Source organism: Chryseobacterium sp. SSA4.19 (genome assembly GCF_022601875.1).
In the GTDB taxonomy this organism is placed as follows: domain Bacteria; phylum Bacteroidota; class Bacteroidia; order Flavobacteriales; family Weeksellaceae; genus Chryseobacterium.
Window position 1 is genome coordinate 57672 of the sequence record NZ_JAKVIP010000008.1, and the last position, 57671, is coordinate 115342.

The window sequence follows — 57671 nt, forward strand, 5'->3', positions numbered from 1 at the left end:
GTAGGCTGGGTAACCTCCGTGAACCAGAGGGCAGAGGCTTCGATGCAGAGGATTAATGAATTCATGGATAAAAAGTCAGGCATCGTCAATAAAAACTTTGAACACTATCCTGTTAAAGGCGATATTGAATTCAGGAATGTTTCTTATGTTTATCCAAATACAGGAATTAAGGCACTTAACAACATCAGCTTTACTGTAAAAGCAGGAGAATCTTTAGCCATTATGGGAAAAACCGGAAGCGGAAAATCAACCATCGCTTTATTGCTCTGCAGGCTGATTGATCCGACTGAAGGTGAAATTTTAATCGACGGAAAAAATCTGAAAGAGCACAATCTTGAAAATTACAGAAATGCCATCGGATATATTCCGCAGGAAAGCTATTTATTTTCTGATTCTATTGAAAACAATATCGGTTTTGCCATTGACCAGCCTACTCATGAAAAAGTAGTAAAATATGCAAAAATTGCGGATGTTGATAAGAACATTACAGGGTTTAAAGAACAGTATAATACCATGGTAGGTGAACGCGGAGTCATGCTTTCGGGAGGACAGAAACAAAGGATATGTATTGCCCGGGCCCTGATTAAAGACCCTAATATTATCATTTTTGATGATTCCCTGTCGGCATTAGACACTGAAACCGAACAGAATATACTGGAAAACATCGACAGGAAAATCCTTAATGCAACCTCCATAATCATCACGCACAGAGAGTCTAGCGCACAAAGAGCAGACAAAATCATCAACCTGACTGAAATTAACAATTCCCTAACCGCTTAGCGGTTTCATTCACAAATGTTAAATAAATCATAAAAAAAATTTTGTGATTAAAAGAAAACTTTTATATTTGTTCTTAACAAGATTAAAAAATATCTAACAATGAGTGAATACAAGGAACGCCATGAAAATGAAATTTTCACTAAGGTGTTAAAAGCAGGGAGAAGAACTTATTTCTTTGATGTGCGCGAGACGAAAGCAGGAGATTATTATCTTACGATTACCGAAAGCAAGAAGAATTTCGGAGAGAATGGAGAAGCTACATTTGAGAAACACAAAATTTATCTTTACAAAGAAGATTTTAAAAGTTTTCAGGAGATGTTTAATGAATCTACAGATTTCATCATTAATGAAAAGGGAGAGGATGTTATATCAGAAAAGCATGATAAAGACTTCAAAAGCAGATCATACACTATAGACTCTGACGACGAAGTTTAAAATAATTAAAAAAAACACAAGCATCTGAAAAAGAGGATGCTTTTTTTGTGGCTTAATTTGTAAAAATTAAAAGGTACACTTTATGGGTGTACCTTTTCATATTATAAGCTTTAAAATAGTTCTACACAAAATCTCTCTTGATCTGGGATAATATCGTAGGATCCTGTATTTCATGATCTTTCGCAAGGAGCAAAACTTTAGACAAAACTTCAGCAGATTTCGGATCATCATCAGCAAAAGGCAGGAATAATCTTCCTCTGTGCTGCGAATGAACAGGAAGTATTGACAGATATTTCCCAGGAACCTGATGCACAACGGCACTCCCTAAATGAACACTGTAATCCGTCATCTGACCCTTGATTAAAACATGGGAACCTTCAATCTTAATATGGCCCAGTTTAAACAATCCAGCTGTTTCTTTCACTAGTACAGCCCGCATTTCAATCGATGAATGGCTCGCTTCAGGATCTACTCCACCCACATGAGCTACGGAAACCACCAAATCGATATCACGCATCACTTCTGAAAAAATCCGGGGATTAATATCTTCAAAAGGAATATTTTTATAATCTTTTAATGAATGGAATTCTATCGTTTCAAGCGTTGGACTTTCTACATCGGCCGGAGAAAACCAATCGGCTAAGGCATATAATTTTACCTGAAATCCTTCTTTATGATACACCTTCTGCAACCCTTCTTCATAATCTACCTTCCATCCTCTTGTTTTCAGCAGGGCTAATGCCTGTTTAGGCTGCACCTGATGCCCGGCGTAGCGGCGGGATACGGATTTCTCCTGTAACTCATCCGGCGTAGGCACATATAATTCCCTGAAAATCTGCTTAAAAGGCTGGATTACTTTTTCTTCAAAACAATAACGCTGAAAATCACTCCATACGGAATGTTGATGCAAATCTACACAGTGAGCAATCCTTAATGTACTGTCTTCTCTCAGTTCATGTATTTCTCCCTGAGCATCCACCAGATGGCCGCTGTTGAAAAACCCTATCTTATGATCCTCTGAAATAAATATGAGTTTTTCCAGATGTCTTACTATAATCGGATGTTCAAAAAGATTTTTTATTTCTGTATACAAAAATTCATCACCCCGTATCATCGCTTCTTCCAATCCCTTCCGGGAGCGGCTCCACTGTTCGCGCATGATTTTACGGCTGTTCACCAATTCTACAACCGCTTTATCTCTTTTAATTTTCGGAGGAATGGATTTTAATTGTTTATCCTCTCTGAAAACCACCAATTCAGCTTTTCCACTATCTTCGATAATCAAACCGACCGTCACCCCATCAACTGTAACCTGGGTTTCTTTTGATAACAGATTTTGAATTTGTTTGGTTTCCATTGCCCATGTCAGCCGAATAGGATCAGGATATCCTGCATTACGGGCTAAATTTTCCAAAGCCACGCGCACAGACAAAGCTTCACTCGCCTGCTTCATCGAACCGAACTCTTTGCTTTCTTTTTTAAACTGCTGAATATATTCGTACCGGCTTAAAACATCTTTTTCAGGATTTGTTTTGCTCAAAGGGACCAGTCCATATACCCGAAGATAATCCTGGTCACGCTTGTCTTTTACTTTTGCCGTTACTTCCTTTATTTTCAGGCTGCCGGTTAAGGTATCGGAATACAGCCTTGCCCTTCGGTGGCCATTTCCGTCAGAAATATATTTAGCAGAATCATACAGCATTTCCCAACGTGCTTTTCCCAATTCTTTATAAGCCTTGGAAAACCAATCTTTATCTACAGCACCATCCTGGAACTCCTGAACATCTACCGAGGAATATTTTGCCACCTCACTTTCAAGTTTTGAATTCTGGGCCTGGTAAGCACTTGTTTTTGTGTGGGCATGCATCCACCAGATAGCGGAATCCAAACCTTTCCAACCCAGATAATTACTGATCAGCTTCTGCCATTGCGGAGCATAGACGGCAGCCTGGATCAAGCGAAGTTCCGTGATCTTTTCTTTCTTTACCATTTCGTTAAATGATTCCTGTGTATCGGTTTCTAACGGATAACAGTTGGATAACAGATAAGAAAAAAGTTTTTGCTTCGTCATGCTGTCACCGCTGTAACTATAAATATAGTTTGCATACAGATTTGATTTGCCTAAGCCCTTTAAAATCTGTACAAAACGCTCTGCACCGTGAACTGACTGGAATTCCTGGACAAAATGTGAAACGGAAGTCCCCGCGTCGCCACGGATCAATTCGATATTCAAAAATTTATTCTGAATATCATTAATCATCGATTTCAGGAAAGGAAATGTTTCCAGATATCTTTCACTGTGATGATGAAATTTTGTCGTTGTAAGATCCTTAATGGCTCTTTCTGCCGTGAAAATCCCTTCATACATTTCATCTTTAGTAATGAGCTTCAATTCATATGCTTTACAGAACAAGTAGAAACCCGGAACCGTGTGCTGAATATTTTCTTCCAATCCATTGAACTGTATCCACCGGTATAAATTCCAAACTTTTGCAAATTGTGCATCACTCAGCTTCTTCAATGGTACTGCCTGTAAAAACACCGTAAAAAAGCCCTGTTGCTGCCAGCCGTCTCCATTATTACCATAATAATAGCCATCACGTTTTGCCTTATGGTTAATGATATCTTTCGGCAGATTGGAAAACAAAGTACTGCTCGCATCGATCAGGAAATCATTTCTTTCCTGAAATGGAAATTTATATTCCAGAGACATGAGAATTGTTTTAATCGGATTATTCCAGTAATAATCATTTTTAAGAGGATTAGGAATAAGATCCTTGTGATAAAAAACGTATTTTTCCAGAAAATCACGGAATTTTTTACGGTCACAACTCTCTGCGAATGTCAGCAGAAACAAATCTCTCGGCTCCAGCTTAGAATCTTTAAACCATTGTTCCCAAATCTCATGTAAAGGATAATTTTCTGCCAACTGTTCACCTGTGAAACCATCCGTATTTCTTTTAATCTGACGAAAATTATTTCCCATCAGTTCTTTTATTAAAGAACCATTCCAGTCTTCTGTCTCATATTCATAATCTTTATTAACCAGGAACAGTTCATAGAGCTTTTTTAGTTCTTTTTTAATATAATCCTGCGACTGTGTAAAACCATAGGGATCATTTTTTGTTGCTTTTGCATATACTGAATCCGTATCTACATCTGGCAGTTCGTATTTTGATTTAACTGAAGGGTCATAAAACCCGAAACCGTTTTCAGCAGAAATAATTTCTTTATCAGCAGAAGGATTTAACTGATCCAGTAAATTTTGTTCTCTTTCCGAAATTTTTGACCTTTCCGAATATTGCTGTAACCACTGATTAATCTGCACCGGAATTTTATTATTCTTCTGAAGCTGGAGCATCATATCCAAAGCAGCCGTTCTCTGCTCAACATCCCCTTTTGTAATAAGCTCATCCACTAAAGGAATCAGTACTGCATCTTCCTGCTTCATCATCAGCTCGATAAGTTTTTTACGAAGATTTCCGCCTTTTCTTTTAAACAGGTCATGGAAACTCATTGCTTCTTCTTTATTCAAAGGATTTTGCTGCAAGACGTTAATTCCCGAAGCCACCAAAGACTCTCCTCTGTCCTTGATGATTTTAAAAGCAAACTCTTTCTGGAAAGAAGTTACCTGTTTTTTCTTCTTTTCAAAATTATAAGAATAAGAATAACAGTAGAAATCTTCCAGAATATTTCTCGTCAACTGCTCACGCAGTGCCAAGTCAAACTGGTCGAAATAAGACAATACCAGATCCAGTTTTTCACCATTCTCTCCTACAAGATAAAACATGGAAGCATACAGGTCGCTTTTATTAAATACTGCATTTTGCCATGAGAAGACCTTTCCTTCAAATTTCTTTTCTTTAGTTTCTATGGTTTGGGTTAATTCGTGAAGCTTTTCAAAAAAACCCGGATAATCCGGATTGTTGATATAGAATTTTGTTTTTGCATTGGCACTTAACAATCCAGCCATTGCATTTCCTGCAAATGCCAGCACCTGGAGGCCGCCATCTTTTACAGCCTTATAAAATATCGGCATCTGAATATAAGGATCGCCGGTCTCTATTGCGAATTTAATAGCCAGGCACTTTTTTTCTACATTTCCTTCGTCAAATAGCTGATGAAGATAAGGAACCGTTTTTTCCACATTCCATACGCCCTGAACCCAAAGTGCCATATAAATGTCGTTGTTATTTTTGCTTTTTAAAGCTTCAGGAATGAGTTCAGGATTACTGAAGTAAGTATTCGCCAGCGAAACAATATTTTTAACTACGGTTTCTTTTTCAGATTCCCATCCAAGACCGGTCCAGGTTCCTATCGCTCGCACGACAGATGAGAAACGCGTAAGTTTATTATCAGCAATTACCTGGAGCATGTATTGTAATGCTTCCGTACTGGTTTCGTCCAGAGATTCCAGAATGGTCTGCCTCAAACCTTCCTGCCGTTGAGCAGATAACAACAGCTTCTCAACCAACTCCCAACACTGTTCTTGTTCACTGTTTAATAAAGCTTGGATGATATTTCGCGAAACCTTTCCTTCAGGGTGCTTATTGAAAATAATATCTTCAATTAACTGATAAAGTGTCTTATCCCCTGTATCAATGGCTGCCGACCAAATATAAAACTGACCTGAACTGTTTGACAGCTGGCTGTCATAAATGATCTGCTCTTCCAATGAGAGGTTGTAGTATTGATAGCCCGAACCATACGAATACATACTTGGAAGCTCTAATAGGCTTCTTAGTAAATTAACCTGATTCAGCAGAACGAACCTTTGATTATCAGGGGCACGGAATGAACGGCGCCCATAACCTGTCTGATACATTTTATAAGGCATTTTATTCCATGCATATTTTACCAGATCCGCTCTATCACCGAAAAAATAGACCAGTAAATCAAAATAATCTTTATTTTTCCAAAGATCAGGTTTGATATATTTTTTCAATTTTTCAGCCTCCGAAGAACCCAGAGTAATTTCCTGATAATAATTATGATTACCAAGCAATAACAGTCCCAGTTCTGCCGCTTCTTTTTTAAGTTTAGGTTTGGAAAAAAGTTTGGAAAGGAATCCTTTTTCAACCTGTTCCTTAAGATCTTTCTTTAAATTTTTATGATAGTCAACAACTTTTTTCGATTTTAATTTTTCGCTAATTTCCATAAAGTTTGTGATTTAGTATAATAATTACCAATAGCTTCCTGCCAGAAAGGTGAGCCTGATGAAAGTGAAAGTATGCTGTAAACTTAAATCGATAGCCTGTGTAAGACTCTCAATTTGTTCGTCATTATAAAATACTACAAAAATTCCGTCTTCGAAAGCCTGAATGGCATTTTCCTGGGCCTTCCCAAGATCCGCTCTTTTCTGATTATAAATACTATCAAAACCTATTTTTCCTGTGTCTGTAAGAATATTCAGGTAGTTTTCCTGCGGGATTTTGGAAAGATCTTCATCTTCTACTTCAAATGGTTTTGCATTAAACGCCTGTACCTGTTGCTGAACAATAAGCTTTAAAAGATTTCCTAATGAAATACTGTCTTGATGATAATCAATTTCAAGACTTTGCAGGGTAAGAACAGGATGTTTCCTGCCCAGTTGCTTTACAGTGACCTTTATTTCCATATATTTTGTAGATTGTCTTCTAAAAATATGAAAATATTTTTACTACCACATTTTATATTTTTCAATTATTTTTAAGCATAATCAGATTTACAAGCATTGATTACAGCAAAAATCTTTTTTTGAAAAAAAATATATCAGCAAAAAGTAAGGAAAAGTTTCAAAAATAAAATACAAATTAAATATTGGGGTACCGAAATTGATACTTATTATTGAACTTAGCGAAAAATTTAAATTATTCAAAGCAAGACGGATATTATTGTTTTCGCGGAAATATATAAAATAAAAAAAGTACACTTTTAAAAAAGTGTACTTTTTAGGGTGAATGAGGGGTCTCGAACCCCCGACCTTCGGAACCACAATCCGACGCTCTAACCAACTGAGCTACAATCACCGTTTTGTGAGTGCAAATATAGGAAATATTTTTTAGTTACCAAATAATTCCGTCGAAATTTTTCATCGCAATCAGCTTCTCAGACGTAAATCCCTCAGCATAAGTGACTCCTGATAAACGTCCAAGATCCTGAGCACGATATGTCAGGCTCTCAAAAAAGTCTTTTGAAGTAATAGGGGTTTCCGGTTCTTTAGATGTCGGGTCGTAAAATTGAGTTTTGAATGCCATACAGGCTTTAATCTTTTGATCAAGATATTCTGAAATATCAATAACAAACTCCGGTTCAATATTTTTCCATTGGATATAGTGAAAAATCTGTTTCGGTCTCCAGGCTTCCTGATTTTCCCCGTCTAAAACCGTTTCTATTTTCCTAAGTCCTGATAAAAAGCATGCATCCGATACTAATTTCGCTGCTTTGGCATGATCCGGATGTCTATCATCAATTGCATTTGCCAACACGATTTCCGGGCGGTATTTGCGGACCATTTTAACGATCTCTATTTGATAAGCCTGAGAATTCTCTAAGAATCCGTCTTTCAACCCAAGATTCTCTCTTGCCGCAATTCCTAAAATCCCGGCAGAATCAGCAGCTTCAGCTTTTCTGGTTTCATCAGTACCGCGGGTTCCCAATTCCCCTTTAGTAAGGTCAACAATAACACAAATTTTACCTTCAGAAACCATTTTCGCAATAGTTCCGCCACATCCCAGTTCCACATCGTCAGGATGTGCCCCAAAAGCAAGTATATCTGTTTTCATCTGTCAAAGATAAGGCTTAAATAAAAGCTTCCCAAACATTACGAATGGGAAGCTTTATATAATTAATATTTTACTTATTTATTAATCTCAGCATTTAGTTTAACAGCATCCTGATAAGTAGGATCTAGTTGTACTGATTTTGCAACATAATCTTTGGCTTTAGCAAGATCATTATCTTTACTCATATATGCTACAGCAAAATAAGCATAAGCTAAGGTTTGTTTGTTGGCTTCCTGCTCAGCAGGTTTTACCGTAGAAATATATTTCTCATAAGCAATTTTTGCCGCTTCATTATTTCCTGCCTGCTGATAAGAATATCCTAAACTGTAATGACCAGGTGCCCAGTCAGGAAGAAGTGCTGTCATCTTCTGCCATGTCATAATCGCTCCGTTCCAGTTTTTAGCATCCTGATAAGCAGTTGCCAATTTAAACAGAGAATCAGAATCCTCAGCATTAGCAGCCACTTTCTGCTTTAACGCTTCAATGGTAGGATTGGTTGGGCCTGCATCAACAGAAGACTGAGAAGCACCTCCGCCTCCTGCGATCTTAGCTAATTCCATATCCCATTTCATTGTTTCATCTTTTGCAGCTTTGGCAATACCTACTTTCTGCTGAGATTCAGTCATTAAAGCTGTCTTTTTAGCAGCATCCGTTTCTGTCTTAGCTAAACCGGCAGCAATAAGACCCTGAAGCCCCTGATCCGCAGCCTGGATTCTTGTTTTGTCCGCCTGTGAAATAAAGCTGTCCATACTCTGCTTTGCCTCTGTATATTTTCCATCGGCATAAAGCTGATATGCTCTCAGCTTAAATTTAATAGGATCATTGATCTTATCAAAAATTTTATCTAAAACCTGTTTTGAATTGGCATAATCTTCATTGGTAAAATAAAGCTTAGCAATTTCCAATTGAGTGTAAGGATCCTCATCCGCATATTTTGTATAGTTGATCAAATCCTGAGTCGCTTTTGCATTTTGCTGGTATCTGATGTCATAAGCAGCTAAAGCCTTATAAGCCGGAGCATAAGACGGATCGGTAGCAATTGCTTTGTCTATACTCGTTTTCGCCTGCTGCCATTGCTGAGCTGCCATCCATAGAGTTCCGATTCTTGTATAAACAGAAGCTTTGTTTTTAGCCAACGGAAGCGCTTTATCATAAGCTGTCATTGCATCTCCCGGCATTCTCTTAAGCCTGTAAGCATCTCCCAAAGTATAATAATAATGGGCAGGCACTTCTTTTCTTTGAGCTCTTTCAATAGCTTTATTTAAGAACTGAATCGCCAGGTCAGGCGAGTTATTCTTTTCAAACAATGTCAGTGCTTCTGCAGCCCTGAATAAAACTTCAGCGTCTTTCTCTCTCGAATCACTTACAATTTTCTGAATTTCCGCTACTGCAGATTTATCACCTTTTCCAAGCTTCACAGCGGCCAATCCTATTTTATTTAAATAGCTTTTTCCATCTGCCGCTAAACCTTTATTAAAACTTTCAGTGGCTGCTGCAAAATCAGGCTCACCTTGCTTCAAATAAGTATTTCCTAAGTAAAAATAATTCTCAGCGGTTGGTGCTGAGGCAATCATATTCGTAAAATTAGTTTTTGCCTGAGCAAACTTATCGCTGTCCATACTGTTGATACCATCCTGTACCGTCTGTGCAATGGTAAGGTTAGTAAAAAACAATACAGCTGCTCCAAAAGCAATCTTTTTTACACTCATTTTCATTATATATTTCATTTTTTATTTATAAATTGACATTATATCATCGCAATTTCCAGACCAAAATAATGTATTTATTTTAGCTATGAGTCACTTTAATACTTTTTATAATGCATTTAATATTTTTTAACGCATCTGTACTTCTCTTCTGTAAAGATTATAAGGCTGTAATCCTTCCTTCTGAACAATCATTTGTCCTAATTGTGTACAGGAATATCTAATGAACCCATTAGCTAGATTAAAATTTCCCTCATTAGTTAAAAAATAAAGTATTCTTGTGAAAGGATAATTCATAGTACGCAAGTTCTCAGGATCCGGAGTATATTGCTTACCTTTATATTCAACCGGCAGAATTTTGACCATGCTTTTCAGCTGCTCAGATTCTTTATCATAGGGTCTGCTAAAGGTGTTAAGTCCAATCACACCGATTTTATCAGGATATTTATTGAGTTCCTCGATAATATTTTTATTTCCCGGAATTACAGAATATTTTAAGTCTTTCGGCTGCTTCTTTAATTTTTGGGCAACAAAATTAAGATTGCTTGAATTGGCACCGTCAAAGATAAATTCCTGATTATCAGAAAGCATTGCTTTATTAATCTCCTCCATAGAAATACTTTCTTTTGAAGAGCTTTTCGGAACAATAAAAACAACAGCATCTGCTGCAAATTTTGCCGGTAAAAATTTAAGATCTACCTGTTCTTCATAAGATTTTATTTCTGCAGGTGAGAGATCTCTGGACATCACAATTATTCTGGTTTTGTCTTTCAGTAAATCCAGAAATCCTAAATCTTCTTTTTTAGTCGCTACTTTAATCTTTGTCTCAGGATAATTAATCATATACCCATCTGCCAAAGCTTCTGTAACACTTTTAAAAGATTCATCCGTAAGAATGGTCATTTCACCTCTGTGATAAGACGGCGTTTTATCTTCGTTTTTGCAGTTCATCACGATCAGACCGAGGAAAAACAGTATTATAATTTTAAAATTATTTTTCATCTTCTGAATTTTTAATTCTTGTAACCGCCCTATAAATTCTGAAAATACCGTAAAGAATAAGGAGAGCCCCTAATGCATAGGCAATACCCGGCTCCAAAACCGTAAAGAAGAATTTGTAGAGCATAACTACAACTCCCAAAACGATATAAAACAATCCCGTAATGAGGGATAACCAATTGAACATCATATAGCAAAAATACCAAAAAAAATAAAAAGGGAAGCATAAGCTTCCCTTTTTTATTATTATTTAAAGATAATGTAAATTATCCCTCAAAATTCATCGTCAGAGGTAATCTGAATCGGTAACGTACAGACTGCCCGTTAATTTTAGCAGGAGTCCATTTGTTTTTAATCGATTTGATTGTTCTGATGGCTTCAGCATTAAAATCTGAGTTTTTCCCGGAAGCCTTAACGTCAGTAATACTTCCGTCTCTTTCTACTACGAAAGTGATTTCAGTTTTAACAGTACCTTCGTCTCCGTTCATTGCAGAACCGTCAAAGTTACCTGAAACCTTGTTTCTGAATGCATTAATACCTCCTGGGAATTCTGCAGTCTGCTCAACTTCAGTATACACCTGAGTATCACTTACCTGAGGTTTAAGTTCAACTGCGTTTCCTTTTCCACTTGACGGCGGTGGCGGTGGCGGTGTATAAGCCGGAGCTTTTACTCCTGCCTGATTTTCCAGACCAGTCGTAGTTTCCAACTGCTTGGAAATCGGTGGCGGTGGAGTTTCTATTTTCGGAGCTTTTACCGGCTCAGGAACTACGTTCTGAATCACCTCAATTTTCTCTTCCTCTTTTGGCGGAGGTGGCGGAGGTGGTTCTTCTTCCTTCGGCTGCTCAATAATAGGCTCGTCCTCAAGAATATTAATCAGATCAGCTTTTATCTCTTGTGGAGGTGGTTCGGAAAGCCTCTTAATAGTCAGGTAGATAAAAGGAGACAAAGCTGCAACAAGGAATAATGCTGTTCCAACGATAAAAGATTTTGTCAGAAGTCTTGGATACTGATGTCTTAAATCATAAGCACCATATTCTTTGTTTCTATTTTCAAATACGATTTCATCTAAAGTAAGATTAGGATCGTATACATTTTCATTTGCCATAGATTTACAATTTTATGGTTAAATTACTTTGTAGCTGACGCAGCCTGAGCTCCGTTATTTCCAACTTTCTTATTATAAACAGCCTGTTCCCAAGGTTTCACATCGGTAACCCCGTATTGCTCGCTTTTGGTAATGGCCATTTCATCAAGAATATCAACAAAGTTTTTATATACAGCATCATCAGTCGGTTTGATAATTACCGTGAATTTGGTTTTATCTGCCGCTCTTGCTTTTGCCTGCTCGATTACTTTTCTGATTCCTTCTCTATCAAAAGTCGTTTCATTAAGAGTCTGGTCATTTAAAGACGTATTGTCCTGTTGATGCCAGAAAACCCTATTGTTTTTTCCTAATAATAGAGAAATAGAATTTGAAAGTTTAATTTCTGTTGGAGGTGGTTTTTTAGTTTCATCTTTCGGTTTAGCCGGAAGACCCAAATCCATCACATTCGGTTTAGAGAATGTAGTTGTGAACATAAAGAAGGTAATCAATAGAAAACCCAAGTCCACCATCGGAGTCATATCGACTCTGGTACTTTGTTTCTTGGAACGTACCTTGCCGCCTTTGGCGCCTTTTTCCTGTACTTGTACTTCTGCCATTTCTAAATGATATTATTCATTAGGTTTACCTTCTTGTGATGTAATCAACCAAAATTTAAGAAAATCAATATCTCTTAAACCCTCAAATAGGCTTTTAACTTTTGGATATTCAGTAGTAACGTCACCTTTAATCGCTAGTTTGTATTCAGGATTTACGTTAAGACTTTCTTTTACCCAGTCTACCAATTGCTTATTTGTACTATCCATAGGAATCCCTGTAGGACTCTTGAAATTCTTCTGCGCGTCATCTGGCAAATCAAGATAGCTTTTGAGTTGGTTCATAGGAACCCCAATAGCCTGTACTTTCTGGAATGCAGCTTTCTCGTTATTGTCAAAAGTAATTCCATACTTTTTACCCATATTGTCTAAAAGCTTTACTCTCTCTGTTGCATTTTCTACCGGCTGAAAATAAAATTTTCCGTCCGGAGTAGCGTTGATGGTCATCAAGCTGGCATCAGGAAGTAATTTTTCTGATATTGAAGATGGCGGTTTAATCTGCTCCACGTCAGGTTTTTTAAACTGAGTGGTCAAGATAAAGAACGTAAGCAGCAGGAATGCAACGTCACACATTGCCGTCATATCCGTCACTACTCCATGTCTTTTTGGTTTGACTCTCGCCATTATTATTAATAATTTTTAATTAAACTTCTTTTTACTTACTTGCGTAATTCCGCCTGATTCTTAGTTGAACTCAGCGAAAGACTGCTGGATGCTCATTGCGATCTCGTCGATCTTATAAGTTAATCCGTCGATTTTCGAAGTAAAGTAGTTATAAAGCATAATCGCGATTGCTGAAGTACCAATACCTAATGCCGTGTTGATCAAGGCTTCAGAAATACCGGTAGAAAGTGCAGCAGCATCCGGAGTACCACCACCAGAACCTAATGCGAAGAATGCCTTAATCATCCCGATTACCGTTCCAAGTAGTGCAATTAGGGTAGCAACAGTACCTAGAGTAGAAAGGATCATCATATTTTTTTCAAGCATTGGCATCTCAAGCGTAGTCGCTTCTTCGATCGCTTTATTTAATGCTACCATTTTCTGCTCTTTGTTAAGCGTCGTATCATGAGATAAAGCTTTGTAGGTTGTAAGACCTTCTCTTACTACATTACCAACAGATCCCTGCTGTCTGTCACACTCTTCTAAAGCTTCGTCAATTTTGTTTTGATTTAGCAAGCTTCTAACCTGTACAACGAAGTTGTCTAAGTTACCTTTTCCTGCAGCTTTGCTAAGAACGAAATATCTTTCGAAGGAGAAAACCACTACCGTAAGCATGAAAGTAATCAAGATCGGTACAATTACCCCTCCTTTATAGATAATTCCTAAGAACGAATCTGGATGAATGTCTTTTCCTTCAACATCAGAGAAAGCAACAGACGCCCCACCAAGTTTTTCCGCATCTTTAAAATTTCCCGGGCTTCCCAGAACGAATAAATAAATACAAATTCCTATAGCTAAGATGATAGGAATAATAACAGCTGGATTTAAACCTCCCGCCTTTCTAGCAACTAGTTGCTCATCATTTTTTGAAACATTCATTTCCATATTTAACTAAATTATATTGTTTTAAAATTTTAAAGTTGTAAAATAAAGGCAAAATTATTTAAAATGCAATAGTCTTAAATAAACATTTTGTATTTTTTCGATAACAAAAATTTAATACACTTCCGATATTGTAATTAAAGTTAAATATTTTATCAATATTTATAATTTTTACAAAATATGTTAAAATATTTAAAATTTTATCAGACTTAAATTTTCAAATTGCCAATGTTAATTTTATCTTAAATTACGATATTCACGATCTTTTTAGGAACTACGATCACTTTTTTCGGTGCCTTACCCTCTAAAACCTGAACTGCTCTTTCATCATTCATGACGATCTCCTCAACTTCCTTCTGCGATAGTGTTGCGGCCAATGAAATTTTAAATTTCACTTTCCCGTTAAAGCTTACCGGATACTGAACTTCGTCTTCTATTAAATAAGATTGATCCAGTTCAGGGAACTTTTCAAATTCAATAGATCCATTATGTCCCAGCAGGCTCCAAAGCTCCTCACAGATGTGTGGGGCATACGGGGAAATTATAACGGCTAACGGTTCTAAAATATTGCGTTTGTTGCACTTTATTTTTTGCAATTCATTTACAGCAATCATAAATGAAGATACTGACGTATTAAATGAGAAGTTTTCTATATCGTAAACTACTTTTTTAATCAGGGTATGCAATATTTTATATTCTGCTTTTGAAGGCTCTTCTTCTGACACTTCAAAAACTTCGCCATTAAAATATAAATTCCAGAATTTCTTGAGAAAACCATATACTCCGCTTAAACCTTGTGTGTTCCAAGGTTTAGATTGCTCCAACGGACCTAGGAACATTTCATATAACCTTAAACCGTCTGCTCCGTATTCTTCACAGATATCATCAGGGTTTACCACATTGTATTTTGATTTAGACATTTTTTCTACTTCGCGCCCTGTGATATATTTTCCGTCTTCCAGAATAAATTCCGCGTCAGTATAATCCGGTCTCCATGCTCTGAATGCTTCCGTGTCTAATTCGTCAGTTGCTCCTTTTAATAAAGACACATCAACGTGGATTTTTCTAGTTTCAAAACAATTAAAATTAAATGTTGCGTTCTCGTAATAATTAATTTCTCTTATAGAAGAAAATTTATTTATTATAAATTGCTTCACATAATCTTTAACGGTTTCTTGATTTTCAAGAAATAAATTTTTGGTGATATAAACTATTCCATCGTCAATAAATTCCTTTTCATCAATATTTTTAAAATTTACATTTTGCAAAGAAATTTCACCATCGAATTTCACTTCAGTAACAAAAGCACTCATCCCTAAGATCATCCCCTGATTAATTAACTTTTGGAAGGGCTCATCATTATTAATATATCCTTTATCTTTTAAGAACATATTCCAGAAACGGGAATACAATAAGTGACCTGTTGCATGTTCACTTCCTCCAATATATAAATCTACCTGTCCCCAATAATCCGCTATTTCTTTCTTAACAAAAACTTCTTCATTATGCGGATCCATATATCTCAGGAAATACCAGGAGCTTCCCGCCCAGCCCGGCATGGTAGACAGTTCCAATGGAAATACTGTTTTTTCATCAATCAGATCAGTATCTACTACTTTCTGGTTTGCTTCATCCCAGGCAAATGATTTTGCATTTCCTAATGGCGGATCACCGTCTTCTGTGGGTAAATACTTTTCAACTTCCGGAAGCTCTAAAGGCAATGCCAGAACAGGCAATGTATAGGGCATTCCATTTTTATAATAAACCGGAACGGGTTCACCCCAATACCTTTGTCTTGAAAAAATAGCATCACGCTGCCTATAGTTGGTAGTCCCATGCCCGATTCCTTTTTTCTCAATGGCAGCAATGATCATCAATTTGGCTTCCTCATAGGTCAGTCCATTTAAAAAGTCGGAATTGACACAGGTGCTTGTTTTAGAGTCAAATGATTTTTCCTGGATATCTTCATCGGTTTCCACCACTTTCTTAATCTCCAGATTAAATTTTTTCGCAAACCTGTGATCGCGCTCATCATGTGCAGGAACAGCCATTACAGCTCCTGTTCCATATCCCATCAATACATAATCTGAGATATAGATCGGCATGAGTTCATTGCTGAAAGGATTAGTTACATAGCTTCCTGTAAATGCACCCGACACGTTTTTCACGTCGGACATCCTGTCTCTTTCGGTTTTCTTGGAAGTCTCTTCAATATAATTTTCCACTTCAGCCTTCTGCTCAAGCGTCGTAATTTTTTCTAACAAAGGATGTTCCGGCGCCAATACCATAAAAGTAGCCCCGAAAATGGTATCCGGTCTTGTAGTGAATACTTCAATATAGTTCTCAATGGTTGACTGATCGTTTTCACTGTCTTCATTGGATTCCAATCCCTCAACTTCAAATCTCACCTGTGCGCCCTGGGATTTTCCGATCCAGTATTCCTGAGAATCTTTCAGAGGCTGTGGCCAGTCCAGGTTTTTAAGTCCCTGCAATAATCTTTCGGAATAAGCAGAAATCCTCATGCTCCACTGCATCATTTTCTTCTGGAATACCGGGAATCCTCCTCTTTCAGACTTTCCATCTTTCACCTCATCATTTGCCAATACAGTCCCTAAAGCAGGACACCAGTTTACCGTTGTCTCTGCCCGGTAAGCTAATCTGTAATTTAACAGAATATCTTCTTTATCCATTTCAGAGGCAGCAATCCATTCTTCTGCGGTAAAATGCAATTCCTCGTTTTGATTGGCATTCAGGGCTTTTGTTCCTGTTCTTTCAAAACGTTTGATCAGTGTTGATATAGATTCTGCCTTATCGGTGTCTTTATTATACCATGAATGAAACAGCTCTATAAAGATCCACTGCGTCCATTTATAATATGATGCATCAGAAGTCCTTACCTCACGGCTCCAGTCGAAAGAAAATCCTATTTTTCTTAACTGCTCTTCGTATCTTGTAATATTCTGTTCTGTAGTAACTGCAGGATGCTGCCCGGTCTGGATCGCATATTGCTCAGCAGGAAGCCCGAAACTGTCATATCCAACAGGATGGAGCACATTGAAACCCTGATGCCTCTTGTATCTCGCATAGATATCAGATGCAATATATCCCAGCGGATGACCCACATGAAGACCTGCTCCTGACGGATATGGAAACATATCGAGAACATAAAATTTAGGCTTGTCTGTATGAGCGGAAGTTTTATAGGTCTGGTTATCTTCCCAATATTTCTGCCATTTTTTCTCTATCTGCTGATGATCGTAAAACACTGTATGTTGAATGTTATAGGTTAGAATTAGATTTTAGAATTAATTGTTAATTCCGAAATCAAGAATCACAAAAATAATGATTTTAAAAGAAATGGAAATTTAATTTTCTATAAAAATTATAAACAAAAAAATCCCACCCGCAGATGAGATTTATATATTTTAAGATAATCTGAAATTATTGAGGGATTCTTTTCAATGTATAGGTTTCAGAATGAAATTCAGTAGGATCTGTTTTATCTTCAAAGGCGATATTTAAAGTAGTCTCATTAAGCATCGTTACTTTTCCTTTGTCAGGTTCTACGATTCCCTGATATTTAACCTGAATCGCTTTAGTGTCTCTGTCATATGTAAAGGTGAAGTTTCTGTCGAAAGTTGGCTGACATGTTCCAGGAGATGTACCATCACCGTTATCCGTTCTTTTTCCTGTAGAACCTTCCTTAAAAATCCACCGTGATGTTTTCTGGCAATCGGTATCAAAAGAAATCCCATCTGAAACAGGAGTCTCTCCGACAGCAACAGTTGTAACCACTTTCTTTATAGGCTGCCAAGTTCCCACAATAGGATATTCAATGGTATTATTATTGTCATCGTTATCACATCCTGTAGCGACAAATAATGATAAACCTGCAAATAGTAATGCTAATTTCTTCATGTATCAAATTTTGAAGCCCTAAAATTATAATTTTTTTGATGTATTTAATAATTTTTTATCAAAAAATTATAACAAGCCCGGTTATTTTCAAAATATAAGGTAATAGAACAGATAATTGCCGGCATTCAATAAATAACAGCCTTCTCAATACTCTGTATTTTATAAAAAACTATTTTTGTATAACATTTGAGATAGAAAGCATCATTAAAAAAATCATCATCTCACATACACGATTTATAAATAATTAAGTTGATGGCATTTTAAAATATAAATTAATTAATGGAGTATTCAAAAGAATTCAAAGCCGCATTAAGTGCCTTTTCAAATACAGAAAAAGACCGTCTTATTTTTAGGCTGCTGAAAAAAGATCCGCTCTTATCTAAAAAATTATATTTCGAGCTTATCGATCCTGAAACTATCGACAACAAGAGAAATACGATGGAAGAGCATGTTCAGGAAAAAATACTGATGGCCTCAAAATACATTGGAAATCCCAAGTATTTCCTGACGATCATCCGTAAAATAAGTGCAGAAATTACGGAACATGTTAAAATAACGACTGATAAATTCGGGGAAGCTTCTCTCAACTTATTATTGATTGACCGTATTTTGGAACACAATGAAGACCTTAGCCGACAAAGATTCGATAATGTATATAAACTTTACCTTTACCTCATCAATAAAACAGTCAGGTCATTACTTTTAATAAAAAAGCTGGATGAAGATTACTGGATGGAATTTGATGAGCAACTGGAAAATCTGAAAAAAAAGATTCTTCAAAACCATTATTTATCAAAACTTTTCATCAACAACGAAATAGATTTTAACTGGCTCCGAAGCGAAAATATCCCGGAACATTTTGATCTTGTCATTAAAGAAATAAGAAGCCAGGGTTTCCTACGATAACATTTTCCTGATGATTAAATCTGTTGAGTTTGGTTTTTCATTGACAAATTTTTCAGAATTGGCAGACATGACCTGAAGCATCTCTTCATTATTGATCAGAAACATTACAAAATCAGCAGCGAGTCCTGCGTTTTCAAAAGATTTACCTCCGTCAACAGCAATCAATTCATCTGCCTCGGGATTTTTCCTGTAATGATTCCCGAAGATTACAGGAACTCCGAACGTGGCTGCCTCAAGAATATTATGTAAGCCTGCGTCATGAAAGCCGCCGCCTACAACCGCAATATCCGCGTAAGAATATAATTTTGAAAGCAAGCCGATGCTGTCGATAATTAAAATTTTCGACTTGAAATTTTCATTCTTATCAATATCACTGTAAAGCATTGCGTCAGGAAAAATTTGTTTTAAGGACTGAACTCTTTTCAAGTCATGCGGAGCAATAATAATTTTTGCATACGGATTTGCCAATGCTACATCTTCAGCAATTTTCTCTTCAGCCTGCCAAGAACTTCCAAAAACCACGGCCTTATCCTGACCAATAAAATCTTTGATACATTGAACGTGATTATCCCTTTCTCTTAATTGCTTGACGCGGTCAAACCGGGTATCTCCCGTTACGGAAGATTTGGTAAGCCCGATACTTTTAGCTAAGGCAAAAGACATGTCCGTCTGATGAAAAAACCAGTCAATATTTTTATTCAGCTGCTGTACAAACCATTTTCCATAAGAAGTAAAAAAGGATTGCCCATCATAAAACAATGCAGAGATCACATATGTTTTTGCATTGTGATTTTTCAGTTCCTGAAGCAGATGATACCAATAATCGTACTTCACCGTAAAAAACAGTTTAACAGAAATCTGTGAAACAAATTCTTTTACATGAGATTTTTTATCAAAAGGCAGGTAACAGATTACATCTGCAATATGCTTTCTCTTAATTACATTTTCATATCCTGACGGAGAGAAAAAAGTTATAAGAATTTTATGGTCGGGCATTTTTTCTTTTAGCTGTTCCAGAACCGGCAATCCCTGTTCATATTCTCCAAGGCTGGCTGCATGCATCCAGATGATCTGATCAGTTTTTGAAAATGCCGACTTTACTTTTTGCAGTGATTCTTTTCTTCCTTCAACGCCTTTTTTAGTTTTCTCATTAAATAAAGAAATAACCTTCATTCCGAAAATGAGAAGATTGATAAATATATGGTAGATGAATGACATAGATCCTGATATTATTTAGATTGCCCTACAAGGATAAAAACTATTGCAACACTTCCTATTACTGCTAAAAAAGCAGTGGACAGCGGAACTTTTGGTTTCACCGTTTCATCAAATGAATACCGGAACATATAATCCTGGCTGTTCAGGAAAATCAGCGCAATTAAAGTATACAGCCATCGGATGAAAATTTTCATGATAAGATACTGGGTGTACTCATTATCCCTTGTAATTTCAACAGGGAAATTGGCTGCTCCGGGCTCTCTGACGGCAAATGCAAATAAGAAATAAGTTATCGTGAGGAGAACCGGCAATAAAAATGAATACTTTTTGCTGCCTAAACGGTCTGCTTTCCCATCAAAATCAAAATGAACAGGAATGGTTTGGGACAGTGTTTTATAATGTTTTACAGTAAACCACCACAGAAAGACAAGCAATCCGAAATTAAAAATATCAAAAATTAGCAGGAGTATATTTTCCATTCCAGATGAATTAAATTATAAAATGTTTTTAATCACCCTCAGCTTATGTGTATGTTTATTCATTTCCTTGTTGAAAATCCCTGTAGAGTCCAGCGTATCAATCCGTACTTTACCTGAAGCATGGATTATTTTCTGATTTTCCAGCATAATCCCCACATGGATAATCTTTCCTTCTGCATTCTCAAAAAAAGCGAGATCACCGGCACGGCTTTCCTCCACAAATGTAAGCGACTCTCCTACTTCCACCTGCTGGGAAGCATCTCTTGGCAACTTTACCTCATGAATCTTATACACCAGCTGGGTAAACCCGGAGCAGTCGACAGCAAAATAACTTTTCCCGCCCCACAGGTAAGGAACATTTAAAAATTCTTTCGCCGTCAGAGCAATACTTTCCCGTACATCATGGCTCCTTCTGGAAGCCACCACAGGGAACTCAACCTCTGAACCCATTGAAAGCATTGTTTTACCGTCATTCATTAAAACGGAAGAAAAATCTTCCGTAACAACCGTTACTTTACGTCTGGCCAGGTCTTCGTCTGTTACAGGCTTCAGCTGTTTTATATCCATCCATCCTTCATATCCGTCATAATGCATTTTTATTCTGGCCCAGCTTTTATTAACTTCCAGGATATCTGCACTTTCCCCGAATAATATTTCCGTAACGATTTCTGCCCTGTCAGAACTTTCTGCACGGACAGGTGCCACTGTAACGATACAAATTCCTTTATTCATCAGCTTATATTTAAATACTGAATGTTTTTATTTTCTTCTAAGGAGATTGACTCCGTCCCGCAAAGGTAAAATAAGATTTTCAAAATCATCATCTTTTCCAATCAAATCATTCAATTCCTTAATGGCTATTGTAGACTTCTGTTTCGGGCTCTCTTCCAGCACTTTTCCGTACCAGAGAACGTTGTCAAACATAACCACTGAACCTGACTTTGTCCTTGGCTTGATGAGCCTGAAATAATCTGCATAATTCTCCTTATCTGCATCGATAAAAATCAAATCGAAAATTTCATCTGTTTCTCTTAAAAACTGTTTGGCATCCTGAAGTTTAAAATCAATCTGCGAGGAATATTCACTTTCTGCAAAATATTTTTTAGGCAGATAGGCTAAATCCTCGTTTACATCCAGCGTTGTAATCTTTCCGTTTTTTGTGAGACCTGCTGTAAGACATAAGGTGGCATACCCTGTAAAAGTTCCGATTTCCAGAATATTTTCCGGACGGATCATCTGAGAAACAATCGTTAACAATCTTCCCTGCTGATAACCGGAAATCATATGTGGCTGAGTAGTTTTATGATACGTTTCCCTTCTTAATTTTCTCAGAACTTCAGGTTCTGAGGAAGCATGCATTTCCAGATACCGGTCCATTTCCGGATTTTTTTCTTCAAAAAAACTCATTTGATAAATTTTGTGATTCAAAATTACTTAAATATATGCAAAAGTTAGGAAAACCCCTGCAAATCCTGTAAAATACAGATCTCAATAAGAGAACTTTTATGATAGGAATCTACAAACTATCTTATTATTGTTGTTATAATTTCATACTTAAAAATTAGAATTACTTGATAAAAAAATCCCGGATAACTCCGGGATCTGTTTATTGATTGAATGTTGTTTGAATTATTTCTTTGGCGCAATATCCATCAGCTTCATAAATTCATCGAGTTTAGGCATGATGATTATTTCTGTTCTTCTGTTTTCTGCTCTTCCGGAAACACTCATGTTGGTTGCCTTAGGATTAAACTCAGAACGTCCTCCTGCTGTAATTCTTGCCGGATCAACCCCAAACTGAGTCTGAAGAACTTTAGCTACAGAGGTACCTCTCAAAGCAGAAAGATCCCAGTTGTCTCTTGGTAAATTCGGAGAATTCAGAGGCGCATTATCCGTATTTCCTTCGATCAATACAGAATACTTATCGTAGTCATTGATTACTTTAGCTACTTTTCCAAGCACTTCCTGAGCAGCAGGCAATACATTGAAATCACCGGTTTTGTATAACATTTTGTCTGAAAGCGAAATCATCACCACTCCTTTAAGTACTTTTACCTGAACATCGCTGTCCGCTACATTGTCCAAAGATCTTTTTAACTTGTTTGATAAGGCCAGGTTCAGACTGTCATTTTTCGCATTGCTTGAAATCAACTGCTTGATATAAGAGTTTGAGGAATTGATTTCTCCAACCAACTTGTCAATGTTCGCAGAACTTTTCCCTGTATTGGAAAGACAGGCATCCAATGAAGATTTAAGAGCGTCATGCTGGCTTTTCAACAAACCGTTTTCACTCGCCAAAGCAGAATTCTGAGACTTCAGATCCTGAATCTCCCTTTGTCTTTCTCCTACATTTTCAATGCACTGCTTGTAATTTGAACTTAATGCATCATACTGTTTTTTACTGATACAAGATGTCATTCCCAACACCATTGCAGATACTGCTAAGATTTTAAATATTTTCATAAATAATCATTTTTAGACGGTTCAAAGGTAAAAAATTCATTTTAATTATATGGATTATCTTTGCATAAAGAAATTCTCAGCATCCATGTTGAACCCCTTGGCTTTTAAAAAACAATTAGAAAATCTTATATACCCTATTGAAGACCAGACTTTTCTTCTGGCTGTAAGCGGCGGTGCCGATTCTATGGTGCTGGCTTATTTATTTCAGGAATTAAAAACGGCAGGCTACAGGTTTCAGATTGCCCATATCAATTACAAACTTCGTGGAGAAGATTCAGATTCAGACCAGAAAATCGTACAGGATTTCTGTCATGCCAATAATGTAAAATTTCACCTGTATGAAGTTTCTGAAACAGACCGGATACCGGAAAAATCCATCCAGCTTTGGGCAAGGGAATTAAGATATCGCTACTTCAGGGAAATTCAGAAAAAAGAAAACCTAAACTTTTTAGTCACTGCTCATCATCTGAACGATCAGCTGGAAACATTTATCATCAATCTTTCCAAAGCAGCCGGGATTAACGGACTTAGTGGGATTCCCGCAAACAGCAATCATATCCTGCGCCCTCTTTTGAATTTTACAAAAGAAGAAATTTATGCTTTTACGAAGGAAAATAATATTGATTACCGTGAAGACCTTTCCAATCAAAAAAATGATTATTTAAGAAATAAAATCAGGAATGAAATTGTTCCGAAACTTCTGGAAACCAATGATCACTTTCTGGAAAATTTCAAAAAAAGCTCGTGTTACTTAAAACAGGCAAAAGATTTTTTGCAACAGCAAATCCTTGATATTGAAAACAGGATTACTGTTTCAGACAGTCCTCAAAAAATTTTATCTAAAAAAAAGCTGGCAGAGGAAAGTGATTTTGTCAGGTTTGAGATCCTGAAAAAGTATGGCTTTAATCAGGAAGAGGAAATTTCTAAAATTTTCACGGCTGAAAACGGCAGTTCTTTTTTTTCAAAAGATTATCAGCTTCTTGTGGAAAGGGACAAATTAGCTGTACGCAAAAGAGCAGAAAAGACAGAACAAAAACATGACGAAGAGATTCTGTTGATTGAAAATTTTGATTTTTCCGAAAACCAAATTTATCTCAATCTCGAACATACTATAAAGCACATTGAGGAAATCAATAAAACATTTGAGTGGTCATTCGATGCTGAAAAACTTCGTTTTCCATTGCGGTTGAGAAGACAGCAGGATGGCGACGAATTTTACCCTTCAGGTTTTTCAGGGAAAAAGAAAGTCTCTAAGTTTTTTAGGGACGAAAAATTATCTATTTTAGCGAGGCAAAAAATATGGATCCTGGCTGATGATGAAAATTCCGTACTCGGGGTTATTCCTTACAGGCAGGACCGTAGATATGCAAGGAATGAGAAGACCAACAATATTCTCAAAATTTTTAATAAAAAGCAAAATGAAATTTAGAAACTGGTTTTTATTAATCCTTCTGTTTTTAGCAACAGGGATTAATGCACAAATCAAAAATCCTGTAAAATTCAAACTTACAATCAACGAATTAGGAAACAATCAATATGAAGCCGTGCTGAATGCAACAATAGAGAACGGATGGCATATTTATTCCAAAGATATTCCTGAAGATACAGGAATTCCAACCGACTATAAAGTTTCAGGAAAGAACATTGAACTGATCGGAAAATTTACGGAAACGGGAAAAAAGCATGAAGAATTCTCCGAGGCTTTCGGGGGAAATATCGTTTATTACTCCAATAATGCAGGTTTTAAACAAAAATTTAAATTAAAGGACGGAACGAAACCCGGCGACATTATTGCCGAAATCACCTATCAGACTTGTGACGACCGTGTTTGTTTGGCCCCTAACACATTGGAATTCAACAAACAGGTCATCCCTAAAGATACAACAGAAGCAGCTGTAACTGAAACAGTGCCTGCCAAGGATTCAGTAAAAACCCTTGAAACGGTTGTTGAAAATCCTAAAACAAATGAGGTCACTATTACAGAAACTTCAAAGCTTGATCCCAAACAGTTAAAAATAGCATCGATTGATTTTCAAAAACCATTGACGGACTGTGGAACGGCAACTGCAAAAGTGGACGAAAACTACTGGACCTATTTATTCCTGGGATTCATCGGAGGGCTGATTGCTTTGCTGACCCCGTGTGTTTTCCCTATGATTCCGCTGACGGTTTCATTTTTCACCAAAGGAAATAAAAACAAGGCCAAAGGAAAGAGAGATGCTTTGATCTACGGATTTTTCATTCTTCTCATTTTTGTTTTGTTAAGCGTCCCTTTCCACATTATTGATGGGATTGCAGGGAATATTTTCAATGAGATTTCCACGAGTGTCTGGCTGAATATTGCCTTTTTTATCATCTTTATTTTCTTTGCAGGAAGTTTCTTCGGATACTATGATATTACGTTACCGAGTTCAATTGCCAACAAATCTTCAAAAGCGGAAGAAGCCGGCGGGATTATCGGGATTTTCTTTATGGCTTTGACGCTGGTTATCGTATCATTCTCCTGTACAGGCCCTATTTTAGGAAGCTTATTGGGAAGTGCCGTCACAGGATCCACCAATGTTCCGATGTTGCTGACTTTTGCACTGGCCGGTTTCGGATTAGCATGGGCGATTATCTTCGGGCTGTTGGCCTTGTTCCCGCAAGCATTGCAAAGCCTTCCGAAATCAGGAGGCTGGATGAATACTGTAAAAGTAGTTTTAGGTTTTGTGGAACTTGCCCTCGCCCTTAAATTCTTATCTAAGGCAGACCTTGTTTCTAAGACGTTCTTCTTAAAAAGAGAGCTTTTTATCGCGGTATGGATTATCGTTGCGCTTGGGCTAACCTTGTATTTATTCGGATTGATCAGATTCCCGCATGATGATAAAAAACCGAAAATTTCGTGGACAAGAAAAATATTAGGAATACTGGGTATCGGATTTGTCATCTACCTGGTTCAGGGTTTAATTCCGTCTGACCGTCCGAAGTTACAGCTACTAAGCGGGATTTTACCGCCGCTGAATGTAAGTTACTTCCATGATGAAAAAGACGGGATTTTAGGAATGCATCCTGAACATGATTTCTTCACTGCAGTTGAACTGGCGAAAAAGGAAAATAAGCCTATCCTTATTGACTTTACAGGCTATGGCTGTGAGAACTGCAGGAAAATGGAAGAATTTGTCTGGAGCGAGAGCGATATTCTACCGATCCTACAGAATGACGTCGTACTCGCTTCTCTTTATGTTGATGATAAAGAAGAACTTCCTGAAGATCAGAAAACCAAAATCGATCTGGGCGAAGGACAGGTAAAAAAAGTAAAAACCATCGGTGACCGCTGGAGCCTATTCCAACAGGTTAACTTTAACAACAATTCCCAGCCCCATTATGTTTTGATAACGCCGGACGGTAAAGTCATTAACACTCCGGTGTCAGGATATATGCCAAAAGAGGATTTTAAAAAGTTCCTGGAGTGCGGTGTCAATTATTATAAAAAAAATAAATAGAAATATTAAAAACAGGTAAAAAGCCTTATCATTGAGTTGATAAGGCTTTTTTAATGCTTTGATATATATAATTTTACGCAATAAGCTATTTATGAAATACAAAATTAATATCAATTTAGATTAACAGGTATGAATTTTGCACTTAAAACCAGTAAAACCAACACAATTTACGATTTTAGAGAATAACCGTTTAACATTTAAAAACAATAACTATGGCAGAAATCGTTGCACAAGAGAAGCAGGGCGGAAGCAAGCAGAGAAAAAAATTAATCCGGATTGACATGACTCCAATGGTAGACTTAGGGTTTCTACTGATCACATTTTTCATGTTTACCACCAATTTTACAAAACCCAATGTAATGGATTTGGGATTGCCGGCGAAAGACCATTCCCCTAATCCAGTTCCTAAACCACCAATTGATATTGATGTGAAAAATCAAATCACTGTTATTTTAGGCAAAAACAACAGAGTATTTTATCATCAAAGCAGTAAAGAAGATTTAAGTAAAAATAATTTAAAAGAAACCAGTTTCAGCGGACTCAATATTAACAAAGTCATCTCTGAAGCCTATAATAAGGCTCCGAGAAAAGATATCTTCACAATTATTGTAAAACCTACAGACGATGCCAATTACAAAAATTTCGTTGATGTTTTAGATAATATTGCCATTTCAAAAAAAGAACGATATGGAATTACAGACATCAAATCTTGGGAAAAGAAAGTGTATGATGAAGTAACGAAATAATAATAAAGGGCATTTTTAAAATGCTCTTTTTTATTTATTTTTGAAGATAATTTATTTCGATGAAAAATTTTTTAACCGTTCTTGCTGTTACAGCATTCTGCATCTCATGTTCTAAAAAACAATCAACTCCTGATTCAGCACAGACTGACAGTACAAAAATCATAGACTCCATCAATGCTGTAAGGACAAAAATAAACAATGACATCAGATCAAAGAACCGTTTCAGGGATTTTAGCGGGACCCATAAATTCACACATAATTTAATTAAAAAAACAGGATCTGTAAACTTCACAAAAATTGAAGACGAAAGAGACCATTACAAAGTGGCAGGCGATGCAAAATCAGGAAAAGATTATATGCATATCCAGGGTGATATTAAAATTGTTTCCGACAAACATATGAATTTCACAGGAAATATTTCTGAAAGCATTTCTGAAAACGACAATGGAAAACCGTATGTAAGGAAAGGTACAAAAACTTTTATGTCCAAAGACGGAGGAAAAACCTACAGATTGCAGGATATGGTTAATGGTTCAGGATTTGTTGATTACATTGATATTCATTTTTAATTAATCACATCATGCTACACTTTGAAAAAAAAGGAAATGGAAAAGAAGTTCTGGTTCTGCTTCACGGCTTTATGGAAAACCTCACCATATGGAGCGAAATGGAACCTTATCTCTCCAGGGATTTTTCTTTACTGAAAATTGATCTTCCCGGCCACGGCAAGTCTGAAGTTATGGCAGATGTTCAGACGATGGATTTGATGGCAAAAGAAGTAAAAAAAGTGCTGGATGATCAAAAGGCAGAAAAAATACACCTGCTCGGGCATTCAATGGGAGGATACGTTTCTTTAGCATTTGCTGAAAAACACCCTGAATATCTCAAAAGCCTGACTTTATTTTTCTCCACCTATTTTCCGGATGACGACGAAAAAAAGGAACAAAGGATAAAAAGCTACCGTATTATAAAAGACGCTTTTCCCCATTATGTAAAAGCAGGGATTCCGAATCTGTTTAATCCGAATGAAAGGGATATTCTGGAAGGAAAAATTGAAACAGCTCTTGAAACAGCTCTTTCTACAAACAGTCTCGGAGCTTTGGCCTCTGTAAAAGGAATGGTGGAAAGAATCGATAAAAAAAATGTCATAGAAAATCTGGATGCTAAAATTTTGGTTCTTGCAGGAAAACACGATAACGCCGTAAAAACAGATCTGCTTATCCGCCATCTGCCTGACAGAACCAATATCAAATCTTATATCCTGGACTGCGGGCACAACGGCCACTGGGAAAAACCGCACATCTGTGCGGAAATTATCAATACGGAGCTTCTTCATAACTTTCCTAAAAAACTGGTTTTATAAATACTTTATGAAAATTTATATCTTATCCGCTGCCTTATTAATGATCTTAAGCTGTAAAAAAGAAGTTTATGTTCCCAATATCCATCAAAATGATTCTATAAAAGCTATTGGTAGGACCAAAAAAGATTCAACCAATACACTGATACAAAAAGAGGAAATATTTAATTTTACGACTGAACTTTGTGATAACAAAGGGTATTTTGATCCTACTAGATACTCAAGAGAACAGCTCGAAGGTACTTATAAGCTTTGGTTTCAGATGGGTGGAACACTGCTCAGTACCCCTTCGGTTTTCAATCTTGATGAACTTCAAAAAATAAGAGATGAAAAGGATAAAATTTTAGCTCAGCTTGACAAAGATTTTATACATCAGAAAAAAGTTCTGGAACAATTAACAGTGGTTGATGATCCTTACTGGAAAAATATAAAAACACAAAAGCAGCAGGAGCTTACTGACGAATATGAGTTTAGAAAAACGGAAATTCAAGCTTTTTCAGACCCGTCAATCCTGACCAACCATAAACTTTCAAAAAACTGCAAAAGTTTTGCTGAGGCTCTGTATTCAAACGGTCCAAAAATGATAGAAGAATGGAAAAAGCTCCGTGAAGAGATGAGCAGAAAAAACAGTGATCCGGGAAGAATCATAAGTGAATTTAAAGAACATTTAAATTCACCCGATAAAAATGATTATGCCATTATTGATTTAATCACGTTTGGATGGGGAAACTGCGCAAATGATAATCTTAAGAAGACACAACATGATGAAAAGATGTACAAAAAATTTAATTCGCTTTTCATAAAAATAGACTCCGAATGTGACGAACCTTAGTCTATTTTTTATTAAAATCCCGTATCTTAGTAGGATTCAATTGTCTTAATGGGGATTTTTACTTTCAAAAAAAAGAAACAGGTAATCGGTCTGACTCTTTCAGGCGGTGGCATGCGCGGAATTGCTCATATTGCAGTCCTTAAAGCACTGGAAGAATACAACCTGAAGCCGGATATCATTTCCGGAACCAGTGCAGGGTCTATTGTCGGGGCCTTTTATTCTTTCGGTACAACACCTGATGAGATGATGGATATTGTCAAAAAAACAACTTTTTTCTCAAGATCCTATCTAAGGCTTACGAAGAACGGCATTTTCAGTTCAAAATTTATCTCACAGCTTTTCAAGGATTATTTTCCTGAAGATAATTTCAGTATCCTGAAAATCCCGGTATATGTATCGGCTACGGAGATGACTCATGGAATTGTAGATTTCTTTTCAGAAGGTGAGCTTTTCACTCCCTTGCTGGCTTCGTCAAGTGTCCCTTTTATTTTACCACCGGTAAGAATTGGAGAAAAGATATATGTTGATGGTGGCGTGTTAGACAACCTGCCTATTGAGCCCATCATTGATAAATGCGATTTTCTGATTGCTTCCCATGTTAATTCCATCAGCTACGACAGGTTGGAAAACATGAGTTTAATGAAAGAATTCGACAGGATTCTTCACCTGGCTATTGCCAAATCAGTCTATTCCAAGGCAAAATCGTGTGATATTTTTTTAGATCCGCCTAAAATGACTCAATTCAGTCTGTTCAATAAAAAATTCCTTGATGTGATGTTTCAGGAAACCTATGAGTATACCTGTCAAGAGTTGGAAGGAAAAGGATATTCAAAAAGGACTTTCTAGTTTTAAATAGCTCTATCCAATTTAATCAATCATTTTTTTCTTCCCTACGATTTACAAATTCTCTTCTCCTTCTATCCTGCTTTTAAACGTCTCGATGGTTTCCGGTAAAGATTCATTCGATTTTCCTCCGGCAGCATTAATATGACCGCCTCCACTGAAATACTTCCTTGAGAACTGGTTTACATCCATATCATCTTTGCTTCGGAAAGAAATTTTAATAAAATCATCATACAGGTCTTCCATAAAGAATGCAGCCATTTTCACCCCGATAATGCTTAATCCGTAATTAACAAAACCTTCCGTATCTCCCTTCTGGAAGCCATATTCTTTCAATTCTTCTCTGGTAAGGTAAAGAATAGCTACTTTCCCGTCTCTTGCCACCTGAATCCTTCCTAAGATAAGAGCCAGAAGATGAAGGCGGGAAACCGTATTGGTATCCCATGTATTAGAAGTAATGACAGCAGGATCTGCCCCTTTTTCAATTAAATTTGCAACAATTCTGTGAGTCGTTGCACTGGTGGAACGGAAACGGAATCCACCCGTGTCAGTCATGATGCCTGTATAAAGACATTCTGCAACATCCTTGTCCACCAGTTTTTCATCCCCCATTGCTTCAATGAAATGATAAATCATCTGGCAGGTTGCCGGAATCACGGTATCGGAGTACACAAAATCAAAAGCCTCCGGCTGCTGATGATGGTCGATAAGTATTTTCTTACCTCTCGCATGGGTCAGCCAATCTCCTAAAAGACCTATTCTTGAAGGTGAGTTAAAATCAAGGCAAAATATAACATCCGCTTCATGGATCAGATCCGAAGCCATTTTTCTTTTATACTCTGCAATGAATATTTTCTTAGCTTCAGGCATCCATTTGAGAAACTTCGGAAAGTCATTGGGAACAATTACCTCAGCATGAATCCCTTTTGCCTTAAGATAATGTTTCAATCCTAAACTGGAACCAATAGCATCACCATCAGGATTATAATGGGTAAGAATTACTATTTTATTTTCCGGGACAAGTAAGGTATTGATTTCTAAAAGCTCTGCAGGTGTAAACATCATGATGTTTATTTTTTTAAATTTGAGTTTCCAAAGATAGAGTTTTTCAATAAATCATTAGTATTTTTGTGCCTTGATATATAAAGTCATCCATTTAGCTACAGGATATAGTGTATCATAATTGAATCAAAATTGAAAAAAAGATTTACTAAAATTTGCGGCTTTTAAAAAAATCCATATCTTTGCAACCTGAAAATTAATAGATAATTACGATTTAAACATATAGTAATGAGTAAAAGAACGTTCCAGCCATCAGAAAGAAAAAAGAGAAACAAACACGGTTTCAGAGAAAGAATGTCTACGCCAAATGGAAGAAGAGTTTTGGCTGCGAGAAGAGCTAAAGGCAGAAAGAGTTTAACTGTAAGTGCAGCACGCGCTAAGAGATAATCTTTATTATTATCATATACAAATCATGCTTGAAAAGAAGTTTTTCAGGCATTTTTTGTTGTTAAAATTTGCTAAAAGTAAAGATTATTCATCTTCTTTTTCCTATTTTTAAATTCTGAAAAATATTTTAGAAACAGCACTCTTAAAACTGAATTATGCCACATACAAATATCTCAGGAGATAATATCATTACCCTTCAGCATGCGAAGATTGCCCAGAAAAACTTCACGGTTCTTTCTGATGTAAATCTGAACATTAAAAAAGGAAGATTTTGTTATCTGATAGGAAAAACAGGTTCCGGAAAAAGTTCATTACTGAAAACACTCTATGGGCATATTCCATTGGTTTCAGGACATGGATCCGTGGTAGGTTTTGATCTGGCAAAATTAAGGGCTTCTGATATTCCCAATCTCAGAAGAAAGCTAGGGATCGTATTTCAGGATTTCCAGCTGCTTTCCGACCGAACAGTTGAAAAAAACCTGAAATTTGTTCTTGAAGCGACAGGCTGGAGTGACAAAGTGAAAATCGAAGAACGTATCAACGAGGTATTGGGAAGCGTAAATATGAAGAGCAAAAAGCATAAGATGCCTCATGAACTTTCCGGTGGCGAACAGCAGCGTATTGCAATTGCAAGAGCCCTGCTAAACCACCCTGACCTGATTTTAGCTGATGAGCCGACAGGAAACCTTGACCCGGAAACGTCAAATGAGATTATGACGGTGCTTAAGCAGGTTGCCCTTGAAAACGGAGCTGCCGTTGTAATGGCAACACATGACTACCATATGATCCAGAATTTCCCGGGAGAAGCCATCCGATGTGAAGACGGAAAAGTCTCAGTACTGGATACTGCGGAATTATTTGAATAATCAATCAGCAGCTTAAAAGATATTTTACTCTTTGCTTTTATTAAAAACATGAAACTCTTTAGTGAGTTCAAGATATTGGTCCGAGTATTGTCTCGGACTTTTTTCTATAACTAATTCAGATACTTCCGCAGGTTTTTCAGTTAATGAAAATTCAAGGACTACCCTCTTGGTTTTGGAGTTTTCAATTCCTTTGATATTGATCTGCCGGATTAGAAACAAATTACATTCCTGTGCGATTGTAATAAAATCATTTTCGGCTTCTGCAGGAATAATTACCGAAAAAACACCTTGTTCAGAAAGCAATTCTGAAGCTTTTGAAATTAATTGACGGAAATTAAGCTCTATCGTTTGTCTTGCAATTTTATCTTTATCCGAAGCAGACGAGTCAAAATATGGTGGATTTGTGATGATTCCATCAAATCTTTTTTCAGTATGAAAAGTTTTAAAGTCCTGATGAATATTCTTTAACCTTGAATGAAAAGGTGAATTTTGGAAATTAAGCCGGGTAAGACGTACCGCTTCTTCATTAATATCAAGTCCTAAAAGTTCTGCCGTTGAATTTCTCTGAGCAATCATTAAAGAGATTAAACCCGTTCCCGTACCAACTTCCAGCACTGTAGACGCATGATCCATATTAGCCAGAACCCCGAGCAAAACACCGTCTGTCCCTACACGGAATACATCTGCTGACTGCTGAATTTGAAAATCCCTGAATACAAATGGTTTCACTATAAATTTGTCGGTAAAGTTATGGTGAATGTTGATCCTTTTCCGACTTCCGATTTTACGATAATTTCCCCCTTATAATCTTCCACCATCTTTCTGACCATTGATAACCCCAGCCCCATTCCACTGTTTTTGGATGTGAAATTCGGTTCAAAAATTCTTTCGTAAATATTTTCAGGAATTCCGATTCCGTTATCCTGCACGGAAATCATCACCCTTCTCTGATGCTGCTCTATATCAACATTAATCATTAATTTCCGGTCATCACTTTCTGCCTGCCTGGCATTGGTAACAAGGTTGGTGATAATCCTTGAAAGATAAATCTTATCCATGTTAATCATGATCTTGCTTTTATTGGCATGCATAAAAATGCTGTCATCATTAAAAACACGCAGAATATCTTCTACTTCATCATTGAGATTGATCATCTCGTTATTTTTTTCAGGAAGCTTTGCAAATTCGGAAAAGGCTGAAGCTACTGTGGCGATTACATCAATTTGGTCAACCATGGTTTTGCTCATCTGCTTTACTTTCTCTCTGACATTCGGATCTTCAGGATCAAATTTTCTTTCAAAATTCTGAATGGTCAGCTTCATGGGAGTTAAAGGATTCTTTACTTCATGGGCAACCTGCTTTGCCATTTCCCTCCAGGCTTCTTCAGAAGCTTTGAAACGCAGCCTTTCTTTCTGATCCTGAATCTGGAGAATCATTCTGTTGTATGCTCTTGCCAATGCATTCAGCTCATCGTTCTTATAATATCTGATCGGACGCATCTCATTTTCAAACAATGTGATCCGGGTGATCATATCAGAAAATTTAGTAATGTTTTTTGCCAGGCTGTTAGACATTACCCAGCTGAACCATACACTGAACAATATCAGAAGTACATCTACCAGTACAATATATTTTACATAGACATTAAGAACATCAAAGTAAGCAGATTCATTATGATAAAGCGGAATATAAACAATGGCAATAGGCTCGAGATCATTGTTTTTAAGAAGCAGATATGAGGAAGAGAGCACAGCATCTTTTGATGCATCATACCCTTTAATATCAAGTCTCGTCCTGGAAGACAAGATCTTATTGACAATATTGACAGGCACTTTTTTCTGAGCAACCAGATTTTCTTCTTTATTGGAGAGAAGATAATTGCCTTTCAAATCATATAGAATGATATCATGTTGGTTGATATCTGCAATTTCAAAAATTTTATTTCCCAACACCTCTTTCAGATCACCGGTCTGCACGCGCGTGCGGCTTACGGCATAATCCAGATATCTCAGTACAGCGCCGGTTTTTTCCTGCATATCAATCCTGCTGTTCTGAATAGAATTGTTTCTCAAAACAAAATAAGGTACCAGTGAAGAAGCCACTACACTTAAAAGACATACCAATAAGAAACCAAAAAAGACACGGTTTCTCAAGCTATATCCTTTATACATACTTATTGACATTCTGTTTATTAATTAACTTAGCAATATACTTACCAATTATATCAAATTCTAAATTAACTTGATCTCCGGATTTCAGATGTTTCATATTTGTAAATTCCCACGTATAAGGAATAATGGCTACAGAAAACTGATGATCTTCACTTCTTGCAACCGTGAGACTGATTCCATTTACCGTAATGGAACCTTGAGGAACAGTTACGAAATCCCCATCTGTATTATACGCAATAGTGATGTAATAACTTCCGTCCTGATTTTCAATACTCACCACTTCTCCTGTCTTATCAACATGACCTTGTACAATATGCCCGTCTAATCTTCCGTCCATCTTCATGCAACGCTCAAGGTTCACGACCGTTCCCAACTCCCACTTCCCAAGATTGGTTTTTTCCAGTGTTTCCTGAATTGCCGTAACAGTATATTGCTGACCTTCCGTTTTTACAACTGTTAGGCAGCAGCCGTTATGGGCCAAGCTCTGATCGATCTTTAACTCATGGGTAAAAGAACAGGACAAAGTAAAATCAATGTTGCTTCCGTTCTCCTGAATCTTCTCAATTGTTCCAACTGCTTCAATTATTCCTGTGAACATATTATTTTTTGCTAAATTTGTAGATTATAATCTTCAAAGATAATCAAAATGAGCCCAAAAAACCATAAAGTACGAGTAGGAATTTCAATCGGAGATTTCAATGGCATTGGTCCTGAAATCATCATGAAATCCCTGTCCGACAAAACCATTACGGATTTTTTCACCCCTGTAATTTTTGGCTCGGGAAAATTATTTACGTATCAGAAAAATATTTTTAAGCTTACCGTAAATTTCAATTACATCAATGAAGCTTCACAGGCACAGGAAGGAAAAATAAACATGGTTAACCTGGTGAAGGAAAATTCAATGGTTGAACTGGGAACACCTACTGAAGAATCTACAAAAATGGCGATCGACTCTCTGGAAACCGCTACGGAAGCCCTGCTGAAAGGAGAGATTGATGTTTTGGTCACTGCCCCTATCAATAAAGACGAAATGGTAAAGATGGGCTTTAAACATGCCGGACATACAGGATATTTTGAAGAGAAGTTCAATAAAAAAGGACTGATGTTTTTAGTAACGGAAGATCTGAAGGTAGCGGTACTCACCCATCATATCCCAATTTCACAAGTAGCAGAAAATATTTCCAAGGAGAAAATAAAAAAGCAGATCAGGGTACTTAATCAAACTTTAATTGAAGACTTTAATATATCGAGGCCGAAAATTGCAGTTTTAGGATTAAACCCGCATTCCGGAGATGGCGGCGTCATCGGAAATGAAGAAATAGAAATCATCGCACCGGCTATTAAAGAATTGTCGGACAACGGGATTCTCGCCTTTGGTCCTTTCCCCGCAGACAGTTATTTCCAGCCAAATAAATACAAAAGCTTCGATGCCGTTCTGGCGATGTATCATGACCAGGGCCTTGCTCCATTTAAAACACTTGCCTATGAAGAAGGTGTAAACTATACAGCAGGACTTCCGTTTATCAGGACTTCTCCGGATCACGGAACAGCATATGATATTGCAGGTAAGAATATCGCGGATGAGCAGAGTTTCAGCGAAGCTATTTTTACAGCTATTAAGGTTTTTAAAAACAGAAGTGAATATAACGATTTGATGAGTAACCGACTGCAGCCAAAGAAAATGGCTGTAGACAACGGAATTGACGAAGATTTGCCACAGGAAACTGAACGCTAAATCTTTAATACCGATTTTAAATTTATTTGTTATAAAATTTATTTGTTATTATAAAAAAATTGCATATTTTTGCACACTCATTTTATGGACAAGGTAAGAAACTATGATGTTAGCTTTTCCGGGTTGAAAACCGGTAAGCACAAGTTCAGGTTTGAGATAAATAAAGAGTTCTTTCAATTATTTGATACTGAACAGGAATTTACAAATCCCAGAATTACGGCAGATGTTTTATTAGATAAACATTCTACCTTTCTGGAATTTGATATTGAAGTGAATGGAACGGTAGAGCTGGTTTGTGATATTACAACCGAAAATTTCGATCATCCTATTGAAAATGAGGTGAAGGTTTTGGTGAAGTTCGGAGAAGAATATGACGACAGCGAAGAAGATGTTATAACGATTCCGACCAGCGACCATGCTTTCAATATCTCACAACTGGTTTATGAAAGCGTAGTGCTTTCTATTCCCATGAAAAAGGTTTCGCCGGAGGTAAGTGATGAAGATCTGGCCATCCTTGAGAAATTCAGCCCAAAAGAAGCTGAAGAGGAAGAAAATAAAAGCGACCCGAGATGGGACGCATTAAAGAATTTAAAGAATAAAAATTAAATAGTTTAATGATGAGATGGTGAATCTCATCACTCATCAATTAAAAAAGTTATTAGAAAATGGCACATCCAAAGAGAAGACAGTCGTCCACAAGAAGAGATAAGAGAAGAACTCACTACAAAGCTGTAGTTCCTCAATTGGCTAAAGATGCAACAACAGGAGAGCTTCACCTATATCACAGAGCTCACTGGCATGAAGGGAAATTATACTACAGAGGAAAAGTAGTATTGGAAAAAGAAGTAGCTGCTACTGAAGAAAACTAAGAGTCGTTCATTTAAAAACACTCATTTTAATACAAAAACCGCTCAATTTTGATAAAATTTGGCGGTTTTTTGTTGTTTTTTATGTTTTTTTGGTATCTTTGACGCAAAATCAAATATCAATTTATGGACATTAAAGACATACAAAATCTTATTAAGTTTGTATCTAAGGCAGAAGTTTCTGAGGTAAAATATAAAACTAAAGATTTCGAAATCACCATTAAAACTCCATTGGCAGGAAGTGAAGTTGCCTATGCACAGCCTGCAGTTTATCATACTGCTCCTCAGCAAATGGCCGCTGCGCCGGCACCTGCCGCTTCAGCCGCTGTGCCTGCAGAAAAAGCTGAAGCAGCATCTGATGACAGCAAGTATGTAACCATTAAGTCTCCAATGATCGGAACTTTCTACAGAAAGCCTTCTCCTGATAAAGAGGTGTTCATAAATGTCGGTGACGAAGTTTCTAACGGAAAAGTAGTATGTGTAATCGAAGCGATGAAGTTATTCAATCAGATCGAATCTGAGGTAAGCGGAAAAATCGTTAAGATTTTAGTAGATGATGCAACTCCTGTAGAATACGACCAACCTTTATTCTTAGTAGATCCGTCTTAATTTAGAAATTAGATGTTAGACGTTAGATGCCACGTTCATTTGGCATTCAGTAACATTATCTAATTCTCAAATTATCTAATTTTCAAATTTAAGAAGATGTTCAAAAAAATATTAATTGCCAATCGTGGCGAAATTGCAATGCGTATTTTACGTACTTGCAAAGAAATGGGGATCAAAACTGTTGCAGTATATTCTACAGCTGATAAAGACAGCCTTCATGTAAGGTTTGCAGACGAAGCGGTTTGTATCGGCCCTGCAATGAGCAAAGACTCATACCTGAAAATCCCGAATATTATTGCTGCTGCTGAAATTACCAACGCAGATGCAATCCATCCTGGTTACGGTTTCTTATCCGAGAACGCTAACTTTTCCAGAATCTGCCAGAAAAACGGCATTAAGTTTATCGGTGCTACTCCTGAACAGATCGAAAAAATGGGTGACAAGGCGAATGCCAAAGCGACCATGAAGGCTGCCGGAGTTCCTTGTGTACCTGGTTCTGACGGCTTAATCGAATCTTACGAACACGCTGTAAAGATTGCTGAAGAAACGGGCTATCCTGTAATGATTAAAGCAACTGCCGGTGGTGGTGGAAAAGGAATGAGAGCTGTATGGAAAGCCGAAGACCTAAAAGACCATTGGGAATCTGCAATTCAGGAAGCTGTAGCGGCATTCGGAAACGGAGGTATGTATATGGAAAAGCTGATTGAAGAGCCAAGACATATTGAAATTCAGGTTGCAGGTGACCAGTTCGGGAAAGCCTGTCACCTTTCGGAAAGAGACTGTTCTGTACAAAGAAGAAACCAGAAATTAACGGAAGAAACACCTTCTCCGTTCATGACGGACGAGCTTCGTGAGAAAATGGGTGATGCTGCGGTAAAAGCTGCAGAATTTATCAGTTATGAAGGAGTAGGCACAATCGAATTCCTTGTGGACAAGCACAGAAATTTCTATTTCATGGAAATGAATACGAGAATCCAGGTAGAGCATCCGATCACTGAGCAGGTTATTGATTATGATCTTATCAGAGAACAGATTCTATTGGCTGCCGGAACTCCTATTTCCGGAATTAACCACTACCCGAAATTACATTCTATCGAATGCAGAATCAATGCGGAAGATCCGTATGCTGATTTCAGGCCTTCTCCCGGAAAGATCACCGGATTAAACATTCCCGGCGGGCACGGAGTAAGAGTGGATACCCATGTATATTCAGGTTATACCATTCCCTCCAATTATGATTCTATGATTGCAAAACTTATTACTACAGCACAAACCCGTGATGAAGCGATTGCAAAAATGAGACGTGCGCTGGAAGAATTTTATATTGAAGGGGTAAAGACTACCATTCCTTTCCACAGACAGCTGATGGATAATGAAGATTATCTTGCCGGAAACTATACAACAAAATTCATGGAGGATTTTGTTATGGACAGAAAATATGATAATCATTAAAATTATTTTCATAATAAACTTGAAACCGCCTATGTTGAGGCGGTTTTTTTATTATCTCTCTGAATTATGTCTCCTATATATTGACCTGTAATTTTATAATTTTCTTTAATCTTCGTATTATTATTTAACAGTCTCAACAATCAAAAAAGATAATCCATTGATTTTAAATACGTCATTTACCTAACAGTCGCTAGTCGCAGAACTACTACAATTTTTAAAATTTCTTCCATTTTTTGTTCAAACAATATTATTACTTCTAATTTTGGTGACATACAAGACCAAATCACAAAATATTAATAATTAAAATTTACGAATCATGGCAGAAAAAAATTCAAGAGGAATTTTAAAATTCAACGGAGGAGAAGGGCAAAAAGTATTAAAGCTTAATTACAGTGTGTCCCGCTCCACAGACGTATCAGGAAGAGTAGCATCAGACCCTTCCAATGCATTGATCAAAATTACAGTCGAAGCTACTGAAAAATCAGACATTCTGGAAAGCCTTCTTAACGGCAAATATAAGCCTACAACCGGAGAAGTTACCTTCAACAAGTCGCACGAAGAAGGTACCTTAACAACTTTAAAATGGGAGAATGGGTACGTAATCCAGCATGAAGTAGATTTTGATGCTGTTGATGAGAACAGCATGTATATCACATTTGTTGTCAGTGCGGAGCAAATTGATCTTGGAAATTCTTCTTATACAGGAGATTGGCCTAGCTCTTAAAATATATTTCCTAAGCAAGACATACAGCAAACAGAATAGTAAATCTCAATTAAAACTATTCTGTTTCCTGTTTTTTTATTAATTTTATAATGAAAGGTACATGCAGATGATATAGGATTATGTTATTCAGTTTTTAATTGACATCAAACATCAATATCATGGAAGAAAGCAGCAACTCGCACCGTTCCAATTCCTACAAAATTCCGGCAAATGCAGATAAAATTTCCGGCAGTCACATACCCGGGATCAACCGTGTGGTAAAACTGGATATTGTGATAGAAGGGAAATCCGTCAATCATTTTAAGCATTTCCGATTACACCAAAGCGCAAGACGGCATCACCATTTTGAACTTATTCTCGCCCATGATTCTTTGGGAGCCGCACAGAATCATAATCTTGAGGAAGTCCGTCAGTTTTTAGGCAAGCGGATCACCATTGTTTTTAAATATAAGGACTATGAAAATGAAAGTCCTGAAAGAACTTTTGTAGGTGTTATCACCAAAGCGGCATTCAGCCAGGAAAAAATGAACATGGGAAATATTGTTCTGAAAGGCCAAAGCCCTACCATTCTGATGGATTCTGCTCCCCACACCCAAAGTTTCGGAGGTAGTCAAACCGTCAACACGGGAATTATTGCAGATAAAATTATAAAAGAATCATTAGGTTCTTCGAAATTCGACTTTAGAGTTGACCCCCAGAATAAAAGCTATATTAATTACAGTTCACAATACAACGAGACACATTATAATTTTCTTGCAAGAATTGCGGAAGCTTATGGTGAACAGTTTTATTATGACGGCGAAGTCCTCCACTTCGGAAAGCTTCCACCTTCTGAAAAACCGGTCCGTCTTGTGTACGGCAGCAATGTAAACGATGTACAGGTAGAACTGAAAGCAGTCCATACAAAACCTGAATTTTTTGGATATAACAGCAGTAGCCATAGCAGAATGGTTGGCACTGAAAATACGATCAGGCATCTGGGAGACATTCCGGCTAAAGCTTATGAACTAACAACAGCATCTTTAAAACACGTTCGCTCTCCCCTGCCCCGGTCAATGCCAATATAAGTATGGACATCGATGAATCACAGAAAAGCGCGGCAGGCAGTGCAGCTGTAGAAGTTTTTACCGTTTCGGGAAACACTACTGTCCCGTTCCTTTATCCGGGATGTTGCTCAGATATTGAAATGCGTAAACCTGACACCAGTGAAACCTCCTATTTTACAAAGGTAACTATTACAGAAGTGGTTCATGAAATCAATGCAAGAGGATATTATACCGGAAGTTTCGAAGCTGTGGCTGAAGGGACAGGCTTTATGCCCAAACCGGATTTTGTCATTCCAAATGCACAACCGCAGATAGCCACTGTAATTTCCAATACTGATCCTATGAACCAGGGAAGGATACAGGTACAGTTCGACTGGCAACGAAATCCTGATAACACTCATTTTATCAGAATGATGAGCCCTGATGCAGGCGGAACAGACGCGGTCACCCAAAACAGAGGATTCGTAGCCATTCCTGAAGTTGGTGACCAGGTTATGGTAGGATTTGAATATAACCATCCTGATTTTCCATTTGCCATGGGCAGAATGTTTCACGGGCAGGTTGCTTTGGGAGGCGGGCTGAACAATCATATTAAATCATTACAGACCAGAAGCGGGAATAAAATTATATTCAATGATCAGGAAGGAAGTATTTTTATAGAAGATCCTAGCGGCAATACCTACTTAATGGACGGAAAAGGAAACATTACAGTAAACGCTCCTAAAAACATGACATTTACCGCAGGAGAAAATGTACAGATCAATGCAGGACGTAATATTATTGCTTCTGCACAGAGAAACGTTAACATCATGGCCGGCGAAGATATTACTGAAACGGCAAACGATGATTACAACCTGACAGCCAGCAACATTATTGAAACTGCTGAAGCAGGCAGAAGTTCCAGAGCGAAAAATATTACGGAAAATATGGAAGCGGGCTCTTATATCAGTACAAAAGATGCTATTAACGTGGAAAGTGCTAAAGAGGTTAATATCAACAGTGGTAAACAGGTAAAAATGCAGTAAAATGGCTGGTGAAGGCGGAAATATCATACGGAATGTATTCGGCAAATCTTACAAGGAAGCAGAACATATCATGAAGGATGCTTCCAAAGGAACCTTGGACTTCAAATCGCCACAGGAAAACACTTTTTATGGTAAAAAAGGAGGCAAGAAATTAGATGATTATCAGGTTAAAAAAGAAACTGAACCCATCAGGGTAAAAGTTGTTAAGTGCTTTGAAGATTTAGAATGCACTAAAGAAGTGAAAATTATAGAAAAGGGCAGAAAGTATTTTTATAAAGCCATCTAATACAGCAGAGCAGCTACCAAAGCAGAATTAAAAACTCTTAAATGGGCGATACAGTATGATGAAACGGCTTTAGCCAATGCCTCACAGGTAGCCGGAGAAGAAAAGATCTCATACGTCGTACCTAATGACCGGGATATAAAAAAGCTTACAGTATATGCTTTCTTTAAAACACCCGATCAAAATGTTAATGCGGAAGTTGAAGTTATTTTTCCACATGTCAGAATTATCATTACCAATGAAATTACCGGATATACAATACAAGGGTTAAAAGGAGAAGATTATACTTTTTCTGATCCGGCAGTTGTTGTTCCTACTTATAAAGTAAATATTTTAAGTTATAATGCCAATAACAAAAACGGTAAAAAAGAATTCTCATTTAATGTGACCAGAGATGGCTGGTATAATTTGGAAAAAAACAAGAATGGACATTATGAGCTTCTTAACAGAGCTTTTGTTCCTTCAAACTGGGAGCAAAATTTATACGGGGTATATTGGATTCCAAGCTACCCGAATTTAGCCAAGGTTTTCAGATCTGGATTGGACGCCTTCATTTTTACCCGTTTTGGAAAAAGAAAGATTCCTGCCAAACCATTACGGACCCAGAAAATGGCTAATGGAAAAGACATTGAACATGCCAGAACGGACGAAAACTTTGCAACAGATGTTATGATTCATGTGGGAGGTACTTACGAAGTCAATGGATATGATCATCTTGGGGGTTCATTAGGATGCTTTGCTTTTATTTCTGATGATGATATTTATTCTACTCCTGAACTGGCAAAAAAAGCATCCGATGACGATAGCTATGATGATAAGACTACCAATGCAGACTGGAAAAAAATAGCAGACAGAATTATTAAACTTTCTTTTGAAAAAAAGAAAGAACTCAGAATTCTGCTTGATTATCGTGATGAAAGTAAAAACTATTATCCTAAAGAAGTATTGAGTGAATAAATGATTATGAAAAAGATTTTATTAATAACTGGAGTATTAATCGGTATTTTTTTCTCACTGTGGGATTCAATGACGAGTTATGCAGATACAGCACCCATAGATGATGAAATAGGAATTGAAATTATTTCTTGGCCATTTTTTATTAAAAAAACCATTATCTATATGGTTATTGGTGGCTTAACTGGTTTTCTAACAGGTTTTATTATCCACAAACTTATCAGATCCGAAAAAAAAGTAATATTTCTAAATCTTAAAAAATTGAATTCTAAGTAAATGCATGGAATTTTAATATCACTTAAATAACCTCTTATCTACACCTGAAAACAAAGAAGCATGGAGAAAAACCGGGTAAGACCTTTTCAAAAATATTCAACAGAAGCCCATATCTATAAGGCAGAGAACTCCCTTGAGATCAGATTTAGCGAAACTAAAGGTTTCAATTCATCTTATAAGATAGTTCTTCAGGAAACTCAAAACGAAGATCAAACCAAGAACTGGGTGATAGAGAAAATTGAAGAAGCTCCCCTGCCATCTGAAAATAGCTTCATGGAAATCCTTCACGAATTGGAACAAAGCTCTTATCCTGTCACTATAAAAGTAGATGAAAAAGGATTTTTTTTAAATGCCGTAGATCATCAAAAGAATATAGAGAGCTGGAAACAGAAAACAAAAGACATCCATGAGAAATATACAAATGCCGAAGTATTCAGAAACAAGTATCTGACTGCTATGGAAGATGAAAATGCTTTTTACACAAACAAATTGAAAGAACCATTTTGGAATCTTCTGCTTTTTGCTCCTTCCTATGTAGATAATGGTGAAAAAAATCAGGAATTTATAACATGGAATATCAAGGGAATAGGAAGTTTAGAATGTCCCGGAATTATTAGAGCAGAACAAAGAAGCTATGGTTTTGATGCTTTTTTCACTTCGAAATTTATAATACCTGAAACGATTAAAGAAGAGATCAATAAAAAATATATACGTCATGCAACGCAATACATCGCAGAATTGACCTTACAATTGCAATACTTTTCCCAGAAAAAGCAATATGCAAAAAAGAAAGCAGATTTTATCCTGTCAGACGGAAATAAAATAGTATATCAGGAGACAAGCAGCCTTACATAACATTATGAATATTTGAAATGGCGAATAAAGGATTTATCATTGTAGAAGGAGCTACTGCATACTGTAGCAGCTCTGTAATCAATAACTCCAAAGGCACCGCTGTTCCAATGGAGGTAAAAAGCCAGAAAAAAAAGCTCGGTAAAAATAAATATTTTGCCCAGAACAAACCTGTAGCTACTTATCTTGATGATAAAGCAGAAAGCTTCGGCGGAGGTAATGGGTTCGGCAACTGTAAGGGATCGGACGGAAAAACATATCCCTGCAAAGGAAAATGCAATCTGAAATATAAAGATTATTATGAAAATGTAGAGTTCAACAAAAGCATGAAAGTACTGCTGGATGTTTCTACAGCTACCTGCCCGGGATATGGCATTCCGGGAACCGTTGCATTTGCCACAACCGGACAGGCCAATAACGTTTCGCAGATTGATGTAAAAGAAGCAGATGAGTTCTCTGTGGCCAACATATCGCCTCAATGGGAAACATCAGGTGCATCTTCCGCTACAACATCAGTGAATTCTATTTCGATGACGCTCCCTGTTCCTGTTTCGAAGCCAAGCGGAATCTATTATTATATCCAACTGCAAAAAAATCCTTTCACTTCTTTTCTAAATCCTTTCTCCACAGATAACCTTACACTGAATGCGCAATTTAAAGGAGATGCCACAAAAATTATATGGGCTCTTTTCAAAGGGGAAGATACCAAAGACAAAATAAAAACCTTTATTGGTCTGGGAAGTGTTTTCAATCAATCAATGGAGAAATTGTTTGAGAATCTGGCAGAAGGAAATTACAGGCTGGAAGCCTACGGAAAAAAAGCGGGTGATAAAAACTGTGCGATCATTATTGAAGTCGTAAAAGATTTCGTTAAAAAAATCATTATTCCGGGAACTTCTAGCCTTGTTAATATTCCGATTCCTGTATCTGTGGAATATAAACTGGCTACAAGTTCAGATCAGATGAAGATCCTGAACAGAAACAATTTAATGCCCTCCGGCACAGCACAATGGCGGATAAAACAGGGCACAACCGTACTTTATAACAGTCATTCAGGAACTTCCTCACCTCATCTTGTTGGCGTATTAAAAACAAGCACAACCGCGACCTTAAGCTTTAAAAATGCAGGAAAATATACAGTAGAAGCATTTACCGATCCCAATGATCCAAAACCGGAATCCGTAGAGATCAAAATTGAAAATACATTAGGGGTAATGGGCGTCAGTGGAGAACCGGGACTCCTCCGGTGTGGGGATATGCTGAAAGTACAGGCATCCAAATTTAATGTGGCTTATCTTCCGGCCGTTGGGAAAACCGTACACTGGTACCTCAAAAAAGAAGGGAAAGGCAGAATAGCAGCATTTGAAAATTCTTCCTCTTTTAAAACCGCCATCATCAATAAAAGAGCTGATGCTTTTCTCAGCCAAGACGCTCAACTTTCCACGGGAGACTATTTAGGAAAATATGTTCTGGAAGCCTATGCGAACCCACTTGGAACAGGAAAACAGCCCGCTTTTACAGGATCAGATACCTTCCATTTTGAGATCATTAAAAATGTGATTGACAAATTCTCACTTCCGACAGGAAATATTCCCAAAGGAACAAAAATAAAATATAGCGCTTCCGCAAGAATTGCAGCATTAACAGGAAATGAAGCGATAAAAATAGAAGTCCCGCCGAATGTTACCGATAATGGAGATGGAACACTTACCTTCAACGAACTGGGTGAGTTTACAATTTCAGCTTATTTAACAGGTACGAATACAGATAATAAAAAAATTGACACGAAAATAAAAGTTTCACAGCCCGCTATAAAAAGAGCACTATGGGCATATGGAACAGGCGTGAAACGTACAGAAACAGGATTCGGAGAAGATACCTACGGCTTTGTCGAAATTGAAGGACTTCAAAATCAAAACCTAAAAGTGAAAGTATGGGTAAAAGGAGAAGGCGATGATTTCTACAAAGAAAAAGAGAAATACATGCTAGAAGAAAAAAGCATAACGCTCAACAATGAAGGCAAAACTTCTTTCCTGATAAATATCAATGAAGATTATAAGAAAAAACTGGACGCTGCCATTCCCAAAACGGCAGAAAACCCTACTCCAAAATACCGCCTGGTATTTACTATAGAACTGCAGGCAGGAACCTCAACAGAAATTGTGCTTCCTACCAATATTTCAATTGAAGGAACACGTCCTGTGGTTATTGATCCTGCCACAACCTATCTGGAAGTATTGGATTCTAACGAAGAACTTATCATTACTTCTGAACAGAAAATTGTTTCCATTATGTTTTCTACTGAAAACGGAAAAGAGCTACAGCGTGAACAGACTTTCTATGGGAAAACCCATAAAATATGGGTGCATACGGTAAATATGACAGAAGAGACTTTGAAAATTGATGTTTTCAAGGAAGTTCCTAAAGAAGGCCTCAATGAAAAAGACCACATTGTATATACCCACGAAAGCAAGGAGACTTACAAAGAAGAAAAAACGGGTAAAGACGGTCTGATAGAAGTTTCTTTTACAGCTAAAGATGAATGGAAAACCCCTCCTAAAAACTTCGATTATTATATTGCACAGGTTTCAAGACAGCTGAAAGATCCTGCTGATCCCAATAAAAAGATCTGGAAAGCTGAAAAAATTCAGGTAACCTTAAACAACACCCTTCCGGCTGATCTTGTACGTACAGAGGATATGGAAAAGCTGGGCATAAAAGCTCATAAAAAAGACGGAACCCCTTTTACACAGGATGAAATGATGGAACTCAGAAAACAGTTTATCTTTTATGAAGCCGGCTGCCTGAAAGTTTCACAGAAAGAAACCCCGGAAGCTATTGATAATGATGTGATGCCCGTAGTAGTGGAAATGGCAGAGGTAAAAAGAGAAGGAGGAGGTTGTCCTCGTTGCAATGAACCGATAACTGCAGATCAATTAAAACAAATATTTCCTAATGCTGATTCCTCAGTACTAACACAGGTTGCTGCTGCCTATACAAAGTATATGAAAGAAATAGGAATGAATACCTGTTGGAACAAAGCACATCTATTCGCTCAGGCAAGAGTTGAATCAGGGACATCTCTTCATATAAAAGACGGAGAAAACTTCAATTGGTATTGGAAAAAATTACCTGGCACTTTTGCTGCATTCAAAACAACAGAAGGAAGAAATAATGCAAAACTTTGGGGACGCGCTGTTGAAAAGCCAGCTATACCAGGAGTATCTCAGGAAAACCAAAAAAATATTGCAAACTGGGCATATTCTCCAACAAGTGCCAAAGGGAAAGAATTAGGCAATACGGAATCTGGAGACGGATGGAACTTTAGAGGTAAAGGTCTTATACAGCTGACCGGAAGAAAGGCGTATGAATATGCCAACACTTATACAAAAAAAGAAGGGGCAGATATTATCGCAGATCCGGATCTAGTGTTAACAAATGTTGCGATTTCTGTAATTTCTTCCATGGCTTTTTTCAAATGGAAAGGAATCAATTCAATCGTAAATGGATCGAAGGATACTTTACCTGTAAGCAAAAAAGTAGGTAAAATGGTAGAAACAAAAGATGAACAGGGAAAAACATCTGACAACTACAAAGAAAAGCAAAAGGCATTTGACGAATTTCCTTCCAAAACATTCAAGACCTCAGAATGTGAATGGGGCAAAGCAGTAGATATCAATCTTGCCGGCAGGAGCCCATGGATGGAAATTGCAATTGCTGAAGCCAAAGTCTATGGTGGTAAAGATGAAGGAACAATCGACAGCAGAATCAAAACTTATCATAAAGACGGAGGAGGAACAGATGCAGGAAGTGGAACAGCATGGTGTGCGTCATTTGTCTGTTGGTGTATTGAGCAAAAAGATCTACCAAGTCCACATTCTGCAGGCTCCAGAATGTTTTTAACAAGTGCCAAAGCTGAAAAATGTGAGGCATTTTTTGGTGCGGTTGCTATATTTTCAGATTGTAATTCTACAGGCACCAATATAGAAACTTCCGGACATGCTACATTTGTTTTTGGAAAACTACCTGGGACAGAAATCTATGCATGTTTGGGGGGAAATCAATCTGATAAACTGAAAATGTCAAGCTATAATTGCAGTGGAAATGTGTTTGTATCATGGAAGGAGAAAAATGGAACAGAACATTATAAAATTTTTAGAGGATTTTATAAACCTAAAGGCTATGTTATTAAAGACATGGATAAATTAAATAACAAAGACAATTATTCATCTGCAGATGAAGCTAGCAAAAAAGCGTTAAATTTAGATATTAAATCAGATGAAAATGGCGAAAGTTCAAGATAAATTTATTATAACAAAGATTTTAATTATTTCCTGTTTTTTCTGTCTAATCCAATGTCAGGAAAAAAGACACGAAGTGATTAATCAACACCTAAAAACCAATAATATGCAAAAAATAGAAATAAGCTCTGTTTTGGCAGAACAATTAAAGAAAGGTGCTGCTGAAGAATACGGAAGTTTTAGCAATTATTCCGAGAAGGACCTTAATTCCTTAATTGAAATTGAAGATTCTTTACTTCAATCCAATGGATACAAAAGTCCTGATAACAATCAGTTTGCTACAAAAGTGGAACAGATTTTTGGCAGAAAAATAGATTACAGTTCAGCTACTAACTTTTTAAAACTTGATACCTCTGACAAATGTGATAAGGAAATAAACTTTGTACCCTTATCTTCAGAACATCAGAATCTATATATATCTAAAAAAAATAAATTCCTTTCCTATTTTTATCCTATTCCTTTAATTATTGACTATCAGAAGCAATACCCTGAACTGAAAAATATTGAAGATAGTCCTATTGATATTGAAACAAACGATGGACCCAATACAATAAAACGCTGGAAAGATATACCTAACTTAAAAGAACAGCAAAAAAAGAATACGCAAACATTGGTTGCCCGTAATATGTATCTGTTTAACGATAATAAAACATATACGACTTGGCTGGTAATACAGGATCCTATCTTCGTGAAGTTATTGGTTAAACAATATGGCTATACGAAAGAACCCAAATTCACTACCCTTGCCATGAATGATTATCTTGAAAAGTATCAGACATCCACTGATATAGGAGATATTATTTTTGTGAAAGATTGTCAGGGAGAATTACAAATACGAACAGAGCTGCTACAATATATTAAAGACCATACTAAATCAGATGAAAATAGATTATTGACAGCCCTGGAAAACTTTGGGTATGCTTTAAAAGATAATACCAATTTCAATAAAGATGAAAAATATAAGATACTGGCATATATAGGTAATATTGTTGACCCTTTTTATCTTGATTTTGCAGGCATTAATTCAGGAAATACAGTTTGGAACGCAGAAAGTATATTATATAATAGCATCATACGTGATAAAAACATTATTTCTGTCTACCAGAAAAATAATTATTATGGATTATCAGACTTAAAGGAAAGTTTAGCCCGGATACAGGGGATCATCGAACATGATTCACAATAATTTTAAATAAAAAATAAGATCTGTTTTTTTCAAAGCAAACAAATTATACAATGAATATTTTATTTTTGGAAATTAAATACCGATTGATCTCAAGTCTCTCATTAACTTTTCTACTCATCCATTCATTGTCTAATGCGCAAACAACTCAAGAAGAAAAAACTTTAGAAAAGCAACTGAAACAAGGATATAAACAGGTATATACAGTTCCTGGCCTAGATATCCCAAAATCAGAAATAACGGAAGATGAATTAAACAGTACCGTAATTTTAGCTAAAGACTTACTTAATTCTGTAGGGTTTAAACCCTTATCTAATCAGGATTTTAATGAGAAGATCAATGCTGTTTTCGGCAGAACTATAGATTATAGATCTGACGCTAAATACTTATATATCAATCTTTTTAACAAGTGTGATAAAAAAATGAATTTCAACCCAAATAATCATACGGATTATCTGGGGACATACATTGCTAAAGATGAAAAGTTTATTACTGACTTCTATTATATTCCTGAACTTGTAGATTATAAAAAAGCTTATCCTGACGTAACGGTAGAAAGCGATTTAAATCCTATATCTAAAAATGAAAAAGGTGAAGAAATAAAAATTTCTTTATGGAAGGATAAAATAAACCTTAGTGAACAACGTAAAAAAAATATCCAGACCCTTATTGCCCGCAACCTATATTTATTCAATAATAGTAAAGCCCAATATAAGTGGCTTGTTCTTAATGACCAATATTTCATGGAAAAATTGGTGAAAACTTTTGGATATACTGACGATTCTGAACTGCTAAAATGGGTAATTCAAAAAACTAAATTTGACAAAAGTAATCCATCAGACTATGGCAAGTTATTCTGGACAAAAGATTGTGATGGAAATGTAAGATTGCACCCTAACACATTTAAATTATTACAAAAATTATATATTCCAAATGACCCTTCAGAGAATAGATTTATTCTGAACAATATTAAAGATTATTTCAACTATTTAGGAAGTCAAGAAAAATCTCAAAATGAGAATCTGACACCAATAGAAAGAATAAAAATAATGTCAAATTTAGCATATTTTGTAGAACAGTATAAATATGATCCGAAATTTGATGAAGATAATAAAATGATGGGGAGACTACGCTTTTTCTTAGGTGATAAAGATATAGAGATTTTAAAAGAGAATAATTATTTCGGGCTCTTAAAATTCAAAGAATGGTGGGACAATGCGGATTACGATGAATATTTTGTAACTCAGTGTGAATATGAAGGATCCTGTGGTTCAGGTTATCAACCTAGGAATTATACAGAATGGAGAAAACAGAATCCTAAAAAATAAGAAAAAAACATAGCCTATTATAGCCTATGTTTTTACTGTATAGCTTTAAAAGTTTCATTAATAATATGGCGGTATCATTTAGGCACATGACTTTTATCACTCCCTGATATTTCTCATCGAATGGATTTAATGCTATTTTTGGTTTCATAAATATTAACATGAAAAAAACAACTTTTATAAGCTTTGCTTTATTAGCAGGACTATCACTTTTGTCATGCTCGGCAGATGAAATCATTCTAGAGGAAAATACTGAAAACTTTAATCACACATCACTTCCGATACACGAAAATTCAAAACAATTCGGATATTATAATGCATTGGGATACGGCTATAATGTGACTGGAGAATATGCTAATGCAAATGCTACAGGGCTAAAAGTAATTGATACCGATAAATTTAAAGCAGAACATCCATCTCGATTAGATGAAGGAGCTATTTTATCTCAAGAATATACAGAGGAATATGGACAAGATGCGACCGCTTATTCAAAAGTACTTTCTGAAAAAGTTACGGCAACTCAACTTTTAAGGATGTATGGCAAAAGCATTTCTTCACCTTTTACTTCCGCTCTAAGCGGTAAAAATTTTAATCCCGAGTATATTTATGGCAACTATAATATTACAATAAAACAAAAAAGATATCGGTTCAATGCCACTGTAGATTTATTAAGTAATTATATAACTTCTAATTTTTCTCAGGATATACAATCTAAAACTCCTGAGCAAATTGTCAATGAATATGGAACCCATGTAGCTACAGATATTTATACAGGTGCAAAAATTGATATTGTTTTCCAGGCAAAAACAACAAACCCTGACCGTGACCGTGCGGCAAGAATTGGAGTAAAAACAGCATCGGGTACTATAAATACATCCGGGACAAATGATATTGACGCTTTGGAAGCATCTAAGAATTATGATAAAAAACTGTATTACAGAACCAGGGGAGGAAATTCATCTGAGGCAATGGCTGGAATTTTTAGCTTCAGCAAAGAAAAACCGACCATTAATATCTCCAAATGGCAGAGTACCTCTACAAAAGAGAATTCAGTATTGGTAGATTTTGGGAGCGATGGTTTGATTATAATTTATGATTTAGTCAAAGATCCGGTCAAAAGAGCAGAGCTGAAACTTTATATTGATGAATATCTCATCAAAAATCAAGTCATATTAGCATCATAATTTAATAAATATCCAAGCCGTTTTCCAAAAACGGCTTAATTATTTTTGTAATAAAGATATTATATCTACAGCAATACTTATGATAGGTAATAATTCCTGAAACGCTTTTGCTTTAGGGCTAAAGATTCTTACTTACCTGTATTTTTCAGCAACTATTTCTGTTAAGCTATCTCATTTATAATACTTACATTTGCCGAAAATCAAAAAATATATGTCAACAGCAGAAATAGTTAAGAATTCACAATATTTTATTGAACTTGAGGATAAATACGGCGCTCATAATTACCACCCTCTTCCGGTTGTTCTTGATAAAGGAGAAGGTGTTTTCGTCTGGGATGTGGAAGGTAAGAAATATTATGATTTTCTTTCCGCCTATTCTGCTGTGAACCAAGGACATTCTCATCCTAAAATCGTAGAGGCCTTGATACACCAGGCTAAAAAGTTAGCTTTAACATCAAGAGCTTTTTATAACTCCAATTTAGGAGAATACGAAAAAAAGATCACCACCCTATTCGGTTTTGATAAAGTTTTGCCTATGAATTCCGGCGCAGAAGCCGTGGAAACAGCGGTAAAATTAGCCAGAAAATGGAGCTATGAAATAAAAGGAATTCCTGAAAACGCAGCGAAAATAATTGTCTGTGAAAATAATTTCCATGGCAGAACCACAACAATCGTTTCCTTCTCCAATGACCCTGATGCCAACCAAAACTACGGACCATTTACACCGGGCTTCATTAAGATTCCCTATAATGATATAGCAGCCTTAGAAGAAGTTTTAGCAAGAGAATCCGGAAATATTGCCGCGTTTCTGGTAGAACCGATTCAGGGAGAAGCAGGGGTATATGTTCCGGATGAATGGTATTTGAAAAATGCCGCAGAAGCATGTAAAAAACATAACGTTTTATTTATTGCTGATGAAGTGCAGACTGGCATTGCAAGAACGGGAAAATTAATCGCCTGCCACCATGAAGATATTCAGCCTGATATCCTGATTTTAGGAAAAGCGTTGTCTGGAGGAATGTATCCTGTTTCAGCGGTTTTGGCGAATAATGAAATCATGAATGTGATCAAACCCGGGCAACATGGTTCTACTTTTGGGGGCAACCCGATTGCCTGTGCGGTGGCAATAGCTGCTTTAGAGGTTGTAGAAGAAGAACAACTTTCTGAAAGGGCTGAAAAATTAGGTCAGCTGTTCAGAGCTGAGATTGAAAAAATTATTGGAAAAAGCAACCTGATCACAAAAGTAAGAGGAAAAGGTTTACTGAATGCCATTCTTATCAATGATTCCCCCGAAAGCTCAACCGCATGGAACCTTTGTTTGCAATTAAAAGAAAACGGCCTTCTGGCCAAACCAACCCACGGAAATATTATCAGACTGGCTCCACCATTGGTCATCACGGAAGAGCAATTGCTGGACTGCGTAAAAATCATTGAGAAGACCGTTTCTGAGTTCAGATAATCATGGGACTTTCTCTTGCTGTCATTACTTACAATGAAGAAGAAAATATTGTAAGATTGTTAGATTTTCTTTCAGACACAGTTGATGAAATTATAGTTGTTGACAGCTATTCAACAGACCGGACCAAAGAAGTCTGCCTACAGAACTATCCGAAAGTAAAATTCTTTGAAAAAAAATTCAATGGGTATGGAGAACAGAAAAACCATGCCCTTGACCTTTGCTCTCAGGAATGGATCTTATTTCTGGATGCTGATGAAGTTCCCGATAAAGAACTCAGGGACTCCATTAAAAATATTGTTAATTCTAAAAAACACGAATGCTCTATTTATAAAATATTATTTAACAATCATTTAGGAATCCACCTGATAAAATACGGTGGCTGGGGAAATATTTCAAGAGAAAGACTGTTCAGAAAAGACTGTGCACGGTATTCTGATGATAAAGTCCATGAATATCTTATTACGGATCAAAAATCCTGTATGCTGACAGGAAAAATCGATCATTACACCTACAAAAGCATCTGCCATCATATCACAAAAATTAATAAATATTCGGATATGATGGCGGAAAAAATGTTTGAAAGAGGCAAGAAATATAAAAACTTTAAGATCATCGTAAGCCCTATTTTTGAATTTATCAAAGTATTTGTATTCAAGCTGGGATTTTTAGACGGTTTTGCCGGATTTTATGTCGCAAAAACAATGTCTTACTATACATTTTTAAAATACATCAAGCTCCGTGAGAGAATAAGGATTATTGAATTGGCTAAAAAGAAAGGAGATACACCATGCTGATCAATGCTGTGATATTGTTAACGATTGCGTTTATCATTATTTATTTTCGCCTGTATCTTTTTCTGTTTCCTAAAAACCGGCTGATCATTTTAATGTATCATCAGATCGAAAAATCAACTTCTGAAGATCTCACCGTAAGCCTGGAAAATATTGAAAAACAATTCGAATATCTAAGCAGGAAAAAATTTACTCCCAAGTTTTTCAGCGAACTGCAGGTTCCATCGAAGAAAAATATCATTATTACTTTCGATGACGGCTATAAAAACAATGGTGACTATCTGCCTTCCTTACTAAAAAAACATAATCTTAAGGCAACCATTTTTATTCCTACAAAATTTATTCAGGAAGGATATAAAGATTATGAAATGATGACTTTTGAAGAAATCCGGAATTTGGATAAGGGTTATTTTGAAATTGCTCTTCACAGCCACAGCCATCAGGATTTCAGGAATATTTCTGCCGATGATGCAGCGAATGACCTTAAAAATAATATGAAGATCCTTGATAGTGAAAGCATTGGATACTCTAAGGTCCTGGCTTATCCTTATGGAAAATATCCAAAAGAAAATACCGGTAAAGCAGCTCTTTGTTCAATACTGAAAAATTTGGACATCATGTCCGCAGTCAGGATCGGTAATAAGGTCAATTATTTCCCTTCACAAAAGCCTTACGAATTGTGCAGGATTGATATAAAGGGCAAAGATTCAATGATACATTTCAAATTAAAACTTATCTTTGGTAGATTAAAACTGTTTTAAGGCAGATAAATTAATTTGGAATGATAGAAAACGTTGTGATCAATGTAAGCGCTTTAATCATAACACATAATGAAGAAAAAAATATGCAGGAAGTACTTGAGTGCTTCGATTTCTGTGAGGAGATCATCGTGGTAGATTCATTCAGTACTGATAACACTGTAGCAATTGCAAAAAAATTCCCAAATGTAAAAGTGATTCAGAACATATTCGAGGATTTTACCAAACAGAGAAATCTGGCGTTGGATGCTGCTAAAAATGACTGGGTGCTTTTTCTTGATGGAGATGAGCGGATTACTCCCGCGCTGAGAAAAGAAATTTTAAAAGAGCTGAATAAAGCGAAGAAAAAAGATGCCTATTACTTTTACAGGAAATTTTATTTTGCTAAAAAACCGATTCATTATTCAGGAACACAGACTGATAAAAATATAAGGCTTTTCAGAAAATCAAAAGCAAGATATACAGCAGGGAAAAAAGTACATGAAACTTTAGAAGTTAACGGAACGATCGGCACATTGAAAAATAAACTTCTTCATTTTTCCGTTAATGATTATGAATCTTATAAAGAAAAAATGATTCACTACGGCATTCTGAAAGGACAGGAACTAGCAGCAAGAGGAAAAAGATTCAATCTTCTGGTCCAGTACTTTAAGACAGCATTCAAATTCTTTAAGGCATACATTTTGCGATTAGGTATCCTGGATGGAAAAGAAGGTTACCAGCTTTCATATCTGCAGTCATTAAGTGTCTTCGAGACCTATGAATCATTAAAAAAACAGCAAAATTGATTGAATGAAAATTTGTGTAATTAGTTTCGATTTTTGGGGATATGATCACTATATTGTTGAAACCTTACAGGCTAAAAATATTGATTCCCATCACATTAAAATAGCTGATATCACCCATGCAAATTTTAGTGAAAGGGCTGCCAATGCAGTAAGTAAAATACTTTTTAACAAAAATCTTAAAACGGAAAAGCGGCAGAAATTCGTGTTGGACTCACTGAAAAACCTGGGACATCAGGACCAGATTCTGATACTCAATCCCGATACCTTTGACCTTTCTACGCTGGAACATATAAAAAAGCAGTCAGACCGGCTGATTACCTATCTTTATGACAGCCTTGACCGGGTTCATGTTGGCCAGGAAAAACTCAGACTGTTTGACAAAGTTTTTTCTTTTGATGTGGCTGATATAGAAAAATATGGATTTGAAAAGCTGACCAATTATATCTATTTGCCTCATATGTCCTGCAATATGCAAAAGCCGGAAACCGATCTTTTTTATATTACCTCATATGATAATAAGAGAATTGCTTTTATAAAATTGCTTACGAAAAGGTTGCTGGAATTAGACCTGAAATTTCGAATCATGGTAATCGGAAAAAAGAGCTGGAAACATCAGCTGAAAAATATTTTCATCGGCATTCCGGAAAATCTTCATATCATATTCAGTATAAAGAAAATAAGCCATACCAAACTTCCTGAATATTACAGAAAATCCCGGGTCCTGCTGGATCTTACACGAGAAAACCAATATGGACTGAGCTTCAGGGTTTTTGAAGCCATGGCTCTGGAAAAAAAAATCATCACAGATAATGCATTGATCAAGAGCTATGATTTTTACAACCCAAATAACATTTTGGTATTAAATGAAAACTGCAGTAATCTTGATAAATCTTTTTTTGAAACTCCTTATGAGAAAGTTCCTGAAGAAATTTATTACCTGTATACATTAGAAAACTGGACAAACAGGGTTTTCCAGTTATCATAAAATATATTTTGAATAATTAAATCATGATTACTTATACTGAACAGTCGAGCATCATTATATTCTGTCCGCCCAATAGTGTTACCGGAGGCCCTGAAGCATTGCATCAATTAGCAGATAAATTACACTGTCTCGATATTAAAAATGTTTTCATGCATTATATTCCCCAAAGAAAAAATGCAAAACCTGAAAATTATAACGTTTACGATACCAATGAGACAGATACTGTGGAAGACAAACCGGAAAATATTCTGATCATTCCGGAATCCATGACTTTTTTAGTGAAAAAATATCCTAAAAGCCAAAGGGTAATCTGGTGGCTGAGTGTGGATTTCTATAAAATTTTAATGGACCACAGAATCAAAAGACAAAGCATTTTTACAAAATTATTCTATCAGCAAAAAGACAAAGAAT

The 57671-nt window shown here is 36.6% G+C and carries 55 protein-coding genes and 1 tRNA gene (2 of these 56 cut by a window edge); 34 read left to right on the forward strand and 22 right to left on the reverse strand.

The window, feature by feature from the left end:
* Both MKJ01_RS07305 and MKJ01_RS07310 read left to right on the forward strand, forming a co-directional pair.
* Positions 1–780: the end of an ABC transporter ATP-binding protein gene (locus MKJ01_RS07305; RefSeq protein ID WP_241613091.1), read on the forward strand. The gene continues 882 nt to the left of window position 1, outside the view; the window shows 780 of its 1662 coding nt (coding positions 883–1662); its start codon lies beyond the left edge, outside the window; its stop codon occupies positions 778–780.
* 99 nt (positions 781–879) lie between these two features.
* A complete protein-coding gene (locus MKJ01_RS07310; RefSeq protein ID WP_002976288.1) occupies positions 880–1215 on the forward strand; it encodes a DUF3276 family protein in 336 nt (111 codons plus the stop codon).
* 121 nt (positions 1216–1336) lie between these two features.
* Here the strand turns inward: MKJ01_RS07310 and MKJ01_RS07315 are convergent, their stop codons facing one another.
* The 13 genes from MKJ01_RS07315 to MKJ01_RS07375 form a co-directional block, all read right to left on the reverse strand.
* Complete coding sequence (locus MKJ01_RS07315) at positions 1337–6373, reverse strand: DUF4132 domain-containing protein (protein ID WP_241613090.1); 5037 nt, start codon at positions 6371–6373, stop codon at positions 1337–1339.
* 24 nt (positions 6374–6397) lie between these two features.
* Positions 6398–6832: a hypothetical protein gene (locus tag MKJ01_RS07320; RefSeq protein ID WP_241613088.1), complete on the reverse strand. Its 435-nt coding sequence runs from the start codon at positions 6830–6832 to the stop codon at positions 6398–6400.
* A 316-nt stretch (positions 6833–7148) separates the two neighbouring features.
* A tRNA-His gene (locus tag MKJ01_RS07325) sits at positions 7149–7224 on the reverse strand.
* A 35-nt stretch (positions 7225–7259) separates the two neighbouring features.
* Positions 7260–7979 (reverse strand): bacillithiol biosynthesis deacetylase BshB1, encoded by a 720-nt coding sequence (gene bshB1 / locus MKJ01_RS07330; protein WP_241613086.1) that lies wholly within the window; start codon positions 7977–7979, stop codon positions 7260–7262.
* Positions 7980–8053: 74 nt separating this feature from the next.
* Positions 8054–9706, reverse strand: a complete 1653-nt coding sequence (locus MKJ01_RS07335) for a tetratricopeptide repeat protein (protein WP_241613084.1) — start codon at positions 9704–9706, stop codon at positions 8054–8056.
* A 108-nt stretch (positions 9707–9814) separates the two neighbouring features.
* Entirely contained in the window at positions 9815–10687 is an 873-nt protein-coding gene (locus MKJ01_RS07340; protein ID WP_241613082.1) for a PstS family phosphate ABC transporter substrate-binding protein, read from the reverse strand.
* The gene (locus tag MKJ01_RS07345; protein WP_241613080.1) at positions 10677–10874 is read right to left on the reverse strand and encodes a hypothetical protein; all 198 of its coding nucleotides are present in this window, start codon (positions 10872–10874) and stop codon (positions 10677–10679) included. Before MKJ01_RS07345 ends, MKJ01_RS07340 begins: the two co-directional genes overlap by 11 nt.
* A 76-nt stretch (positions 10875–10950) precedes the next feature.
* Positions 10951–11790 carry an energy transducer TonB gene (locus MKJ01_RS07350; RefSeq protein WP_241613079.1) on the reverse strand — a complete coding sequence of 280 codons (840 nt, stop codon included), beginning with the start codon at positions 11788–11790 and terminating at the stop codon, positions 10951–10953.
* A 23-nt stretch (positions 11791–11813) separates the two neighbouring features.
* Positions 11814–12386, reverse strand: a complete 573-nt coding sequence (locus MKJ01_RS07355) for a biopolymer transporter ExbD (protein ID WP_241613077.1) — start codon at positions 12384–12386, stop codon at positions 11814–11816.
* A 12-nt stretch (positions 12387–12398) separates the two neighbouring features.
* On the reverse strand, positions 12399–13007 hold the full coding sequence (locus tag MKJ01_RS07360) for a biopolymer transporter ExbD (protein WP_241613075.1): 609 nt from the start codon (positions 13005–13007) through the stop codon (positions 12399–12401).
* A 60-nt stretch (positions 13008–13067) separates the two neighbouring features.
* The gene (locus MKJ01_RS07365) at positions 13068–13931 is read right to left on the reverse strand and encodes a MotA/TolQ/ExbB proton channel family protein (RefSeq protein WP_241613074.1); all 864 of its coding nucleotides are present in this window, start codon (positions 13929–13931) and stop codon (positions 13068–13070) included.
* Positions 13932–14170: 239 nt separating this feature from the next.
* Positions 14171–17194 carry a class I tRNA ligase family protein gene (locus MKJ01_RS07370; RefSeq protein WP_241613073.1) on the reverse strand — a complete coding sequence of 1008 codons (3024 nt, stop codon included), beginning with the start codon at positions 17192–17194 and terminating at the stop codon, positions 14171–14173.
* Between the two features lie 175 nt (positions 17195–17369).
* Positions 17370–17846 carry a lipocalin family protein gene (locus MKJ01_RS07375; RefSeq protein WP_241613072.1) on the reverse strand — a complete coding sequence of 159 codons (477 nt, stop codon included), beginning with the start codon at positions 17844–17846 and terminating at the stop codon, positions 17370–17372.
* Positions 17847–18125: 279 nt separating this feature from the next.
* Here MKJ01_RS07375 and MKJ01_RS07380 point away from each other — a divergent pair, with 279 nt between their 5' ends.
* The gene (locus MKJ01_RS07380) at positions 18126–18752 is read left to right on the forward strand and encodes a hypothetical protein (RefSeq protein WP_241613071.1); all 627 of its coding nucleotides are present in this window, start codon (positions 18126–18128) and stop codon (positions 18750–18752) included.
* Here MKJ01_RS07380 and MKJ01_RS07385 read toward each other — a convergent pair.
* From MKJ01_RS07385 to MKJ01_RS07405, 5 genes are all read right to left on the reverse strand, one after another.
* Positions 18744–19970: a 3-deoxy-D-manno-octulosonic acid transferase gene (locus tag MKJ01_RS07385; protein WP_241613070.1), complete on the reverse strand. Its 1227-nt coding sequence runs from the start codon at positions 19968–19970 to the stop codon at positions 18744–18746. The genes MKJ01_RS07380 and MKJ01_RS07385 overlap by 9 nt on opposite strands.
* A gap of 11 nt (positions 19971–19981) precedes the next feature.
* Positions 19982–20449, reverse strand: a complete 468-nt coding sequence (locus MKJ01_RS07390) for a DUF1648 domain-containing protein (RefSeq protein WP_241613069.1) — start codon at positions 20447–20449, stop codon at positions 19982–19984.
* Positions 20450–20464: 15 nt separating this feature from the next.
* The gene (locus tag MKJ01_RS07395; RefSeq protein ID WP_241613068.1) at positions 20465–21181 is read right to left on the reverse strand and encodes a C40 family peptidase; all 717 of its coding nucleotides are present in this window, start codon (positions 21179–21181) and stop codon (positions 20465–20467) included.
* Positions 21182–21208: 27 nt separating this feature from the next.
* Entirely contained in the window at positions 21209–21856 is a 648-nt protein-coding gene (locus tag MKJ01_RS07400) for an O-methyltransferase (RefSeq protein WP_241613067.1), read from the reverse strand.
* Positions 21857–22078: 222 nt separating this feature from the next.
* Complete coding sequence (locus tag MKJ01_RS07405) at positions 22079–22912, reverse strand: OmpA family protein (RefSeq protein WP_241613065.1); 834 nt, start codon at positions 22910–22912, stop codon at positions 22079–22081.
* A gap of 49 nt (positions 22913–22961) precedes the next feature.
* Between MKJ01_RS07405 and tilS the strand changes: the two genes are divergently transcribed.
* The 7 genes from tilS (at position 22962) to MKJ01_RS07440 (ending at position 30178) form a co-directional block, all read left to right on the forward strand.
* On the forward strand, positions 22962–24341 hold the full coding sequence (gene tilS, locus MKJ01_RS07410; RefSeq protein WP_241613063.1) for a tRNA lysidine(34) synthetase TilS: 1380 nt from the start codon (positions 22962–22964) through the stop codon (positions 24339–24341).
* Entirely contained in the window at positions 24331–26394 is a 2064-nt protein-coding gene (locus MKJ01_RS07415) for a thioredoxin family protein (protein ID WP_241613060.1), read from the forward strand. The genes tilS and MKJ01_RS07415 overlap by 11 nt, the downstream gene beginning before the upstream one ends.
* Positions 26395–26606: 212 nt before the next feature.
* A complete protein-coding gene (locus tag MKJ01_RS07420) occupies positions 26607–27140 on the forward strand; it encodes a biopolymer transporter ExbD (protein WP_241613058.1) in 534 nt (177 codons plus the stop codon).
* A gap of 59 nt (positions 27141–27199) precedes the next feature.
* Positions 27200–27709, forward strand: a complete 510-nt coding sequence (locus MKJ01_RS07425) for a hypothetical protein (RefSeq protein ID WP_241613056.1) — start codon at positions 27200–27202, stop codon at positions 27707–27709.
* Between the two features lie 11 nt (positions 27710–27720).
* A complete protein-coding gene (locus MKJ01_RS07430) occupies positions 27721–28503 on the forward strand; it encodes an alpha/beta fold hydrolase (protein ID WP_241613053.1) in 783 nt (260 codons plus the stop codon).
* A gap of 7 nt (positions 28504–28510) precedes the next feature.
* Positions 28511–29332: a hypothetical protein gene (locus tag MKJ01_RS07435; protein ID WP_241613051.1), complete on the forward strand. Its 822-nt coding sequence runs from the start codon at positions 28511–28513 to the stop codon at positions 29330–29332.
* Between the two features lie 48 nt (positions 29333–29380).
* The gene (locus tag MKJ01_RS07440) at positions 29381–30178 is read left to right on the forward strand and encodes a patatin-like phospholipase family protein (protein WP_241613049.1); all 798 of its coding nucleotides are present in this window, start codon (positions 29381–29383) and stop codon (positions 30176–30178) included.
* Between the two features lie 51 nt (positions 30179–30229).
* Here the strand turns inward: MKJ01_RS07440 and MKJ01_RS07445 are convergent, their stop codons facing one another.
* On the reverse strand, positions 30230–31237 hold the full coding sequence (locus MKJ01_RS07445; RefSeq protein ID WP_241632555.1) for a bifunctional oligoribonuclease/PAP phosphatase NrnA: 1008 nt from the start codon (positions 31235–31237) through the stop codon (positions 30230–30232).
* A 228-nt stretch (positions 31238–31465) separates the two neighbouring features.
* On the opposite strand from MKJ01_RS07445, the gene rpmH reads away from it, so the two are divergent.
* Both rpmH and MKJ01_RS07455 read left to right on the forward strand, forming a co-directional pair.
* Entirely contained in the window at positions 31466–31624 is a 159-nt protein-coding gene (gene rpmH / locus MKJ01_RS07450) for a 50S ribosomal protein L34 (protein ID WP_034701860.1), read from the forward strand.
* Positions 31625–31779: 155 nt separating this feature from the next.
* Complete coding sequence (locus tag MKJ01_RS07455; RefSeq protein WP_241613045.1) at positions 31780–32490, forward strand: cell division ATP-binding protein FtsE; 711 nt, start codon at positions 31780–31782, stop codon at positions 32488–32490.
* Between the two features lie 24 nt (positions 32491–32514).
* On the opposite strand, the gene MKJ01_RS07460 is transcribed toward MKJ01_RS07455, so the two are convergent.
* From MKJ01_RS07460 to MKJ01_RS07470, 3 genes are read right to left on the reverse strand one after another with little or no spacing between them, the layout of a single operon-like run.
* A complete protein-coding gene (locus MKJ01_RS07460) occupies positions 32515–33219 on the reverse strand; it encodes a methyltransferase (RefSeq protein WP_241613044.1) in 705 nt (234 codons plus the stop codon).
* Entirely contained in the window at positions 33219–34661 is a 1443-nt protein-coding gene (locus MKJ01_RS07465) for a HAMP domain-containing sensor histidine kinase (RefSeq protein WP_241613042.1), read from the reverse strand. The genes MKJ01_RS07460 and MKJ01_RS07465 overlap by 1 nt, the downstream gene beginning before the upstream one ends.
* A complete protein-coding gene (locus tag MKJ01_RS07470) occupies positions 34654–35259 on the reverse strand; it encodes a riboflavin synthase (protein ID WP_241613040.1) in 606 nt (201 codons plus the stop codon). The genes MKJ01_RS07465 and MKJ01_RS07470 overlap by 8 nt, the downstream gene beginning before the upstream one ends.
* Positions 35260–35307: 48 nt before the next feature.
* Between MKJ01_RS07470 and pdxA the strand changes: the two genes are divergently transcribed.
* The 22 genes from pdxA to MKJ01_RS07575 form a co-directional block, all read left to right on the forward strand.
* Positions 35308–36399, forward strand: coding sequence for a 4-hydroxythreonine-4-phosphate dehydrogenase PdxA (gene pdxA, locus MKJ01_RS07475; RefSeq protein WP_241613037.1), 1092 nt, complete (start codon positions 35308–35310; stop codon positions 36397–36399).
* Positions 36400–36483: 84 nt separating this feature from the next.
* The gene (locus MKJ01_RS07480; RefSeq protein ID WP_241613035.1) at positions 36484–37005 is read left to right on the forward strand and encodes a DUF177 domain-containing protein; all 522 of its coding nucleotides are present in this window, start codon (positions 36484–36486) and stop codon (positions 37003–37005) included.
* Positions 37006–37064: 59 nt separating this feature from the next.
* Positions 37065–37268, forward strand: a complete 204-nt coding sequence (gene rpmF / locus MKJ01_RS07485) for a 50S ribosomal protein L32 (protein WP_002976251.1) — start codon at positions 37065–37067, stop codon at positions 37266–37268.
* 123 nt (positions 37269–37391) lie between these two features.
* Positions 37392–37874 carry an acetyl-CoA carboxylase biotin carboxyl carrier protein gene (gene accB, locus MKJ01_RS07490; RefSeq protein WP_241613032.1) on the forward strand — a complete coding sequence of 161 codons (483 nt, stop codon included), beginning with the start codon at positions 37392–37394 and terminating at the stop codon, positions 37872–37874.
* Positions 37875–37970: 96 nt separating this feature from the next.
* Positions 37971–39326, forward strand: coding sequence for an acetyl-CoA carboxylase biotin carboxylase subunit (gene accC, locus MKJ01_RS07495; RefSeq protein ID WP_241613030.1), 1356 nt, complete (start codon positions 37971–37973; stop codon positions 39324–39326).
* Positions 39327–39642: 316 nt separating this feature from the next.
* On the forward strand, positions 39643–40050 hold the full coding sequence (tssD, locus tag MKJ01_RS07500) for a type VI secretion system tube protein TssD (RefSeq protein WP_241613028.1): 408 nt from the start codon (positions 39643–39645) through the stop codon (positions 40048–40050).
* 158 nt (positions 40051–40208) lie between these two features.
* Positions 40209–41117, forward strand: coding sequence for a contractile injection system protein, VgrG/Pvc8 family (locus MKJ01_RS18930; RefSeq protein ID WP_241613027.1), 909 nt, complete (start codon positions 40209–40211; stop codon positions 41115–41117).
* Positions 41118–41119: 2 nt separating this feature from the next.
* Positions 41120–42121 carry a phage baseplate assembly protein V gene (locus tag MKJ01_RS18935; RefSeq protein WP_241613025.1) on the forward strand — a complete coding sequence of 334 codons (1002 nt, stop codon included), beginning with the start codon at positions 41120–41122 and terminating at the stop codon, positions 42119–42121.
* 1 nt (position 42122) lies between these two features.
* A complete protein-coding gene (locus MKJ01_RS07510) occupies positions 42123–42407 on the forward strand; it encodes a hypothetical protein (protein ID WP_241613024.1) in 285 nt (94 codons plus the stop codon).
* Between the two features lie 405 nt (positions 42408–42812).
* On the forward strand, positions 42813–43361 hold the full coding sequence (locus tag MKJ01_RS07515) for a hypothetical protein (RefSeq protein WP_241613023.1): 549 nt from the start codon (positions 42813–42815) through the stop codon (positions 43359–43361).
* A gap of 6 nt (positions 43362–43367) precedes the next feature.
* Complete coding sequence (locus MKJ01_RS07520) at positions 43368–43634, forward strand: hypothetical protein (protein ID WP_241613022.1); 267 nt, start codon at positions 43368–43370, stop codon at positions 43632–43634.
* 60 nt (positions 43635–43694) lie between these two features.
* Positions 43695–44489 carry a hypothetical protein gene (locus MKJ01_RS07525; protein WP_241613021.1) on the forward strand — a complete coding sequence of 265 codons (795 nt, stop codon included), beginning with the start codon at positions 43695–43697 and terminating at the stop codon, positions 44487–44489.
* A gap of 17 nt (positions 44490–44506) precedes the next feature.
* Positions 44507–48790 (forward strand): hypothetical protein, encoded by a 4284-nt coding sequence (locus MKJ01_RS07530; protein ID WP_241613020.1) that lies wholly within the window; start codon positions 44507–44509, stop codon positions 48788–48790.
* On the forward strand, positions 48765–49973 hold the full coding sequence (locus MKJ01_RS07535; protein WP_241613019.1) for a hypothetical protein: 1209 nt from the start codon (positions 48765–48767) through the stop codon (positions 49971–49973). Before MKJ01_RS07530 ends, MKJ01_RS07535 begins: the two co-directional genes overlap by 26 nt.
* A 50-nt stretch (positions 49974–50023) precedes the next feature.
* The gene (locus tag MKJ01_RS07540) at positions 50024–51298 is read left to right on the forward strand and encodes a hypothetical protein (protein ID WP_241613017.1); all 1275 of its coding nucleotides are present in this window, start codon (positions 50024–50026) and stop codon (positions 51296–51298) included.
* A gap of 158 nt (positions 51299–51456) precedes the next feature.
* The gene (locus MKJ01_RS07545) at positions 51457–52479 is read left to right on the forward strand and encodes an MAC/perforin domain-containing protein (RefSeq protein WP_241613015.1); all 1023 of its coding nucleotides are present in this window, start codon (positions 51457–51459) and stop codon (positions 52477–52479) included.
* Positions 52480–52690: 211 nt separating this feature from the next.
* Positions 52691–53938 (forward strand): ornithine--oxo-acid transaminase, encoded by a 1248-nt coding sequence (gene rocD / locus MKJ01_RS07550; RefSeq protein WP_241613013.1) that lies wholly within the window; start codon positions 52691–52693, stop codon positions 53936–53938.
* Between the two features lie 2 nt (positions 53939–53940).
* Positions 53941–54732, forward strand: a complete 792-nt coding sequence (locus MKJ01_RS07555; RefSeq protein ID WP_241613011.1) for a glycosyltransferase family 2 protein — start codon at positions 53941–53943, stop codon at positions 54730–54732.
* Complete coding sequence (locus MKJ01_RS07560; RefSeq protein WP_241613008.1) at positions 54726–55490, forward strand: polysaccharide deacetylase family protein; 765 nt, start codon at positions 54726–54728, stop codon at positions 55488–55490. Before MKJ01_RS07555 ends, MKJ01_RS07560 begins: the two co-directional genes overlap by 7 nt.
* A 20-nt stretch (positions 55491–55510) precedes the next feature.
* A complete protein-coding gene (locus tag MKJ01_RS07565; RefSeq protein WP_241613006.1) occupies positions 55511–56275 on the forward strand; it encodes a glycosyltransferase family 2 protein in 765 nt (254 codons plus the stop codon).
* A gap of 4 nt (positions 56276–56279) precedes the next feature.
* Positions 56280–57260, forward strand: coding sequence for a hypothetical protein (locus MKJ01_RS07570; protein ID WP_241613004.1), 981 nt, complete (start codon positions 56280–56282; stop codon positions 57258–57260).
* 23 nt (positions 57261–57283) lie between these two features.
* Positions 57284–57671: the beginning of a hypothetical protein gene (locus MKJ01_RS07575; protein WP_241613001.1), read on the forward strand. Its footprint extends 602 nt past the window's final position; 388 of the gene's 990 nt are visible here — the first part of the coding sequence; it begins with the start codon at positions 57284–57286; the stop codon falls past the right edge of the window.

Coding starts and splice junctions, on each gene's coding strand:
- MKJ01_RS07375 (WP_241613072.1), bottom strand. CDS start 17,846: ATGAAGAAATTAGCATTACTATTTGCAGGTTTATCATTATTTGTCGCT.
- MKJ01_RS07455 (WP_241613045.1), top strand. CDS start 31,780: ATGCCACATACAAATATCTCAGGAGATAATATCATTACCCTTCAGCAT.
- MKJ01_RS07355 (WP_241613077.1), bottom strand. CDS start 12,386: ATGGCAGAAGTACAAGTACAGGAAAAAGGCGCCAAAGGCGGCAAGGTA.
- MKJ01_RS07350 (WP_241613079.1), bottom strand. CDS start 11,790: ATGGCAAATGAAAATGTATACGATCCTAATCTTACTTTAGATGAAATC.
- tilS (WP_241613063.1), top strand. CDS start 22,962: ATGGATTATCTTTGCATAAAGAAATTCTCAGCATCCATGTTGAACCCC.
- MKJ01_RS07560 (WP_241613008.1), top strand. CDS start 54,726: ATGCTGATCAATGCTGTGATATTGTTAACGATTGCGTTTATCATTATT.
- MKJ01_RS07545 (WP_241613015.1), top strand. CDS start 51,457: ATGAAAAAAACAACTTTTATAAGCTTTGCTTTATTAGCAGGACTATCA.
- MKJ01_RS07400 (WP_241613067.1), bottom strand. CDS start 21,856: ATGAGTTTTTTTGAAGAAAAAAATCCGGAAATGGACCGGTATCTGGAA.
- bshB1 (WP_241613086.1), bottom strand. CDS start 7,979: ATGAAAACAGATATACTTGCTTTTGGGGCACATCCTGACGATGTGGAA.
- tssD (WP_241613028.1), top strand. CDS start 39,643: ATGGCAGAAAAAAATTCAAGAGGAATTTTAAAATTCAACGGAGGAGAA.
- MKJ01_RS07430 (WP_241613053.1), top strand. CDS start 27,721: ATGCTACACTTTGAAAAAAAAGGAAATGGAAAAGAAGTTCTGGTTCTG.
- MKJ01_RS07405 (WP_241613065.1), bottom strand. CDS start 22,912: ATGAAAATATTTAAAATCTTAGCAGTATCTGCAATGGTGTTGGGAATG.
- MKJ01_RS07470 (WP_241613040.1), bottom strand. CDS start 35,259: ATGTTCACAGGAATAATTGAAGCAGTTGGAACAATTGAGAAGATTCAG.
- rpmF (WP_002976251.1), top strand. CDS start 37,065: ATGGCACATCCAAAGAGAAGACAGTCGTCCACAAGAAGAGATAAGAGA.
- MKJ01_RS07480 (WP_241613035.1), top strand. CDS start 36,484: ATGGACAAGGTAAGAAACTATGATGTTAGCTTTTCCGGGTTGAAAACC.
- MKJ01_RS07310 (WP_002976288.1), top strand. CDS start 880: ATGAGTGAATACAAGGAACGCCATGAAAATGAAATTTTCACTAAGGTG.
- MKJ01_RS18930 (WP_241613027.1), top strand. CDS start 40,209: ATGGAAGAAAGCAGCAACTCGCACCGTTCCAATTCCTACAAAATTCCG.
- MKJ01_RS07465 (WP_241613042.1), bottom strand. CDS start 34,661: ATGTATAAAGGATATAGCTTGAGAAACCGTGTCTTTTTTGGTTTCTTA.
- rpmH (WP_034701860.1), top strand. CDS start 31,466: ATGAGTAAAAGAACGTTCCAGCCATCAGAAAGAAAAAAGAGAAACAAA.
- accB (WP_241613032.1), top strand. CDS start 37,392: ATGGACATTAAAGACATACAAAATCTTATTAAGTTTGTATCTAAGGCA.
- MKJ01_RS07420 (WP_241613058.1), top strand. CDS start 26,607: ATGGCAGAAATCGTTGCACAAGAGAAGCAGGGCGGAAGCAAGCAGAGA.
- MKJ01_RS18935 (WP_241613025.1), top strand. CDS start 41,120: ATGGACATCGATGAATCACAGAAAAGCGCGGCAGGCAGTGCAGCTGTA.
- rocD (WP_241613013.1), top strand. CDS start 52,691: ATGTCAACAGCAGAAATAGTTAAGAATTCACAATATTTTATTGAACTT.
- MKJ01_RS07530 (WP_241613020.1), top strand. CDS start 44,507: ATGGCGAATAAAGGATTTATCATTGTAGAAGGAGCTACTGCATACTGT.
- MKJ01_RS07440 (WP_241613049.1), top strand. CDS start 29,381: ATGGGGATTTTTACTTTCAAAAAAAAGAAACAGGTAATCGGTCTGACT.
- accC (WP_241613030.1), top strand. CDS start 37,971: ATGTTCAAAAAAATATTAATTGCCAATCGTGGCGAAATTGCAATGCGT.
- MKJ01_RS07540 (WP_241613017.1), top strand. CDS start 50,024: ATGAATATTTTATTTTTGGAAATTAAATACCGATTGATCTCAAGTCTC.
- MKJ01_RS07340 (WP_241613082.1), bottom strand. CDS start 10,687: ATGAAAAATAATTTTAAAATTATAATACTGTTTTTCCTCGGTCTGATC.
- MKJ01_RS07390 (WP_241613069.1), bottom strand. CDS start 20,449: ATGGAAAATATACTCCTGCTAATTTTTGATATTTTTAATTTCGGATTG.
- MKJ01_RS07380 (WP_241613071.1), top strand. CDS start 18,126: ATGGAGTATTCAAAAGAATTCAAAGCCGCATTAAGTGCCTTTTCAAAT.
- MKJ01_RS07360 (WP_241613075.1), bottom strand. CDS start 13,007: ATGGCGAGAGTCAAACCAAAAAGACATGGAGTAGTGACGGATATGACG.
- MKJ01_RS07345 (WP_241613080.1), bottom strand. CDS start 10,874: ATGATGTTCAATTGGTTATCCCTCATTACGGGATTGTTTTATATCGTT.
- MKJ01_RS07320 (WP_241613088.1), bottom strand. CDS start 6,832: ATGGAAATAAAGGTCACTGTAAAGCAACTGGGCAGGAAACATCCTGTT.
- MKJ01_RS07385 (WP_241613070.1), bottom strand. CDS start 19,970: ATGTCATTCATCTACCATATATTTATCAATCTTCTCATTTTCGGAATG.
- MKJ01_RS07510 (WP_241613024.1), top strand. CDS start 42,123: ATGGCTGGTGAAGGCGGAAATATCATACGGAATGTATTCGGCAAATCT.
- MKJ01_RS07435 (WP_241613051.1), top strand. CDS start 28,511: ATGAAAATTTATATCTTATCCGCTGCCTTATTAATGATCTTAAGCTGT.
- MKJ01_RS07520 (WP_241613022.1), top strand. CDS start 43,368: ATGAAAAAGATTTTATTAATAACTGGAGTATTAATCGGTATTTTTTTC.
- MKJ01_RS07525 (WP_241613021.1), top strand. CDS start 43,695: ATGGAGAAAAACCGGGTAAGACCTTTTCAAAAATATTCAACAGAAGCC.
- MKJ01_RS07425 (WP_241613056.1), top strand. CDS start 27,200: ATGAAAAATTTTTTAACCGTTCTTGCTGTTACAGCATTCTGCATCTCA.
- MKJ01_RS07415 (WP_241613060.1), top strand. CDS start 24,331: ATGAAATTTAGAAACTGGTTTTTATTAATCCTTCTGTTTTTAGCAACA.
- MKJ01_RS07570 (WP_241613004.1), top strand. CDS start 56,280: ATGAAAATTTGTGTAATTAGTTTCGATTTTTGGGGATATGATCACTAT.
- MKJ01_RS07395 (WP_241613068.1), bottom strand. CDS start 21,181: ATGAATAAAGGAATTTGTATCGTTACAGTGGCACCTGTCCGTGCAGAA.
- MKJ01_RS07335 (WP_241613084.1), bottom strand. CDS start 9,706: ATGAAATATATAATGAAAATGAGTGTAAAAAAGATTGCTTTTGGAGCA.
- MKJ01_RS07315 (WP_241613090.1), bottom strand. CDS start 6,373: ATGGAAATTAGCGAAAAATTAAAATCGAAAAAAGTTGTTGACTATCAT.
- MKJ01_RS07365 (WP_241613074.1), bottom strand. CDS start 13,931: ATGGAAATGAATGTTTCAAAAAATGATGAGCAACTAGTTGCTAGAAAG.
- MKJ01_RS07555 (WP_241613011.1), top strand. CDS start 53,941: ATGGGACTTTCTCTTGCTGTCATTACTTACAATGAAGAAGAAAATATT.
- MKJ01_RS07445 (WP_241632555.1), bottom strand. CDS start 31,237: ATGTTTACACCTGCAGAGCTTTTAGAAATCAATACCTTACTTGTCCCG.
- MKJ01_RS07565 (WP_241613006.1), top strand. CDS start 55,511: ATGATAGAAAACGTTGTGATCAATGTAAGCGCTTTAATCATAACACAT.
- MKJ01_RS07535 (WP_241613019.1), top strand. CDS start 48,765: ATGAAAATGGCGAAAGTTCAAGATAAATTTATTATAACAAAGATTTTA.
- pdxA (WP_241613037.1), top strand. CDS start 35,308: ATGAGCCCAAAAAACCATAAAGTACGAGTAGGAATTTCAATCGGAGAT.